The sequence below is a fragment of the Thalassobacterium sedimentorum genome, assembly GCF_031127905.1.
Classification (GTDB): domain Bacteria; phylum Verrucomicrobiota; class Verrucomicrobiia; order Opitutales; family Coraliomargaritaceae; genus Thalassobacterium; species Thalassobacterium sedimentorum.
The window spans coordinates 115,344-158,692 of the sequence record NZ_JARXIC010000009.1 but is presented as its reverse complement, the minus strand read 5'-3'; the positions used below and the strand labels follow the sequence as shown (position 1 = coordinate 158,692).

At 50.2% G+C, this 43,349-nt stretch carries 36 protein-coding genes and 1 tRNA gene (1 of these 37 only partly in view); 11 read left to right on the top strand and 26 right to left on the bottom strand.

Annotated elements, in window-relative coordinates:
* Positions 1-172: 172 nt before the first annotated feature.
* Positions 173-961, bottom strand: coding sequence for a VC0807 family protein (locus QEH59_RS07580; protein ID WP_308984763.1), 789 nt, complete (start codon positions 959-961; stop codon positions 173-175).
* Positions 962-986: 25 nt separating this feature from the next.
* Between QEH59_RS07580 and QEH59_RS07575 the strand changes: the two genes are divergently transcribed.
* Both QEH59_RS07575 and QEH59_RS07570 read left to right on the top strand, forming a co-directional pair.
* Positions 987-1,634 carry a phosphopantothenoylcysteine decarboxylase gene (locus tag QEH59_RS07575; RefSeq protein ID WP_308984762.1) on the top strand — a complete coding sequence of 216 codons (648 nt, stop codon included), beginning with the start codon at positions 987-989 and terminating at the stop codon, positions 1,632-1,634.
* Positions 1,635-1,643: 9 nt separating this feature from the next.
* A complete protein-coding gene (locus tag QEH59_RS07570) occupies positions 1,644-2,819 on the top strand; it encodes a sensor histidine kinase (protein ID WP_308984761.1) in 1,176 nt (391 codons plus the stop codon).
* Between the two features lie 84 nt (positions 2,820-2,903).
* Here QEH59_RS07570 and QEH59_RS07565 read toward each other — a convergent pair whose 3' ends face one another.
* Genes QEH59_RS07565 through QEH59_RS07555 form a run of 3 tightly spaced genes read right to left on the bottom strand, consistent with a single transcriptional unit; the run spans position 2,904 to position 5,601 of the window.
* Positions 2,904-3,941, bottom strand: coding sequence for a type III polyketide synthase (locus tag QEH59_RS07565; RefSeq protein WP_308984760.1), 1,038 nt, complete (start codon positions 3,939-3,941; stop codon positions 2,904-2,906).
* Entirely contained in the window at positions 3,941-4,960 is a 1,020-nt protein-coding gene (locus QEH59_RS07560; protein ID WP_308984759.1) for an NAD(P)/FAD-dependent oxidoreductase, read from the bottom strand. Before QEH59_RS07560 ends, QEH59_RS07565 begins: the two co-directional genes overlap by 1 nt.
* Positions 4,957-5,601: a class I SAM-dependent methyltransferase gene (locus QEH59_RS07555; RefSeq protein ID WP_308984758.1), complete on the bottom strand. Its 645-nt coding sequence runs from the start codon at positions 5,599-5,601 to the stop codon at positions 4,957-4,959. Before QEH59_RS07555 ends, QEH59_RS07560 begins: the two co-directional genes overlap by 4 nt.
* Positions 5,602-5,676: 75 nt before the next feature.
* Between QEH59_RS07555 and QEH59_RS07550 the strand changes: the two genes are divergently transcribed.
* Entirely contained in the window at positions 5,677-6,306 is a 630-nt protein-coding gene (locus QEH59_RS07550) for an HNH endonuclease (RefSeq protein WP_308984757.1), read from the top strand.
* 75 nt (positions 6,307-6,381) lie between these two features.
* Here the strand turns inward: QEH59_RS07550 and QEH59_RS07545 are convergent, their stop codons facing one another.
* Positions 6,382-7,401 (bottom strand): SDR family oxidoreductase, encoded by a 1,020-nt coding sequence (locus QEH59_RS07545; RefSeq protein ID WP_308984756.1) that lies wholly within the window; start codon positions 7,399-7,401, stop codon positions 6,382-6,384.
* Between the two features lie 259 nt (positions 7,402-7,660).
* Here QEH59_RS07545 and QEH59_RS07540 point away from each other — a divergent pair, with 259 nt between their 5' ends.
* A complete protein-coding gene (locus tag QEH59_RS07540) occupies positions 7,661-8,224 on the top strand; it encodes a DUF4136 domain-containing protein (RefSeq protein ID WP_308984755.1) in 564 nt (187 codons plus the stop codon).
* Between the two features lie 151 nt (positions 8,225-8,375).
* Here QEH59_RS07540 and QEH59_RS07535 read toward each other — a convergent pair whose 3' ends face one another.
* The 7 genes from QEH59_RS07535 to QEH59_RS07505 all read right to left on the bottom strand — a co-directional run bounded on the left by QEH59_RS07535 (position 8,376) and on the right by QEH59_RS07505 (position 14,062).
* A complete protein-coding gene (locus tag QEH59_RS07535) occupies positions 8,376-9,146 on the bottom strand; it encodes an alpha/beta fold hydrolase (protein ID WP_308984754.1) in 771 nt (256 codons plus the stop codon).
* 149 nt (positions 9,147-9,295) lie between these two features.
* Positions 9,296-9,763 (bottom strand): peptidylprolyl isomerase, encoded by a 468-nt coding sequence (locus QEH59_RS07530; protein ID WP_308984753.1) that lies wholly within the window; start codon positions 9,761-9,763, stop codon positions 9,296-9,298.
* A gap of 60 nt (positions 9,764-9,823) precedes the next feature.
* Positions 9,824-11,362: a uroporphyrinogen-III C-methyltransferase gene (cobA, locus tag QEH59_RS07525; RefSeq protein ID WP_308984752.1), complete on the bottom strand. Its 1,539-nt coding sequence runs from the start codon at positions 11,360-11,362 to the stop codon at positions 9,824-9,826.
* Positions 11,363-11,378: 16 nt separating this feature from the next.
* Entirely contained in the window at positions 11,379-12,233 is an 855-nt protein-coding gene (hemC, locus tag QEH59_RS07520; RefSeq protein ID WP_308984751.1) for a hydroxymethylbilane synthase, read from the bottom strand.
* A 63-nt stretch (positions 12,234-12,296) separates the two neighbouring features.
* On the bottom strand, positions 12,297-13,325 hold the full coding sequence (gene ilvC, locus QEH59_RS07515; protein ID WP_308984750.1) for a ketol-acid reductoisomerase: 1,029 nt from the start codon (positions 13,323-13,325) through the stop codon (positions 12,297-12,299).
* 134 nt (positions 13,326-13,459) lie between these two features.
* The gene (ilvN, locus tag QEH59_RS07510; RefSeq protein ID WP_308984749.1) at positions 13,460-13,933 is read right to left on the bottom strand and encodes an acetolactate synthase small subunit; all 474 of its coding nucleotides are present in this window, start codon (positions 13,931-13,933) and stop codon (positions 13,460-13,462) included.
* A 52-nt stretch (positions 13,934-13,985) separates the two neighbouring features.
* Positions 13,986-14,062 (bottom strand) — tRNA-Val (locus QEH59_RS07505).
* Between the two features lie 149 nt (positions 14,063-14,211).
* On the opposite strand from QEH59_RS07505, the gene QEH59_RS07500 reads away from it, so the two are divergent.
* The 5 genes from QEH59_RS07500 to QEH59_RS07480 all read left to right on the top strand — a co-directional run bounded on the left by QEH59_RS07500 (position 14,212) and on the right by QEH59_RS07480 (position 20,916).
* Entirely contained in the window at positions 14,212-14,466 is a 255-nt protein-coding gene (locus QEH59_RS07500; RefSeq protein ID WP_308984748.1) for a hypothetical protein, read from the top strand.
* Positions 14,467-14,865, top strand: coding sequence for a DUF1318 domain-containing protein (locus tag QEH59_RS07495; RefSeq protein ID WP_308984747.1), 399 nt, complete (start codon positions 14,467-14,469; stop codon positions 14,863-14,865).
* A gap of 65 nt (positions 14,866-14,930) precedes the next feature.
* The gene (locus tag QEH59_RS07490; RefSeq protein WP_308984746.1) at positions 14,931-17,960 is read left to right on the top strand and encodes an ATP-binding protein; all 3,030 of its coding nucleotides are present in this window, start codon (positions 14,931-14,933) and stop codon (positions 17,958-17,960) included.
* Positions 17,961-17,985: 25 nt separating this feature from the next.
* Positions 17,986-19,854 (top strand): bifunctional lysophospholipid acyltransferase family protein/GNAT family N-acetyltransferase, encoded by a 1,869-nt coding sequence (locus QEH59_RS07485; RefSeq protein WP_308984745.1) that lies wholly within the window; start codon positions 17,986-17,988, stop codon positions 19,852-19,854.
* A 195-nt stretch (positions 19,855-20,049) separates the two neighbouring features.
* Positions 20,050-20,916, top strand: a complete 867-nt coding sequence (locus QEH59_RS07480) for a DNA/RNA non-specific endonuclease (RefSeq protein WP_308984744.1) — start codon at positions 20,050-20,052, stop codon at positions 20,914-20,916.
* Between the two features lie 122 nt (positions 20,917-21,038).
* Here QEH59_RS07480 and gyrA read toward each other — a convergent pair whose 3' ends face one another.
* Positions 21,039-23,621, bottom strand: a complete 2,583-nt coding sequence (gene gyrA, locus QEH59_RS07475; RefSeq protein WP_308984743.1) for a DNA gyrase subunit A — start codon at positions 23,619-23,621, stop codon at positions 21,039-21,041.
* A 131-nt stretch (positions 23,622-23,752) separates the two neighbouring features.
* On the bottom strand, positions 23,753-26,293 hold the full coding sequence (gyrB, locus tag QEH59_RS07470) for a DNA topoisomerase (ATP-hydrolyzing) subunit B (RefSeq protein ID WP_308984742.1): 2,541 nt from the start codon (positions 26,291-26,293) through the stop codon (positions 23,753-23,755).
* 240 nt (positions 26,294-26,533) lie between these two features.
* Here gyrB and QEH59_RS07465 point away from each other — a divergent pair, with 240 nt between their 5' ends.
* Positions 26,534-26,950, top strand: a complete 417-nt coding sequence (locus QEH59_RS07465; RefSeq protein WP_308984741.1) for an RrF2 family transcriptional regulator — start codon at positions 26,534-26,536, stop codon at positions 26,948-26,950.
* A gap of 55 nt (positions 26,951-27,005) precedes the next feature.
* Here the strand turns inward: QEH59_RS07465 and QEH59_RS07460 are convergent, their stop codons facing one another.
* The 6 genes from QEH59_RS07460 to QEH59_RS07435 form a co-directional block, all read right to left on the bottom strand.
* Complete coding sequence (locus QEH59_RS07460) at positions 27,006-28,838, bottom strand: SLC13 family permease (protein ID WP_308984740.1); 1,833 nt, start codon at positions 28,836-28,838, stop codon at positions 27,006-27,008.
* 31 nt (positions 28,839-28,869) lie between these two features.
* Positions 28,870-29,685, bottom strand: a complete 816-nt coding sequence (locus QEH59_RS07455; RefSeq protein ID WP_308984739.1) for a cytochrome c oxidase assembly protein — start codon at positions 29,683-29,685, stop codon at positions 28,870-28,872.
* A gap of 186 nt (positions 29,686-29,871) precedes the next feature.
* The gene (locus tag QEH59_RS07450) at positions 29,872-30,228 is read right to left on the bottom strand and encodes a hypothetical protein (protein WP_308984738.1); all 357 of its coding nucleotides are present in this window, start codon (positions 30,226-30,228) and stop codon (positions 29,872-29,874) included.
* A gap of 46 nt (positions 30,229-30,274) precedes the next feature.
* The gene (locus QEH59_RS07445; protein ID WP_308984737.1) at positions 30,275-30,880 is read right to left on the bottom strand and encodes a cytochrome c oxidase subunit 3; all 606 of its coding nucleotides are present in this window, start codon (positions 30,878-30,880) and stop codon (positions 30,275-30,277) included.
* A gap of 41 nt (positions 30,881-30,921) precedes the next feature.
* Positions 30,922-32,913: a cytochrome c oxidase subunit I gene (gene ctaD / locus QEH59_RS07440; protein ID WP_308984736.1), complete on the bottom strand. Its 1,992-nt coding sequence runs from the start codon at positions 32,911-32,913 to the stop codon at positions 30,922-30,924.
* Between the two features lie 9 nt (positions 32,914-32,922).
* Positions 32,923-34,248 carry a cytochrome c oxidase subunit II gene (locus QEH59_RS07435; protein WP_308984735.1) on the bottom strand — a complete coding sequence of 442 codons (1,326 nt, stop codon included), beginning with the start codon at positions 34,246-34,248 and terminating at the stop codon, positions 32,923-32,925.
* A 226-nt stretch (positions 34,249-34,474) separates the two neighbouring features.
* Between QEH59_RS07435 and QEH59_RS07430 the strand changes: the two genes are divergently transcribed.
* On the top strand, positions 34,475-34,996 hold the full coding sequence (locus tag QEH59_RS07430; RefSeq protein ID WP_308984734.1) for a plastocyanin/azurin family copper-binding protein: 522 nt from the start codon (positions 34,475-34,477) through the stop codon (positions 34,994-34,996).
* 29 nt (positions 34,997-35,025) lie between these two features.
* Here the strand turns inward: QEH59_RS07430 and QEH59_RS07425 are convergent, their stop codons facing one another.
* The 6 genes from QEH59_RS07425 to QEH59_RS07400 form a co-directional block, all read right to left on the bottom strand.
* The gene (locus QEH59_RS07425) at positions 35,026-35,457 is read right to left on the bottom strand and encodes a DUF420 domain-containing protein (RefSeq protein ID WP_308984733.1); all 432 of its coding nucleotides are present in this window, start codon (positions 35,455-35,457) and stop codon (positions 35,026-35,028) included.
* 7 nt (positions 35,458-35,464) lie between these two features.
* Entirely contained in the window at positions 35,465-36,382 is a 918-nt protein-coding gene (gene cyoE / locus QEH59_RS07420; protein ID WP_308984732.1) for a heme o synthase, read from the bottom strand.
* A 25-nt stretch (positions 36,383-36,407) separates the two neighbouring features.
* The gene (locus QEH59_RS07415) at positions 36,408-37,391 is read right to left on the bottom strand and encodes a COX15/CtaA family protein (RefSeq protein ID WP_308984731.1); all 984 of its coding nucleotides are present in this window, start codon (positions 37,389-37,391) and stop codon (positions 36,408-36,410) included.
* 85 nt (positions 37,392-37,476) lie between these two features.
* Positions 37,477-41,361, bottom strand: coding sequence for an ATP-dependent RNA helicase HrpA (gene hrpA / locus QEH59_RS07410; RefSeq protein ID WP_308984730.1), 3,885 nt, complete (start codon positions 41,359-41,361; stop codon positions 37,477-37,479).
* Between the two features lie 9 nt (positions 41,362-41,370).
* On the bottom strand, positions 41,371-42,321 hold the full coding sequence (locus QEH59_RS07405) for an acetylxylan esterase (RefSeq protein WP_308984729.1): 951 nt from the start codon (positions 42,319-42,321) through the stop codon (positions 41,371-41,373).
* Between the two features lie 14 nt (positions 42,322-42,335).
* A protein-coding gene (locus QEH59_RS07400; protein ID WP_308984728.1) for an FAD-binding and (Fe-S)-binding domain-containing protein crosses the window boundary here: on the bottom strand, positions 42,336-43,349 show its 3' end. 1,905 nt of this gene lie beyond the right edge of the window; only the last 1,014 of its 2,919 coding nucleotides appear in the window; its start codon lies beyond the right edge, outside the window; its stop codon occupies positions 42,336-42,338.

Here is a 43,349-nt window from a genome sequence, read left to right as displayed (position 1 = left end):
GGACGCCTCGGCGAGGCGTCCCTACCGGTCGAGAGAATCGTTGATGGGCATTCAGGTAGGGCTCTTTCGCCGAAAGAGCCGTCGGTTCGAGGGCGCAGCGAGCGTCTGTAACCTTCACCGTCGTTTACGACCGGGTCGACGAACGGACGCCTCGGCGAGGCGTCCCTACCCGTTATTTCTCTTCTTTCGCTTGCGCACCGTGCAGCACGTCTTCCAGTTCGAGGCCAGTCATGGCTTTGATGCCTTTGAGCAGTTGCATCAGCGCAACCATCATGATCACCATGCTGGGCACCGCGATGACGGGCCAGCTCCAGGCCATCATTTTACTGACTTCAGAATTAAAGGCATCGGTGCCACTGGGGCTGACGACGATCCAGCGGGCGAGGAAATAGTTGAGCACTCCGCTGAGTAGAAAAGAGGCTGCAAGCAGCCAAGTGCAGCGCACTAGTAGCTTTTCGAAGGCGCTCTCCGACTGGTGCGCCACCAGCGCGTTATGCACTTTGTCCACGTCGATCATTTCTGGGTTGTAGAGCAGTGTGCGAATCAGCGGGTAGGGGGTCTTGAGCGAAATAAGCACTGCCAGACCTAGTAATAGCGGTATGGCGGCTTCTTTGACGGCAAACCATTCGGTCGGGATTTCGAGAATGCCGATGCCTCCGGTGAGTAACACGCTGACCAGTCCTAGAATGGAAAAGATATTGTATTTCGAGCGCTTGACGTAGTCGTAGATGAAATAAGCGATGGGAAAGGCGATGGCGATCAGTAAGATGCCGACGGCTACGTTCTCAAAATATGGCTCTAAGTAGGGGCCCAGCCATTTTTTACCCTTGTTGAGTAGCAGGATGGGAAGGATCAAATTAAAGCCCAGGTTCAGAAAGGTATTCTCCTTTTTGACGGGCTGTTTATCCGTGGGTTGCGGATTTTTTGAAATAGGTGAGTTGCTGGGTTGCGATTCTGGCATGAGTTCGCCTAGAGTTTTAAGGCTTATGTCGAACGCAAGCTCTATTCGTTGTCTTATTACTGCGGGCCCCACCCGTGAATTTATCGATCCGGTGCGCTTTATCAGCAATCCATCGACGGGAAAGATGGGCTTTGCCCTCGCCGAGGCCGCTCTGCAAGCGGGATGGAACGTCGATCTAGTCGCCGGGCCTGTGGCCTTGGAGGAGCCGGATGGGGCGATCCTTTACCCGGTGGTGACCGCGGAAGAAATGTTTCATCAGGTCGATGCGCTCTTCGATGCCTGTGATGTGTTGATTATGACGGCCGCGGTCAGTGATTTTCGCCCAGTCGTCCAGCATGCGAAAAAGGAAAAAAAAGATATGGCCTCGATGAACATCGAGCTGGAGCGCACCACCGATATTTTAAAGACAATGACCGATCGCAAAGCCCATCAAACTGTGGTTGGCTTTGCGGCTGAGACGAACGATGTGGTGACTTATGCGAAAGAGAAACTCTTGTCGAAGAATCTTGATTTCATTGTGGCCAACGAAGTCGGCCAGCCAGGCGTTGGCTTTGCTGCGGATACGAATGAGGTGCTGTTGATCGCTGCGGACGGCAGTTCCGTAAAGCTAGGCCCGACCACGAAAGCAGCCATCGCTCAGGAACTGATTCAATTGGTGACGCCAAGCGCTTAAGACACAATTATGAAAACCACCGGACTTGAAAAAATCTTAGGACGAATCGAAGATCTGGATTCGGTGAATCTAGGTATCCTCGTGCAGCGCTTGGCGCGTGAGCGTAAGATGCAGGAGACTGTCTTTAATACCATCCACGATGGGATTCTGGTGATTGATTCGGATGGAGTGGTGCAATACGCCAACAACGCAGCTTTGCTATTGATTGGTTTAAAGGAGAACGACGTTGGGGTGACCCGACTATGGAAGATGGTGCCGGATCTGGCCAAATCGATCCATAGTGAGACCGTCGGGGGGCAGAAAAAGTCGGCTCCGGTGCTTTCGCGGGAGATTGAGCTGAGCTATCCGGAGCATCGTGTGGTGCGTCTTTATATGGTGCCGATCGATGCACAGGTCGGGCATGATGATTCCGGGGGCTATGTGATTGTATTGTCCGATATTACGGAGGAACGTGTTTCCATGGAGGAGCGAATCGAAAGCGAGCGCACTTCGTCAATCGTTCGCTTGGCGGCGGGGGTGGCTCATGAACTGGGGAATCCGCTCAATTCATTGACGATTCATCTACAGTTGATTGAGCGCAAATTAAAGAAACTGACAGAGCAAAAAGATGCGGCTAAATTGGCGGAGTCGCTGCAGGTGTGTCAGGGAGAGGTGCAACGCCTGGACGGTATTATTACTCATTTCTTAGAGGCGGTACGTCCACAAAAGCCTGAGTTGAACGAATTGGACCTATTAGAATTGGTGGAAGAGGTGCTGTGTGTGCAAGAAGTCGAGCTCAGTAATCGGCAGCTATCCGTGAAAGTAGAAGTGAGCGATGATTTGCCTGCGATATTAGGCGATCGGGGACAAATCAAACAGGTCTTTTTCAATTTGATTAAAAACGCGATGGAAGCGATGCAACCGGGTGGCAGTTTGCGTGTGTTAGCGCGTCGTGATGCAGACCATGTCTTCTTACAGTTTGTAGATACCGGTTCCGGCATTTCCGAAGAGGATCTGTCGAAGGTGTTTCAGGCCTATTATACCACCAAGAAAGAAGGGCATGGCTTGGGGATGATGATTGTGGAGCGTATTATGCGTGAGCATGGAGGCTGCATAAATATTGAATCGCACAAGGATAAAGGCACGGCGATCACACTTCAGTTTCCACGCCAGCTACGTCGTACCCGTCTTTTGGAGTCAGTTTAATGAGGGGTGCACGTTTAATAACTGTGCCTCAATAGTTTGTTCGCATATTTGTTTGGAGTCTGTATTTGTCAGATGACATGGCATTTACGTCGTGCTATTTGACAGTTGGCAGGAGTGAGCCGCGAAGCCTGCTCCAAAGGAGGTGAGCCAGATGCGTGCGCTTCGTGGCGCTGTATTTTCGAGGATGCGTTGCGCAGCGATTAGTACGGAAGGACTGCTGGTATTTCCGTAATCCGCGAGTGCGCTTCGGCTGGCTTGTAAGGTTGGTATGGTGAGGGTCGATTCTAAGCTGTCGAGTACGTCGCGGCCACCGACATGTGCGGCGATTGCGTGAGGTTCTTTAATGTCGATTTGTCGATAGAGTTTTTTGACCGCATGTGCAGCGATTTTAGGGACTGAACGGTGGAGTTTGTTTTTCAGTTTACCTGCACTGTTGGTAAAACGTAATAATTCGCGTTGTTCGGGATGGTGGAGCGTATTGAACTGATCGATCTTGTATTGCTGTCCTTTATTTGTGCCGGACCATATGGTCGCTGCTGCAGCATCTCCGAATAGACTGGCACTTATGAGCACACCCGGATCGTCGTCGAGATAGAAGGCGGCAGAGCAGATCTCGACAGCGATACAGGCAACAGTTGCATCTGGATTTGCTGCTAGAAACCCCTGTGCACTACGTAGACTTGGAATTGCTGCCCCGCAGCCTAATCCTACAATATCCTGAAGAAAGGCGCGGTTAGAGATACCCATTTGTTCCGCTACATAGCTCGTTAGGCCGGGGCACAAGTAACCGGTGCAGGTGCAAATGAAAAGCGCGTCTAGTGCGTCTGCCTCTACGTCTGCTTTGAGTAGGGCATCGCTCAGGGCTGCTACAGACAATTTGGGAGCTTCGATTTCAAAATTTTGATTAAGTGTCTGCGCATTCAAGCTAAAGAGATCTTCGACTCGTTCAGTTGCAAAGTGTCGTTTATGAATGCCACTGTCACCTTTAAGCACTTTTTCAAGTATGCTTTGCGAGCGTGGTTTCAAGGTGTCAATCACATCTGAATTTTGTAAGATGTCCCAGCACTCGCTTTGCGTTAAAGACTGTGGAGGCACTGCATGGCTGATAGATTGTAAGTACATTAATGAGTAATCGAATAGAGGAGCTTGAAGGGAAGTAGCTGTGTGCGTGCGAGTGTGCCGAGTGCGTATTGTCCAGGCTTGCTGTGGATCCATGGGTGTAGCCATCGGGCTGCGCGCAGCCTGGAATCAAAGCGAGCATGCTGCAACAGATTGATTTGATTGACAGTGCGCTGCCATGTTTGAGTTCCGGTGGCATATTTATATAGCATCGGATATGCAAGTTCGGCTGCTTCTAAGGCGATCGACATCCCATTCCCAGTGAATGGTGGAATCACGCTGTAAGCGTCGCCGAGAAAGAGCTTAGATGAGTCAGATGAGGGGATTCGAGAGAACTCGACTCCAGCCACACCACAGTGACTTTCTGGTAGAATTGTTGCTGCGCATAATTTTTCAGCGACGTAGCCGAGTTTGCTGTTTTTCAAATATTTGAGTAAATAGTCAGTGCGTTTTGCTTTTAAACCAGAGCGTTGTTTAAATAGTGCGCAGACATTGACTTTGTTATTCTCGATTTTAGATAAACCGACATAGCCGCTGGTGCCCAGGTGTAGTTCCAGGTCGGCTTCGAGTGGCAGGTCTTGGCAGTGCAGCTTGAGTCCTACCCAATCACTGCGGGCGGGCTTGCGTCCTTGGCAATGCACTCGGGCGATTGGGCGGGAGTTGAGTTTTTTACGGGATTTGAGTATGAGCTGACCACCTGTCTCTTGAAAGCTGTCGGCCAGGCGTTGGTCGAGTACGTAGCGTGATAGGCCAAGCGCTGGTTTGGGAAGTGTCTGACGCAATCTTGCTCGGCCTTGCAAATACCAAACAGTACTTTTATGAGTGCAAGCGTCTCTTAGTGATGTGCCTAAGCCCAGAGAATGTAGTGCATCGGATCCGCGCCCGCAGATGAATTCGCCGCACACGCGATGACGCGGTAGTGTGCCGGCTTCATGTAAAGTCACGGGGATGCCATTTGCTTGTAGCGCATTGCCGAGAGCGAGTCCGGCAAGTCCGGCGCCTATGATTTCAATCGGCTTCATTTGCGATTTGCTAGTAGTCGATACGCGCCCATCCAGGTTTCGTCGATGTGCCAAGCCCATTCTTTGTGAGAGAGGCCCAATTGCTCTGCGAGTTCATGGCCACGAAAACCTGCATCCACACTGATGCAACCGTCGTTGAGGGTGACATAATTGAAGCCAATATATTTGCCCGCCCGCAATTGTAATTTGTGGATCGCGCGTCGACAAGGCTCACAAATGATGAGTTTTTGAATGCCGCTGTTTTGGATATGAGTTCCGAGCCTTGACAGTTGGCTGGAGTTGAAATGGTGAAGGATTAGGTTTGCGATTAAATGCGTGTAGTGCGTGTAATTTGGGTACTGTAAAAGATCCATGACGATCCACTTGCAATTGTTCGGGCATGCTCTGGGTTTGGCTGCGATGTCGAGTGCGTCGTAATTGCCTGGCGGGAGGAGTTTACATAGTCGTTTGGCTAGGCTTCCGTCTCCGGCGCCGATCTCTATGTAGCGCGCCTGTGGCTGCTGTGACTTGATGATGGTATTAAACCAACGAAAATTACCCATTAGGTGATTGATCTTCACCAGATCTCGTCGGCTTGCGATTGCATCCGGATTACAGGCGGGGAGTGCGTCAAGAATTTCGGGTTGAACAAGGCGCGGCATAGAGGATGCACTGTGTGCGAATAGTGTATTGTGTCAATCGGGTGAAGCTTTCCTGCAAAGTATTGACAAATTCGAATGCTTGCTTACTTTCATAAGTCCCAGATGGGCAATGGTCTTAAATTTCGAGTCCTGGTTTTGAATCGGTTGTGGCAACCGGTTAATATCGTTGGCGTCGAACGGGCCTTTAGTCTCTTACTGCAAGATCATGCGCAGGTCATTTATACTGGCGATGCGAATTTTCGAATGATGAATTCGGCGGCATGGCTTCAATTTTCGGAAGAATCAATTCCAGCAGGGAATGAGGCCTATATTCAAACGGTGCGTTTGCGAATTCGTGTGCCTAAAGTGTTGTTGTTACGTAGTTATGATCAACTTCCGGTTCAGGAAATTCAGTTTAATCGGGACAACTTATTTGAACGAGATGATTACCGCTGCCAATACTGTGGTAATCATTTCGACGCGGGACATTTGAATATGGATCATGTGATTCCACGCGATCGTGGTGGACGTACTTCGTGGGAAAATATCGTGACTTCATGTATCAGCTGCAACTCGCGTAAGGCGAATCGATTGCCGCATCAAGCGAATATGCGCTTACTGCGTAAACCGGAGCGTCCACGCTGGCGGCCCTTTGTTAGTTCCTTAATCGGGCAGAGCTATGACTCCGATTGGGATCATTTTATCAATACCAAGCAGTTAGCCTAGAGTTAGCCTAGATGCTCTAATTTTATATCTATTGGGTATTTTAGTATCTTATGATGTTAAGCGATGTCTGTACGGCTAGCTTGGTCGAGCAGCGTCGTAGGCAGGTTTATAGGCGTTAATAATACTGTCGAGTAATTGATGACAGGCCTGATTGGTTTGCATGCGTTTAGGCTTTGCCTCGAACCATGCAAGTGTACGTTGGATACCTCGCTGAAATGGGGTTGTAGCCTGGTAGTCAGGCACGATGCGTTTGATTTTGGAATTATCGAAGATGGTACTGACTGCTTTGTCGCCCAGTAGACTACCTTTTTTAGTGGGTACTACTTTAGCAATAAAGCTGGAAGGAATGTGGACTTTTTCAACCGGGCCAGTTCCCGCGGCAATACCGACAGCATCGTAAATTTGGTTCCAAGTCAGTAATTCGTCAGAAGTGATATGAAAGGCCTCACCAATCGCTTGTTGATTACACAGTAATCCGACGAAACCTTTGGCGAAATCCGTAGCGTGCGTCATTGTCCATAGGCTGCTTCCGTCTCCATGTACGACCACTGGGCGACGTTGACGCATACGTTGTATGATTGTGTAATCGTTCCAGCCTCCGATGGCTGTTGGAATTACCGTATCGTATGTCAGGGAGGGACGCACGATAGTCACCGGAAAATCATTCTGCCGGTAGGCTCTGATGCAGGCTTCTTCACAGGCGATCTTGGCACGTGAGTAGTCCCAATAAGGGTTTTTGAGTGGGGTGGATTCCGTAACAACAGCTTGGGCGAGTGGCTTTTGATAGGCGCTGGCAGAGCTTATAAAGATATATTGGGCGCAGCGACCTTGAAAAAGGCGAATGTCACGTTCGATGTCTGCGGGGTGAAAGGCTATAAAATTGGCGACGACATCAAAAGTGCGTTCACCGAGTGCGGCAAGAGTGGCGGCTTCATCATGTATATCGGCGATTAGTGATTCGGCTCCGTGAATCTCATAGTCGGCCAGCGGACGTTGACCACGGTTGAGTAGCGTGACCTGATGCCCCCGTTGCAGGGCCAACCTGACGCTCGCTGCGCTAATGTTTCCGGTGCCTCCGATTAAAAGTACATTCATGCCTAAAGCGTAACAACTTTGTGTTGAGATTACGAAGCAAATCTTGCTGAGATGCACTTAGAAAATCCACCAGCCAATCGTCGCAAGGATTAAAATCAGCAAGATGATCGAGAGGCTTCTACGTTCTTGGCTGGTAAGGTGCATGTAAAAAACAAGAACGTATTGGACAGGGGGCGACAAGGGTGGAATCGCTTAAAGTCGTTTGTGGGTATGATTGATAGTTTGAGTTTTTCAAATGATCCATTAGCCTTCGTTTATTATGAAATTATTCCTGTATATGATGCCCTTGCTAGCTATAATCACTGGTTTTACTGGCTGTATGAGCACCGCCCAGCATGCGGAATTTGTGAAGACTATTAATTTTAGCTCACTGGATACATTCCGTTTTAAGCACACATTGGTGAGTGGTATGGATTTTCGGGAATCCGATGAATTATTGCTGGAAGCGCTTTCTGAGCAAGTGATTGTTAATGAACTTCAAAATCGGGGCTTTGAGTTTTCGGATACTGATGCGGATTTTTTCGCCATCGTGAAATGGAAGAAGTCTGTTAGCAGTCATGTTGATCCTTTTGCGCATATTGATCCTTATACTGAGGTGATGGCGCGGCGCGACGATACGCGTACCCGTTTTGCGTCGCGTTTACACCTTACACTTGAGATTTATGAGACTCGGACGCAAAATTTGTTTTGGCGCAAGGATCTGCCTAATAGCTTCGATGCACTTCAGCTGACCGAAGAGCGGGTTGTCGCCTCGCTGGCGCGTGCAATTGAGAATTTCCCGCAGCACATTGTAAAAGATCCAAATCTGCCAAGTATTGAATAAAGCGAAGTTAGATGTGGAGAACAGGTAATTGGGCTTTTGCTACATGGGATTAAAAGAGAAATAATACCAATTCGCAAACCCTTTGAACCTGAATGAAGCTGTTCCCCGTAACCTTGGTTCTTAGAACCGGGTAGATGCACATCAAAATCGCTTATTGGGGGAGCGAATTGTTTAGAAACTGGCGAATAGTGCTTGCTGTGAACTCAGGGGCTTCCAGATGAGGGGCATGCCCGACGCTGTCAATAATTGCGTGCTTCCACGCGGGCTTACGGCTGGCGCTCAACGGGGCGAGTATTTGACGGGCAATTTGAGTATATTTGGTATCTTCTTGGCCAGTTATTAATAAAGTGGGAATGGAGAGCTTTCCGAGTCGGGGCCAGAGGTTGGGCACGCTGCCTTGACCGAATTCACGCAGGTTACGAGCGAGGCCGGCTGTTGTGTGTGTACCACGATTAGCCTGCATGCGCGTGCGCCAATTGCTGCGAATATTTTTTTGGCTGCGAATCATGGGAGTCTGCTGCCAAAATTCTAGAAATGCGCTTAGGCCCTTGCTCTCGATGGAAGACGCAAGTTCGGCATCGGTGCTTCGGCGCTGGACCCGCTCCGCGTCGTCTGCGATGCCCGGATTGGCACTGATGAGAATCAGTGCATCCCATGCCGCTGGCTGTTGGCAGGCGTGAACTAGGGCGGCTCGCGCTCCCATGGAGTAGCCTAGTAGAATCTTGGGGGCTGCAGTTTGTAGCTGCTTGTTGTGCCGTTCGTGCTCGATAAAATCGATCATGTCAGCTGGCTTGCAAGGCAGCTGAGAATTGGCGGCGTGCCCCGGGAGGTCGGGACAATGCCATTGCGCGCCGACCAGCTCCGCGAAAGGAGCAAAATCGCTGCCGCAACCAGTGAAACCGTGAAGTGCTAGAATCTGCATTTGAATGGAGTGGAGAGTGGGCCGTGGAGAGTGGGGAGGCAAGCATGGCTTAGCGCCATTGATCAGACACAAAAAAGACGGCTCGTTGTGAGCCGTCTAGTGATTCAGTTCAAAATCTGTCTTTTGATTTTCGACCTCTGTCTTTGGGGCTACTCGCTGACTGTGGCCGAGATGATTTTTTGCTCCTCAACCGGGCGGTCACCGGGGCCTTTTTTGACCTTTTCCAGTTTTTCTACGACGTCCATGCCTTCGATCACTTCACCGAAGATGGTGTGGTTCATGTGGAGCCAAGGTGTAGCTGCAGTCGTGATGAAGAATTGGCTGCCGTTGGTGCCGGGGCCTGCATTGGCCATGGCGAGCAGGCCGGGCTTGTCGAAAGTGAGATCGCGCGCACACTCGTCTTCAAAATTTTTGCCCCAGATGGACTCACCGCCGCGGCCTGTGCCAGTGGGGTCGCCTCCTTGGATCATGAATTGCTCAATGATGCGGTGGAAGATCACGCCGTTGTAGTAGCCGTTCTTACAGTGAGTGGTGAAGTTTTCGCAGGTCTTTGGCGCGACGTCGGCAAAGAGCTCGAAGGTGATGGAGCCTTGTGTGGTTTCGAGTGTAACTTTCATAGTATGTGTGTGTGATTTATTTGGTTTTCGTCTGAATCGGATTGGGATTTAGAGTCGGACTTATGCTTCAGAGTTGAGATGAGAGATGGTCTCGACGACGAAGTGTTCCAAGCTGGCTTGTGTGGCTTCGAAGGCAACCGGAAGTTTGAGGTCTTTCAACGTTTGCGTGGTGAGGGGACCGATACTGCCGAATACAGGCTTGCGGGCATCCGGCTCCAGTGTGAGTGCAGCATGTTGATCAACAAAAGATTTTACTGTAGATGAGCTGGTAAAGAGCACGGCGTCGGCACCTTCCTGACGGAAACGTTCAGCTGCAGGGTCTTGGCTGAGGTCTGTCTTCGTGGTTTTGTAGAGGGGCAATGTGTCGACGATGGCGCGGCCTTCATCGGATTCCAAGCGTTTGACCAGGTTCTCGCGGTTCAGATTGCCGGTGATCACGAGGATTTGCACGCTTTCGATGCCTTCGTTTTCGATCAATTCATCGGCGAGGGCGTCGGCATTGGCCTTTTGCGGGATGAGGTCTACTTTGAGTTTGTGCTTTTCAATCTCGCGCGCGGTGGCCGCTCCGACTGCGGCGATGCGCATGGGCCCGAGGCAACGGATGTCATCGTAGGCCTTATAAAATAGATCGAAGAAATTCTTCACGCCATTGGCGCTAGTAAAGATAATCCATTCGTAAACAGCGATGCCTGCAAATACCTCACCCAGGCGTTTGGCATCGAAATGTTGCTGGACCGAGATGAAGGGCAGTTCAATGACTTCGGCACCTTGGTCGCTCAGAATCTGGCTGAGTTGTCCCGCCTGTTCGCGGGCGCGGGTGACGACGATACGTTTGCCAAAGAGTGGGCGTCCTTCAAACCATTCGGTCTTTGCCCGGTGTGCCACGACTTGGCCAATGATGATCATGGCCGGGGTCCCGATGCCGGATTGCTCGATGTCCTCGAGTATGCTATCGATGGTGCCATAGACGGATTTTTGCCGGCTAAGTGTGGCCCATTGGATAATGCCGACGGGCATTTCGCCCGACATGCCACCTGCTTTGAGCTCTTTGATAATGCGCGGTAGTTGTCCCACGCTCATGTAGAGACAAAGTGTGCCGTTGGTTTTTCCGTATAGCTTGAAGTCGATACTGAGCGTATGTTTCTCTGGATTTTCATGTCCGGTGAGAAAGGTGATGGAGGAGCTGAAGTCCCTGTGGGACAGAGGAATGCCTGCATAGGCCGCTGCTGCCAGTGCGGCGGTGACTCCGGGGACGATTTCAAAGGGGATTTTGTCGATCTGCAACTCGCTGGCTTCTTCGCCGCCACGACCAAATACGAAGGGGTCGCCCCCCTTGAGACGAACCACTTGTAAGCCTTTATGTGCGCGGTCGACCAGAATTTCCTCGATTTCATCCTGTGGGATCGAGTGCATGCCCGAACGTTTGCCGACGTAGATTTTTTCCGCAGCTGGCTTTGCCCAGTCCAGCAACTTGGGATTTGCGAGGTAGTCGTAAACGATGACATCAGCAAGTTCGATGAGTTCACGTGCGCGAACGGTGACAAGGCCCGGGTCGCCGGGGCCGGCGCCGATGAGATATACTTTTCCTGGTTGTGACATGCTGGAGAATTAGGAATTAGAGCTTTAGCTCTTTCATTATGGCATCGAGTTCGGGCTCAATTTGATCCATGGACTCGAGTGTGATTTTAAATTCTTGATGGCCCACTTCAGGATGAAAGACCCGAAAGAGACCCGCTTTGTAATAGGCGCCGACCGGGATCTGACAGCCACTTCCCAAGCGTTGCAGGAAGCCTTTTTCGAAAGTAACCGCGAGCTGGGTCTGGGCGCAGAAGAGATTTTCGTATTTTGCGAGATCTTCACTGCGGCATTGCACCGCGATCGCGGCTTGCCCGGGTGCCGGCACGACTTGGTGTACCGGTAGTTCGATGAAATTTGAACCAGGATACGATTCAATTTCAAGGCGGTCGAGCCCCGCCGCAGCGAGCAGGCTGGCTTCGCATTCACCTTCCGCTATCTTACGCAGGCGTGTGCCGACATTGCCGCGAATCGTCGTCCATTCGGCGGATGGAAACAGGATGCCGAGCTGTGCCCGGCGACGAGGACTGCTGGTGGCGATGGTTTTGGGGATCGGGCAATCGTTGCGATGCACCAGCACGTCATTTACGCGGGCGCGCGGCAGATAGCCAGCGATGGCAAGTCCTGCCGGGGAGACTGTCGGCATGTCCTTGGCGCTGTGAATCGCTAGTTCCGCGCGATGGTCGAGTAGGGCGTCCTCCAGTTCCTTGGTGAACAGGCCAATCCCACCACGCTTTTCCAGCGACCAATTGAGGCGCTCGTCGACTTTGGTCGTCAGTTCGAGATTCGCAAATTCCTCTTGTGGAAGCGTCTCTGCGAGGCGGGCACGTACCATTTCCGTTTGCTTGAGCGCGAGCGGACTTTTGCGGGTGGCGATGAGTGTGGGAGTGGTCATGAAACGAAAAAGCGGTCGTCAGTATAATCTGACGACCGCTTTGAATTTCAAATATGAAATCGCTTAGTTGTAAGAAGCTTGTGTGCCCTTGATGTTGCGCTTCTTAACCCAAGGCATCAGCGCGCGGAGGCGTTGACCTGTCTTCTCGATTTGGTGGTTCTGGCCATCTTCGATGAACTGCTTGTATTTTGGCAGACCATCCTTGTATTCCTTGACCCAGTTCTTGGTGAACTTGCCAGTTTGGATGTCCTTGAGGATCGCCTTCATCGCCTTCTTAGACTGTGCGTTGATCACGCGAGGGCCAGAGATGTAGTCACCCCATTCAGCTGTTTCGGAGATGGAGAAACGCATGCCAGAGATGCCGGACTCAACCATAAGGTCGACGATTAGCTTCAACTCGTGCAAGCACTCGAAGTAAGCCATTTCGGGTTGGTAGCCAGCTTCAACCAATGTTTCGAAGCCAGCCATAACGAGGGCCGATGCGCCACCGCAAAGAACGGCTTGCTCACCGAAGAGGTCAGTTTCACACTCTTCCTTGAAAGATGTTTCGATCACGCCGGCACGTGTGCCGCCGACGCCCTTGGCCCATGCCAGAGCAACTTTTTTGGCGTCTTTTGAGGAGCCCTTGTTGACCGCGATCAATGCAGGAACGCCCTTACCTTCAACATATTGGCTGCGAACCACGTGGCCAGGACCCTTAGGAGCCACCATGATGACGTCGATGCCTTTAGGCGCTTCGATCAATCCGAAGTGGATTGCCAGACCGTGGGTGAATGCAAGCGTCTTGCCTTCTGTCAGGTTGGGAAGAATATCGTTTTCGTAAACCTCAGCCTGCTTCATGTCGGGCACGGCGATCATGATGACGTCTGCACGTTGAACAGCTTCAGCAGTTTCAAAAACTTCGAAGCCTTGCTTGCGGGCAACGGCAGCAGATTTGCTCTTTTTGTAGAGACCAATGATCACATTCAGACCGCTGTCCTTGAGGTTTTGGGCGTGTGCGTGGCCCTGAGAACCGTAGCCAATGATGGCAAGGGTTTTCTTTTTGATAACTCTTAGGTCGGCGTCTTTATCTGTATAGACTTTTGCAGGCATATTTATCGTTGTTTGTGGAAGTGAATGACTCCCTGGTTAGTGAAAATATTAAATATTAAAATTAGAAACAGCTGGAAAGAAAGGCATCCAATTTACTGTGAAACAAATTAATGAAATCAATTCGGGGCAGGGGACTAGCCGCGTTTTAGCGCTAGATTACCAGTGCGTGCCATTTCGATGATACCGTAGGGCTCCACGAGATTGAGGAAAGCGGTGACCTTATTTGCATTACCAGTCATTTCGATGTTCACGCTCTCAGGAGCGACGTCGATGATTTTGGCACGAAAGATATCGCATACTTGCATCACTTCAGAACGCTGACCGGCAGAGGCACTCACTTTTAGCATGACTAGTTCGCGCTCTGTGGCTTGTCCGTCTGAAAATTCAGTGACTTCGAGGACATTTATCAATTTGTTGACCTGCTTGATTGCTTGGTCCAGTGCTTCGCTGTCGCCAATAATTGTGGCCGTAATACGCGAGAGTTTATTATCCATCATAGGTCCCACATTCAGTGTCTCGATATTGAATCCACGACCGCTGAACATTCCAGCGATGCGAGCGAGAACTCCAAATTTATTTTCGACAAGAATTGAGATGATGTGACGCATAATAGAAGAACGGGGATTAATTGCTTAATCCCCGATTCAACGTTTAATAAAATGGTAGACGGTGAGGGATTCGAACCCACGACCCCCTCGGTGTAAACGAGGTGCTCTAACCAGCTGAGCTAACCGTCCTCTAGATTTGAGAAAACAGGGACGATGCCGCGATGGATTGTTGAATCAAGCATTTTTTTGCGGTATTTGAATTTTTTATGTTTTTCTTCAGAAACGATGCTGAAGATGCCACTTGCCAATAGTTGATTTACAGGGTCCAATTGTGCCTTGTGAACACTCTATACTGCATTCAAGAAAAACTGCACCGAGCTTTAGGACTGTGGATAGTCTTGGGGGGAGGTATCATTTTGTCCGGGCTTTCGCTTGGATGTGTCTCAGTCAAGACCGAGCATCGGGTTGAACCGATTCAGATTACTATGGATGTGAATGTACGTTTGGAACGGGAGTTGGAAAAATCCTTTGCTGAATTGGATGCCCTCTCGCGTGAAATTGCAGCTGATCATATCGAAGAAGGAGCTGAATAAATGAAAAATTATATACTATTGTTTAAGTGCGTATTTATTTGTTGTCTGGGGTTCTTTTACGCGCAAGCACCGCTGTCGGCACAGGCATCCGGGACGACAGAAGAAGCCTTGCGTCATTCCATTGGCGAACGCTTGCCTGCATTGATGGAGTTGAAGTTGCAGGCCTTGGTCGGTGAGACAAATATGGGCTTGGTTGAGGCGCGTGCTGACTTGGATCGAAGTGGGCGACGTCTTTTGGCGGATGAGAATCGAGATCGTCTCGCCTATTATAAGTTGATTTCGGAGCGCTTGGGGATACCGGTGGCTGCAGTGCAGCGTAAGCGAGCTGAGCAAATCAGGAAGAATTTGCCGCAGGGTGTTTGGTTTCAGTCACAATCTGGTGAGTGGTTTCGCCAATAGTTGCGCAGTAGATAGTTACGGATTTTTCTGCCTGCCTGCGTTTGCTTTTTTAGACTCCATTTTTAATGAAGAATCCCTCTCTTCGCTTTGCACTAAAGTTTTTATTTTCTGTATTGGCAGCAGCTTTTGCGGCTCAGATTACAGTTACATTAACCGATGATCGCTTTGGCGAGAGCGTGCGACAAGTTGCGCCTGCATATGGGGTGGCAATTGCCATTGTCATGTTGGGCGGTTATCGCTATCTGCCTGCAGTTTTTATTGGTACTCTGATACCTGCAATTTTTGAGAAGCAAGCATACCTTTTGATATTGAGTATGCCTTTTGCAGTCACAGTGACGTCTGCCTTGGCGTATCGCTTAATGGCAATCTTAAAGGTGGATTATAGGATGGAGCGCATACGCGATGCGCTTTTGATCATTTTTGTCGGTTTCATCCTAAGTACCATACTGGGGGCGGTGGTACAAACCTTATTTTTCTTGAGTAGTTTAGCCATTAATTTTGAGGGGCATTTTGTGCCGCTGCTCTGGACAAACTGGTTGTCTGCCAGTGTGGGGGCCATTATTGCGACGCCTTTTCTATTAACATGGGCCAATCCAAGTAAATTTCGCTTGGCAGCAAATCAGGGTGTTGAGGTTTGTTTGTGGTTTGTTACCTTATTATTGTTCGGGCACATAACTTTTCAAAATTGGGCACCATCGGATACCTTATTTTATCCGATGGAATTGGCAATTTTTCCTATCATGGCATGGTCGGCGACGCGTTTCGGTCTACGCGGGGCGTCTGCTGGAGTGCTGGCACTGGCACTCCTGGCAGGGTGGGAAATTATTCGCGTACTTTCCGGGGATGGTAGTGGCATGAGTCAGAGTCCTGCGAATATTTGGATATTTGTCGGGGTCGTTTCAATCACGTCGATTTGCTTAGCTGCAGTAATGATGGAATTGCGTATCCGTGAGGCGCAAGTGTTGGAGAATGAGACACGCCTCCGCGCTTTTACAGAAGCGCTTCCGGATATTGCTTTTGTATTAACACGTGAGGGAGAGATTCGAGATATATTTGCTGCCAGTGCACGTATTGAAGCGAATCACCGTATCGTGTCTGCTGAACGTGCCGTCGGTCGTAATATTGCCGATATCTTTGATTCCAGTGTTTGTCGTGGTTTTATGGATACGATCGAGAAAACCATTCAAGTTAATGAGATTCGAAAGCATGAGTATTCTTTAGAGTCAGCTGATGTCGGTGAGCACGTTTTCGAGGCACGAGTGACTCCGATGCGTCGCTCTGCTGGTGGCACTTCCAGTGTCGTGTGGGTCGCTTATGATATCAGCGAGCGGAAGTTGGCTGAAACTGCAATTAAGGATAGGGATAAAATTCTACGCGCCACTGCGCGTGCAAATAATAATCTTTTGGTGACTCAGGATGTTGGACGCGCTGTTGAAGCGGCGATGCGAGAGGTCGGTAATGCTTTGAATGTTGAGCGGGCATTTATATTTGAGATCACTGACCGTACCAATGAAGCTCTTCAGAATTTCTGTATTCAGCACGAGTGGCGTTTACATGAAAATTGCCCTAGTTTTTTGGGGAATCCGCATTATCAAGATGCTCCGTTAGAGGAGTTTTGCCCCGGTTGGTATCAAACGCTTAATGAAGGGGGGTACATGCAAATAGACAGTCGGCGTAAGGATGCGCTGTCAGTGGATGTTTTACGCCATTTTAATAGTCGTTCAATGTTAGTGATGCCGATGTGGATGGAGGGGGAGTTGTATGGATTTTTTGGTGTGGATCATTGCAGTCGTTCACATGATTGGAGTGATGGCGAAATTTATGCGGTTCGGGTGCTATCTACGAGTTTGTCAGGATTACTTTTAATCCGAGGTCAGGAAAAACAGCTGCGAGTTGCGATTGAATCTGCAGATGCAGCAAGTTCTGCCAAGGGAGAGTTTCTTGCGATGATGAGTCATGAGATACGCACGCCCATGAATGCGATTATAGGCTACACCGATTTACTCGGACAGGCAGATTTATCAGAGACGCAGAGTGAGCAGGTTGCGATTATCAAACGTAGCGGACGAGCTTTGTTGGATTTGATTAATAATATTCTTGATTATTCCAAGATTGAGTCGCGTTCACTTGAATTGGATGTGGAAGAATTTGATATCGAACAGGTGGTTTGTGAGTCTTTGGAGAGTGTGCTGGTTATGGCGCAGGAGAAGGGGATTCATGTGCACTACGAGCTTGAGCCCAATCTACAGGAAACATATATTGGGGACGCGCATCGCATTCGCCAGGTATTAACCAATTTGGTCAATAACGGAGTGAAGTTTACCACGCGAGGAGAGGTGTCGATCCACGTGAAATTAGAGTCTGCCGAAGCTGCTAAAAACTGCGCGTATGATACTTTACACTTTGAGGTTCGAGATACCGGCTGCGGAATCGCAAAGGATAAGTTTCAATTATTGTTTCGAGCCTTTAGTCAAGTGGATTCCTCGACGACGCGGAAGTATGGAGGTACGGGGCTGGGATTGATTATTTCCAAGCGCTTAATTGAGCGAATGCAAGGGCAGATCTGGGTGGACAGTGAGCTTGGGAGTGGGAGTCAATTTCATTTTACAATTCAGTTATTAAGAAAGGAGCATGAGGCCAATACGCTGGCTCCTTTTGTGAAACAGACAGGGACGGATGATCGTTTGGCTGGGAGTTTTGCGGAAGCATACCCGCTGCGAATCTTAGTCTGTGAGGATGATAAGGATAATCGCAGGGTGATTCGTGAGCTTTTGGAAATGCTGGGCTATCGTCCGCACGTGGTTGAATCCGGCGAGGATGCTTTGGAGCAGTTGAAGCATCGGGCCTACGATACTGTCCTTCTGGATGTGCGTTTGCCGGGACTTAGTGGAATTGAACTAACACGTGCAATACGTAGCGGGGCGGAAAGGATCGAGAGGTGTGAGCAGCATATTATTGCCGTGACAGCCTTTGCAATGAATGAGGATCGTCAAAGCTGTTTGGATGCGGGAATGAATGATTTTATTCGTAAGCCAGTGGAAATCGTTGAGCTCAAGGACGCACTACGACGTGCTTATCATGAGTTTAGAGCATGAATAATGAGCATAATAATTTACTAGAATGGAGCCTAAATTAATCGATTTGCAAGGTACTCTCGCTGGGGTGAAGATGCCGAAGTTGTTAAGTAAATGCTTTGCGCCGGGGATTGAGCGAATGCTTGGAATCAACGGGGTAAACCGTATTTATGCAGATGTTCATTCTCAGTTGGATGACATTGAGAATGATGAGGCTTTTTTCATGAAAACCCTACGGGTGATGGGGGTGCATTTTGAATTGGATAATGCAGATTTTGAACGAATCCCCAAGACTGGCTCGTTGATTGTCATTGCAAACCATCCCTTCGGCGGGGTCGATGGGGTGGTCATGGGCGCCTTACTTAAAGGTGTGCGCCAGGATGCAAAGTTGATGGGGAATTATCTATTGGCTCACATGGAGGGGATTCGTGGCAGTATTATACAAGTGGATCCATTCGGTGGAGAGGCGTCTTCGCGAGCCAATCTAAAGGGGATGCGTGATGCGATTCGCTTGCTGCGTGATGGTGGATGTCTGGGAGCCTTTCCTGCTGGGGAAGTTTCCAGTTTACGTTTAAAGAGCGGTGCAGTGGTGGATCCACTCTGGACTGGTCACATCGTGAATTTAGCCTTAAAGACCGGTGCAAAGGTACTGCCGATTTATTTTGAAGGGTGCAACAGTGCACTTTTTCAGGCAGCTGGTCTACTCCATCCTCGTTTACGGACTGCTTTGTTGGCCCGTGAGTTCTCGCGGGCCCGAGGACGAGAAATGCGTCTAAAGGTTGGAGCTATCATTGAACCCAAGCATTTGGAAACATTCGAAACAAAGGAGGCGGCAACTGAATATTTACGCTTAAAAACGTACGCTTTAAAAGAAATGGAGCCGAAGCAAAGTCGTCGGCGTTTACGTTTACCTTTTCGCTCTGCTACTGCTGCGCGCACTATTCAGCCCTTGGCACCTGCACAACTGACACATCGCTTAGAGCAGGAAATTGAATCGTTGCCAGCTTTAACACGTTTGGTAGAGCATGGAGATTTCGAGGTGTATTGTGTCAGCGCAGATAAAATTCCACTCGTATTAAAAGAAATTGGACGTTTGCGGGAAGAAACTTTTAGAGCTGTTGAGGAAGGAACCGGACAGGCGTCGGATCTGGATGAGTTTGACCACTATTATTTGCACCTGTTTATGTGGAACCGTGCCGAGCGAGAAATTGTTGGTGCCTATAGGATCGGATTGGCGGACGAGATCGTTAAAGAGTATGGTAAGCAAGGACTCTACACTTCTACTTTGTTTCATTATCGTGCCAGATTCCTAGAAAAATTGGGGCCGGCCATTGAGCTGGGGCGGTCATTTATTTGTATTAAGTATCAGAAGAAACATGCTTCTTTGGCTTTAATCTGGCGTGGAATTGGTGAGTTTGTGGCGCGGAATCCTCAGTATCGAACCTTGTTTGGTCCGGTTAGTATTACCGATGCCTATAATAGTATTTCCAAAGATTTGATGGTTCATTTTTTTCGTGAACATAGTTTTGACGAGGAGCTGTCTCAGTATGTAAAAGCCCGTAATTCACCAAAGTCTTTTAAGCTATTAAAAGGTATCTCGTTGAAACACATCGGTGAGGCAATCAAGTCGGTAGATTCTGTTTCTGCGATTGTATCAGGTTTTGAGGAGGATCGAAAGGGAGTGCCGATTTTGTTACGTCATTATTTAAAGCTGAATGGCGTACTGCTTAGTTTTAACGTCGATCCTGCCTTTAGCGATGTGATCGATGGGCTGATTCTAGTCGATCTTTGCAAAACGGATCCCAAGGTATTGCAACGCTATCTCGGCAAGGAAGGCTACGGAAATTTTAAGAATTATCATGCTCAGGATTTGGATGTGGAGGAGGTCATTGCCGCCGCAGAATCCGTTATTTGACATGATGTTTGGCTTTGAGTAGTCACGTATTGCATTCTGCGGCAGAAGCGTTGTGGTAGCGCATTTTTTTAGGAAGCTATGGTAGGTGCGCGTAAAATAAAGAGACAGTTGGGCATGATCGGTCGGCTGTGGAGGAATTGTAAGTTATTGCTGCTATTTGTGTGTGTGGCAGCTATGCTATTTGGGGCGTGGTATGTGAAACAGGATGAGGCGACACAGCGACGTTCGCAGGAGCGGTTAATTGTGGGGCTCGATTGGTTGATTGAGCTGAAGCAGACGAATCGAGATATGGATGCCGTGCTTAATTGGGTGATTCAGCAGATGCCTGCTTCGTTGGGGAACGTGATCACTGTCGGGGATGTGGAAGGTGCGGATCGCTATACCTTTGCAGGCGTGCCGATTGGGGCGCGGCCTGTTAAGTTACTGCAAAATCAGGGTTATATGGTTGGTTATGATGAGACGCTGCGAAATCCAGCTTGGGTTGCCTACCATTTGAAGCGTGGTGATAGGAGCGCTGCATCTGAACGACTGGAGACTTTTGAAACGGATCGCCGCACGCGTGCACGAGTGCGGCATGGCGACTATAGTCATTCAGGTTACGACCGGGGGCATATGGCTCCGAATTACGCAATCGACTCTGTTTTTGGTGAGCGAGCGCAGCAGGAAACATTTTTGATGAGTAATATCGTGCCACAGCGTCCTGAGCTCAATCAGGGCCCTTGGAAGGAATTTGAGCAAGTCGTGGCAAATCGGTATTTAAAGGATTATCAAGAGGTCTGGGTGATTACTGGTCCGGTTTATCGCGAGCCGATTCAACGTTTAGTCAGCGGCGTAGCGATACCTTCGGCTTTCTTTAAAGTCATTATCGATGTGGTGGAGCCGACTGGAGTGCGCGCGCTAGCGCTAATACTTGATCAGGAAGTTACGAATTCGACCAAGTTGAGTCAGCATTTGGTGACGATAGATGCGGTCGAAGCAGCGACTGGGCTGGATTTATTATCCCTATTGGATGACACTGCCGAGTCCAGCTTGGAGGCGGACTTAGCTAAACGTTTATGGTGATGGAGTGGCTTGTTTGATTGATAGCAATTCTAAGAATGCAGAATCTTATAGGCTAGAAAAAAGGCCGCTCCTCAGGGAGCGGCCAGTGAAACACAGTTGGTATTGAGGTCGGTTAATACGAATTACTCTTCGCTTGCTTCAGCGTCAGCGCTTTCTGTTGAAGGGACGTCTGCTGCGGTAATTTCGCTTTCGCTAGCACTGACATCCTCGTCGCCGGATTGTTCTTCCTCGGTGGCGATGACCTTACTGATGCCAATCAACTCATCCTTGTCTGCGAGGTTCACCAGCTTGACACCACTGGCGGCACGACCGGTGACGCGTACGGTGTTGATCGGGCTGCGGACGGCTTGGCCTTTTTTGGTGAACATCATAATTTCGTCTGTTTCAGTCACGCTAAGTGCGCCAGCAACTTTATCAGATTTAATTGCAATAATACCGGAGCCACCGCGTGATTGAACCCGATAGTCATCGAATTCAGTGCGTTTACCCAGGCCGTTTGCCCCTGCGATGAGCAAGAGCTTTTTAGGTTCTGGTTCAGTGCCTTCTTCGGATGCATCCACGACTGTGGGTGGATTGACTATCTCGATGGCGACGACTTTATCCTCTTGAGTTTTAAGCTTGATGCCTCGAACGCCGCGTGTGGCACGGCCTTGGTCGCGTAAGTCAGTTTCTGGGAAGCGTATAGATTGCGCATTACTGGTCACCAGTAGAATATCGTCCTGACCAGAAGTGAGGCGAGCGCCGATTAGGTTGTCTCCTTCATCGATGTTGATGCCAATTAGGCCACCTTTACGGTGATTTTTGTAATCGGATAACAGAGTCTTTTTCGTGACACCGCGTTCGGTGGCCAATACGATACGTTGCTCGGATTCGTTGAAATCTTTAACGCAGATCATCGCGGCGATTTTTTCACCAGCCTGTAGCTCGATGATGTTGGCGATGGCGCGGCCCTTCGCAGTGCGACTGCCTTCCGGTATGTGGTAGACCTTTTCCACATAGACGCGACCGTTGTTCATGAAGAACATTATATAGTCGTGGGTGGATGCGGTGAAGAGGTGTTCGACAAAATCATCTTCATACTGGCCCGATCCGATCACACCCTTACCGCCACGCTTTTGTGAGCGGTACTCGTCGAGCGAAGTGCGTTTCATGAAGCCCTTGTGCGTGATGGTAATCATGCAGCCTTCGTTAGGAATGATGTCTTCCATTGAAAGATCACCGTCAATTGCGAGTATTTGAGAGCGGCGCGGATTGCCATACTTCTCTTTCATTTCTCCCAGCTCATCTTTGATGACTAAGAGCAGCTTTTGTTCACTGTCCAGGATGGAGCGAAGCTCTTCGATGAGTTCCATCAATGCGCGATATTCTTCTTCGATTTTACCGCGTTCCATTCCGGTGAGTTGATAGAGGCGTAGTTCCAGGATGGCGGTGGTTTGAATCTCTGTGAGTGGATACTTGGCCATCAGAGATTGCTTCGCTTCATCGCGGTTCTTGGACGCGCGGATGATGCGGACGAAATCATCCATATTATCCAGGGCGATTTTGTAACCTTCAAGGATGTGGGCGCGTGCTTCGGCCTTACGTAGTCGAAAAGCGGTGCGGCGGTAGATGACATCGCGACGGTGGTCGATGTAGCAAGTAAGCATCTCTTTGATGTTCATCTGCTTAGGGCGACGGTTGTCAAGTGCCAGTAAGATGACACCAAAAGAGCTCTCTAGTGGTGTGCTTTTGTAGAGCTGATTAATGATTACGCGGGGAATCGCGCCACGTTTGAGCTCGATGACAATACGAGTGGTTTCAGTGGATTCATCACGCAGGTCGGAAATGCCATCGATTGCCTTTTCTTTGATCAGATCCGCGATGCGGATAACTAAAGAGGCGCGGTTGACGTTATAGGGGATGGCGGAAATAATGATTTCTTCCTTGCCCTTATTTTCGACTACTTCAGCGATGCCTCGGGTGCGCACGATGCCACGGCCTGTTTTTAGATAGCTTTCGATTCCAGATTTGCCGTGAATATAACCGCCGCCTGGGAAGTCGGGGCCTGGAATGATCTTGATTAACTCGTCCAGTTCGATCTTTGGATTCTCGATGATGGCAATTGCTGCGTCGATCACCTCATGCAGATTGTGTGGCGGGATGTTAGTTGTCATGCCCACGGCGATACCAGTCGAACCGTTCATTAGCAGGTTCGGCAGCGCGGCTGGAAGTACAGAAGGCTCAGTGGAGCTTTCTTTATAATTTGGAACAAAATCGACTGTATCTTCGTCGATATCCTTGAGTAGATCTTCGGCGATGCCTTCGAGTTTACACTCGGTATAACGATAAGCTGCGGCGGAGTCTCCGTCGATGGATCCGAAATTACCCTGTGGAATGATGAGTGGGTATCGCATGACCCAGTGCTGGGCTAGGCGAACGAGCGTGTCGTAAACAGAACTGTCACCGTGAGGGTGATAGTTTTTTAGGACTTCCCCGACGACACCGGCGCACTTGTCAAATGGACGGTTGTGAAGCAAACCTTCACGTAGCATCGCATAGAGGATTCGGCGTTGCACTGGCTTGAGACCGTCGCGGGCATCGGGCAGCGCACGACTGACGATGACAGACATCGAGTAATCGATGTAAGCCGTCTGCATGATGTCGATAATCGATGTGACTTCGGCGCTGGTGTGCTCAGGGTTTTTAGGTGTGAGTTCTTCGGACATTAGATTTTTTAACTTCGTTACTCTTCTTAACCTTAATGCTAAGTTTACTCGTGATTAGAGTATATAAGCAGTACTGATTTGATTAGGATTAAGAATATGATTAAGATATAGGCCTATGATTTGGCTCAGGATTAGACGTCAAGGTGCGCTACATTGAGTGCATTATCTTCGATAAAGGCACGACGACTTGGGACGTCTTCACCCATGAGCATCGAGAAGATGCCGTCAGCTACAGCGGCGTCAGCAATGCTGACTTTTAGTAGTCGCCGCGATTTTGGATCCATCGTGGTTTCATAGAGCTGCTTGGGGTTCATTTCACCAAGACCCTTATAGCGCTGAATGCTGAGGCCACGGCGACCGATTGCTCGAATGTTCTCGATCAACTCGATGATGGAGTAGAGCTCGATGATATTCTCTTTCTTTTCATCTCCTTTGTTCTCGATGATCTGATAGCGTGGTTCAGGGCTCTTGGAAAACTGTCTAATATCCATCCCGGCATCAGCTACCTCACGGATGAGCTTGGCCATCTCAGTGGATTCGAAGATCTCGTGCAGAGAAATGCGTTGTTGTACTTTGATGCCTTCGTCACTGGTGATTTCACGGATGACGGTGTCCGTGCCGTCTTCGTCGGTAAGTGCGAATTCAGCATGGAAGGCCATACGATCTTCGTCGTTTTTTAGAAAGCGGAACGCTTCCTCATTGCCTGTACGAATACGAACGATGTAGCGCGGGAGCTTATAGTCATCTGGATCGTGTTGATCCAAGTATTGAGCAAAATCGCAGCCATAGCGAGTTACGCCACGGCCAATCATTTCCAGGCGAGACATGCATTCAACGAGTTGATCGATGGTGGCTCCGGTGAGTTCTGTTTGGTCGCGTAGACGCACCAGAGTGACGTCTTCTGAGCCGAGTTCGAGTAGAATTCGATTCAATTGTGGATCGTTGTCGACATACTGCTCGCGCCGCTTGCGTTTGATTTTATACAATGGTGGTTGTGCTATGTAAACATAACCCGCTTCAATCAATCCCTTCATTTGGCGGAAGATGAAGGTGAGTAGCAGGGTGCGAATGTGAGCACCATCGACGTCCGCATCGGTCATTAGAATGATTTTATGGTAACGCGCTTTAGTGGCATCAAAGGCTCCGTCGCCTTCGTGATCGCCGATACCGGTGCCGACCGCTGTGATGAGCGTGCGAATTTCATTGTTACCCAGCACCTTATCCAAGCGGGCCTTCTCAACGTTGAGAAGCTTACCACGGATCGGGAGGATGGCTTGGGTCGCTCGGTCACGGCCCTGTTTGGCCGAGCCACCAGCGGAATCACCCTCCACAATGTAGAGCTCGGACACGGCAGGATCTTTAGACGAACAGTCGGCCAGTTTGCCTGGCAGGCCTCCGGAGGAAAGGGCGCCTTTACGAACCGTTTCACGTGCCTTGCGGGCGGCTTCGCGGGCGCGTGCTGCGTTCAGACACTTGTCGATTAGCTTCTTGGCGACTTGCGGATTGGTTTCAAAGTAGTATTTTAACTCTTCCCCGGTAATTTTTTGAACGATGCCGTCCACTTCGCCATTGGAGAGCTTCGTTTTGGTCTGACCTTCGAAGCGAGGCTCAGGAACCTTGACAGAAACGATGGCTGTAAGACCTTCACGGGCATCTTCGCCTGAAAGATTCGGTTCCTTATCCTTAATTAAATTATTAGCCTTGCCGTAGGCATTAATGACACGAGTTAGCGCTGTACGAAACCCAGAGAGGTGGGTGCCCCCCTCGATGTTGTGGATCGAGTTTGCGTAGGCATAAATCTGATCATTGTAGCTGTCGTTGTATTGAAAGGCAATGTCGACGACAATATTCGCATCGAGATCCGGGTTCGGTGTGGGCGCTTCACCGTGGAAACTAATTGGCTCCGGATGCAGCACGTTTTTATTTTCGTTGAGGTATGTGACGTATTCCGCAATGCCATCCTTGAAGATAAAGGAATCGGTTTTATTGATACGTTCATCGACGAAGGTAATTTTGATGCCTGGGTTGAGAAAGGCGAGTTCACGTAAACGCTTGCCGAGTAGTTCGAATTTGAAGTCGCGTGTGGTTTCGAAAATTTGAGGGTCAGGAGAGAATGCGATGCGTGTGCCGGTGCGCTTTGTTTCTCCAATAACCTTCATCTTAGAAGTGGTTTTGCCGCGGGAAAATTCCATCTTGTGGACTTTGCCGTCGCGGCGGACCTCGACTTCAAACCATTCGGAGACGGCATTGACGCACTTGGCACCCACGCCGTGCAGGCCACCGGAGACTTGGTAAGCGCCTTTACCAAATTTGCCGCCTGCGTGGAGATTGGTCATTACTAGTTCCAGCGAGGGAATGTTATACTTCGGATGAATGTCGACTGGGATGCCACGACCATCGTCTTCGACCGAGCAAGAGCCGTCATTGTGAATGCTGACTGTGATTTCTGAGCAATGCCCCGCGAGCGCTTCATCGATTGAGTTGTCGACAATCTCAAACACACAGTGGTGTAGGCCGCGCTCATTCGTATCGCCGATATACATGTCGGGGCGCTTACGCACACCTTCAAGACCTTCGAGTTTCTGAATCTTGGACGAATCGTAGACGTCTTTTGAGTCCGCGATCGGAGCAGCTTTAGGATCTAAATTTTCGGGCGTTGTATCTTCTGACATAAGCTAGAAATATATATGCAAAGCCCGGCTCAGTGGCTACTAAAAACTTCCGATTCAGGCCATTTTTTTGTGGATATACAAGTTGCTTTCTTTCAGCGGCTTATGGCTTGAAATTTAAGTCGTTTTTTCCTGTTTTAGCTCGCTTGCAACTCGGCTGCTTTATTGGAAAAATATACAGCTGTTGGCGCTTGGATTTGCTTTTAAGTTTACTTCTTTAGTCATGAGCCTAACTTAAGTCTCGTGAAGCTTTCCCATAAACTTGAATATGCCTGTCGTGTCTTAGCGCAACTTGGTCGCACGCACGGACAGGGTAAATTGGCGCATATCGAAACCCTAGCAAGCGCTGAAGCGATACCTGCTAATTATCTGGTGCAGATTCTTAACGAGTTGCGAAATGCTGGGCTTATTGTCAGTAAACGCGGCAAACAAGGTGGTTATGCCTTGGCCCGCGAGCCGAAACGTATCACTTTAATTGAAATCGTTGAGGCGGTGGATGGTGAGTTACTTGAGCGTAATTTTGAGGATGCCGGGCATTCTGGACAACGGGTCGCTGAAATTTGGAGTGAGGTCGGCGAGTGTTTTGAATCTAAGATGGCTGAGTATCATTTAGATGACTTCATTGTACGGGATGCTGATGCGGAAATGTATTATATTTAGAGGGCTGAGGGCTGAGGGCTGAGGGCTGAGGGCTGAGGGCTGAGGGCTGGTATTTTTAGGGGAGTACTGAGTCAAAGCCCCAAACCATGGGCACGGTGGTTACGGTGACTGCGAAGCAGATCAGGTTGAGGGGTAGTCCGACTTTGGTGAAGTCGAAGAAGCGGTAGCCGCCGACACCATAGACATAGGTATTGGTTTGGTACCCGATCGGGGTGGCAAAGCTGGCAGAAGCCGCGATACAGCTGGCGACCACGAATGGTCGGGGGTCGATGCCCAATGTTGCCGCGATGCCAAGGGCTATTGGCACCATGAGCGCGACTGCGGCATTATTAGACAGGAATTCGGTAAAGGTGGAGGTGATGATATAGATCAAAGCCAACATGATCACGTTCTGCAGGTGTGCGGGAGCAAATTGAGCCACTAGGCCAGTCATGCTTTCGGCGATCATCAGGCTTGCGCCTGTCGAATCCATGGCTTGTCCCAGTGCCAACATACCAAAAATAATAATTAGAATGCTCCATTCGACTGAAGCGTAAGCATCTTTTGCCTTCATACATCCGGACAGTAGTAGCACTGCCACGCCTAGGCAAACGGCTGCTACGATGGGCACTAAGTTGAGTGTGGCTAATGCGACAATACTGATGGCTGTGCCTATGGCAATTGGCATTTTGACACGCAAACTTCGGGCGGGGACGCGAGGGCGATCGAGGATGATGATTTCATCGCTATTAGCCAAGGAGTCGATGGCTTTGGTTGACCCCATCATCAATAGGGTGTCGCCTGCTTTCAGTCGTAGACTGGAAAGTCGTTCTCGTTGGTTCGTACCTTTGCGATGCACAGCAACCACAACCATGCGGAAGCGTTGTCGAAAGTTGATTTCACCTAGAGTTAAACCGGCAATTGAGGCATGTGGGGCCAGGACGCCTTCAACTAGGGCACCTTCATCGGTTGCGATGGTCTCCAGGCCCTCCGCGAGTTCAGTTTGGATGGTGATGCCTTTCATGGAGTGGGCTTCTGCCACGCCAGCGGGGCGGCAGGCTAAGACCAGACGATCCCCGAATTGGAGCACCTGTTTTTTGGGGTCTCCTTGCACGGCCACGCCGTGACGGACGATTTCCAGGAGACGGATGCCACGCCCTTTGAGTAAGCCACTGTCTTTTGCTGTTTTGCCATGTAAGTCGGAACCGGAGCGTACGAAGGCTTCGGTGATGAATTCTTTGCGTTCCTCATCACTAAGAATGGATGTGAGAGTTTCGCGGTGGGGGAGTAATTTATTACCAAAAATAACGAGGTAGACTGTGCCTACTGTTAAAATAGGAAGCCCCACTGAGGCTAATTCAAACATGCCGATCGGGGCATGCCCCGCGTCACGCAAGATGCCGCTGGCCAATAAGTTAGTGCTGGTGCCCAGTAGCGTGCAGGTGCCACCAAAGATGGAGGCGTAGGAGAGTGGGATTAGCAGCTTCGAGGAGGCGACGCCCATTTCCCGTGAGAGCGATAAGATCACTGGCATCAGCACGATGACTACCGGAGTATTGTTGACGAATGCGGATACTGCCGCGACGCCTAGAATCATTATAAATAAAAAACTACGGTAGGGAAACTTGACCAGTTTACGCAGATAGGCGGTGATTAAGTCGATGGCACCTGTTCGTTCTAGTGCAGCACTGACGATGAACATGCCCGCAATCGTGAGCGGAGCCGAATTACCAAAGACACCCAGCATGGCGTCGAGTGAGGGGAGTTCGGTGCTATTGCTGAGTGCACTGACAAACAGCAGGATGCCAAACACAGTCAGTGCGGTCAGGTCGGCGGAAATGCGTTCCCAGATGAAGCTGATGATCGCAAAAATAAGTAATGCGAAAACAAAAATAATTTCCCAGGTCATTCAGAATAAATCGGGTTATAGGCTGTGTCTATTAGGCATCCAGTGAATTCATGGCATTCATTGGATCAACTGGATCGTCTGCTTCCTCACTTTTTGCCCAGTTGTAAAAGGAGATTCCTAAAATTGTAAGAGAAAATCCCATGTTCACTACTTTCATAATTATTCCGCCCAGAATTTGGTCGTTGAGCGGATCCAGGTCAATGATTCGTGGTGCCCATGCGTAGGTGGGATAGATGGGGTCGCCTGCGAAACATAGAAAGGCAAATACTGGTAATTGTCCCACCATGAGTAGGAAGATCGCTAGCATACGGACCCCGTAGCTGTGACGTGGTACACGGGTAGAGTTGGTAAGGTAGGGCCATAGCATGATTAAGCCCAGCCCGAACATGCTCCAGTGCTCGAGTATGTGGATTCGTTTGTTGTGCAGGGCGGCCTCGTAGAGCGCAGGTACGTGCCAAATGGTGTAGGTGAAGGTGAAGAGCAACCCGCCACAGATTGGGTGTGTGAGCAAACGCATTGGTTTACGGATAACCTCCGGTCCGAGTAGCCAGTCGATTAACCATGCTGGTGTGCCATAGATAAATAGAGTTGTGGCAAAGTAGATCAGCAGCATGTGCTGTAGCATGTGAGCAAAAAAAAGGAATTGTTCACCGATTTGGTCCAGTGGGGATCCTACTGCCAGGTAGGTCAGTAGCAGTCCAAAGTAAAACAAACAGCATTGTCGAAGCGGGAATGCTGCGTGAGGAGCGATGCGTTGGCGCAGTGGGCCAATGGCAAGCGCATACAACCAGCCGACACCCAGAAGGGTGATTAATAAGAATGGTTCAGTATGCCAGTGCAGTTGCATCGAGCGGAGAATGTATCCGAACGATTAAGTGGCGAATGCAAAATTACAAGTTTGCGAGCTTGTTTGTGTCTCACGGATACTCACCGGCAAGAGTGAGACGTAGTCGATGTTTTGAGTTTGAGGCTGGTATTCACTCGGGAGTCAGCCGTAAGCTGCAACTCAATCGCATAGGGTGGCTTGTCGTGTTTAGAAACTGGTGATCGCATCCATATCGACATTGCTACGTGAAATCAATGATCCCAGTGCGATGAAGGTACCAGTTGCAATGGCCATTCCTGTGCCGAAAGCCAGCGTAAGTAGTAGTTTGTCGTAGAGCAGGTGCATGAACCAAGCGATCACGGCAACGAACTTAAAGAGGGAGAGTGATAAGAGCACTGAGAATATAAATATCTCGTTGAAGGGCAAATAAACCAATACTAACTCGACACCTGTGATGGCTGCTAAGCCCAGTGCTAGGTTGACGAAGGTATGATATTTTTCCGTCTCGCTGTTTTTGTTGGATTCAGCTGCTATGGGGAGTGGATGGTAATCGGCTTCAGACATAACTTAATATAAAGATAAATTTACAGGCGGCGAATGAATCTATCGATTAAATAAATTCGATTAGATAGACTGCTGTGAAAATGACGATCCATACGATGTCGACGAAGTGCCAATAGAGGCCAGCGATCTCGACATCGACCGCACTCTCATGTGCATCCATTTTACCAGTATGTGAGTAGAAATACATGCAGATGAGCCAGAATACACCAATGGCAACGTGCACCCCGTGCGTTCCTGTCATCATATAGAATGTGGATCCGAAAGTGTTTGTCGAAAGTGTCAGTCCAGCGTGTACGAAGTGCGCAAACTCATAAACCTGGCAGCCTAGGAAGATCAAGCCGAAGAATATGACTCCTAGCACGTTACGTCGGAAGCTTTTCAGCTCACCTTTGTGCATTGCCGAGACTGCCAGTGCCATCAGAAATGAACTCATCAACAAAATGAAAGTCGAAAATGAGGTCAGCTCTAAGCTGAAGAGTGTGGTCGGGTCGAAAGACTCAGGGTAAAGCTTACGATAGATCAGATGGGTTGAAATGAGCGTGCCGAAAAACATGCAGTCCGATCCGAGAAAGAGCCACATGAGTAGCTTTTTGTTATCGATGATCAGACTGGCGTGGCCGTCGTCTTGATGTGCTGTGGCGTTTTCAGACATTAGAAAATAAGGAATTAAAATGAATAATCAGGGAATGTGTTTTAGGTATTCTCTTGTTCGGGATGTAGATGGTAGCCACCAGGGCCTTCGATTGCCCACAGAATCAGGCCGATCGTGATCATAATTAACCCGAAGATTGCGACGTAGCCCATGTAAGGCACTCCCGCTTGCATGAGTGTCATTCCTAGGCCGAGCGGCACAAATCCAACAGAGGCGATCAAGGGCATCCAAGAGTTGCTTGGCATGTGAATGCCGTGCCCATGGTCCGCTTCGTAAGTGATTTTCTTATTCTCAGGGCCGTGCTTATGGACCCAGAGTGCATCGCGAGCTGGAATCACTGGGGTTTGGGCGAAGTTATACACTTGAGGTGGGGAAGTGGTGGCCCATTCCAAGGTGCGTGCATCCCATGGATCGTCACCAGCTGGTTCGCCGCTGCGTAGGCAACGAATTAAGTCAACCAGTAGCAGTAGAATTCCCAATGCGAGAATATAAGAACCGATGGTGCAGACCATGTTGTAAGAAGCCCATCCAAAGCCTTCCAGGTAAGTGTGGGTACGGCGCGGCATTCCCAGCAGCCCGAGGAAGTGCATCGGAAAAAAGGTGACGTTTAGGCCGACCACGATCAACACCGCGACCCAGTTACTGAGTGTGCCCTTCCACATCTTTCCGAATACCTTGGGCACCCAGTAGTAAATACCTGAAACCAAGGCTAGGAAGATGCCGCCCATGATGACGTAGTGAAAGTGGGCGATCACGAAGTAACTATCTTGTTGTTGAGCATCCGCTGGTGCAGCTGCGTGCATGATGCCGGAAAAGCCACCCATCATAAACATCCACACAAAACCCAGTGAGAAGATCATGGGCGCAGTAAAACGCACGCGACCACCCCAGAGTGTGCCAACCCAGTTGAAAATCTTGACGCCAGTTGGCACCGCAATTGCCATTGTTAATAGAGAAAAGGCAGCAGTGGCGACTTTGCCCAAGCCGGTTGTGAACATGTGGTGGGACCATACCGCAAACCCTAAAAAGCCAATCACCGCTCCAGAAAAGACCACAATGGAATAGCCGAATAGAGGCTTTTTGGAAAATGCCGGCAGTACTTCGGAGATGATGCCCATCGCGGGGAGCACGAGAATATAAACTTCCGGATGTCCGAAAATCCAAAATAAGTGCTGCCACAAAATCGGTTGTCCTCCCCCGGCAACATTAAAGAAATTTGTATCAAATACGCGGTCAAACATTAGCTGCCCCAGCGCGATTGTGATTGCTGGAAAGGCAAATATAATGAGGAATGCAACGACTAGGCTCATCCAGGTAAAGACGGGCATACGCATCATTTTCATGCCAGGGGCACGCATGTTGAGTATGGTGACAATGAAATTCATCGACGAGGACAGTGAGGCCACACCCAGGATCTGCAGTCCCATCACCCAAAAGTCGGTGCCGACACCTGTATAGTCTTTGCTGGTCAAGGGCGCATAACCGAACCAACCGCCAGCGGGGACCATATCGGTCATTCCTGCTGTTGGGCCAGATGCGGCAAATAGCCCCATCATTTCAAGTGCTTGTAATAACCATCCAAAATTAATGACCAAGGCGCCCGCCACAAAAGTCCACAGGCTCAGCGAGTTGATGCGTGGGAATGCCACATCACGCGCGCCAATCTGGAGTGGAATCAGGTAGTTGAAAAAGGCAGAGTTTAAGGGCATCACCGCAAGGAAAATCATTGTGGTGCCGTGCATCGTGAACAACTGATTGTAGCGTTGTGCGGTGATTAGATCATTTTCCGGAATGATTAATTGGGTCCGGATAATCAGTGCTTCCAGTCCCCCGATAAACAGGAAGAAGAGCGCAATTGCGCCATACATGATGCCTATTTTCTTGTGGTCCACTGTGGTGAGCCAGTCGATAAACACACTTTTGCTGTGATCGGGACGCATTAGGCCAAGGCGACTGCGCTCTGGTTTCAGCACATGCGCCGGCTGGGCTTGAGTGGTGGTGGGGCTGGGTGTTTCGATTTGCGTTTGACTCATCTGAAAGGCCTACTTGAGAGATTGAAGGTAAAGTGAAAGCTTGTTGATTTCTTCGTCGGTCAGCAGAGCTGGCTCGCCGTGCTCATCGATTAACTCGCCGATGCCGCCACCATTGGCTTCCCACATTAGGTTGCCTGGTTTGATGACGTCTGTTTCTTTGAGCCAGTTAAAGAAGTTTTCGTATTGTTGCTCCGTATCGATGCCACCGTCTTCGGCGCGGTGATTCAGCCAGCCAGCTGCGATTGATAGTCGAGCACCCACATTGGTCAGGTTCGGCCCGGCGACGCCGACGGCTCTGGGGTTCCCCTTGACAGTGTGGCAGGTGGCACACTTGGCGCGTCCCATAAAGAGCTTTAGGCCCTCATTTAAATCCCCAGTCAACTGTTCCGGGTTTTCTTCATAGGCAGTATACCACTCATCCCAGCTACGTCCGTCTGGTGTGCCATGACCTATTTTCTCATCGGCGACCCAGGCTTCGAACTCACGATCACCGACCACTGTTGCGCGGAAGAGCATGCGAGCATGTGAGTCACCGCAGAATTCAGCGCACTGGCCATAGTAATAATTATGAATTTCTTCCTGCAGATAGCTTGCGTAACCTTCGCGTAATTCAGGACTATCCTGGTCCGGTCCTACGATGCCTTGTTTTTCTTTCCATTTTGCGAAATTATCACCGGCTTGTATCCACATGGCATTGGTGCGACCCGGTATCAGGTCGACTTTACCGGCGATTCTTGGCAGCCAGAAGGAGTGAATGACGTCGACAGAGCGTAGTTCGAGATGCACTACTTTGCCTGCTGGTATGACCATTTCATTCGCAGTTGTAATGCCGAGTTGAGGGTATTCAAAAGCCCACCACCACTGATAGCCGATGACTTTTATGATTAAAGGGTTTTCTGCTTCTTCTTCGGCTAGTTCTTCTCCGCTGTACCAAGCCCCCATACGGCTTTCGACATCGTCCGGTGTTTCTTGCGTGAACCAGATTGCTTGAAGTGTGGGCACGGCAATGACAGCCAATAGCAAAATTGATGCACCAATGAGGCCAATCTCAACCAGTGGGTTGCCATGCCCTTGGGAGGGCATGGGACGGTCATCATTGGGACGCTCGCGAAATTTTATGACCGCATAGACGAAGACGCCACCTACGATTATGAAAATCGCGAAGGTCACCCAGACGGTGAGCATGAATAAATTGAGTTGCTCCTCCGCAATTGGACCTTTGGTAACAAAGGTGGACATGCGAGTGTCCAAATTGCAGCCACCTAAAACGGTGACGACGATGAATGCGCTAAAATACTGGAGGAAACGGTAGAATCCGTTTGAAATTGTCTTCACGAGTGAGGTGCGTTCGTTGATTAGAGAGAGGAGTGAGCTGGTCTATAAGATAGCCAAAAGATATGAATTAATCGCGGTTATACTTGCTGACAAGTATTTCTTCATAGTACTTTAACCATCAGTTTTACTTATGCTGGTTTTATGCCTGCGATTGAATACATAAATCTACAGTAATTCATGTTGGCATGCTGGACGATTCAGCCTTCTCAGTTAGGATTCAAAACTTATGAAATATATACTTAGCTTCATCGCAATTACACTATTTTTCTCTGGTTGTGGGGATTCGTCGACTGAGCATGCGCATGCTGACGAAGCAGGGGCAATAGATGTAATGCTTCCGGAGAATCCTGTTTCGGTGGTAGACGGGGTCACTGTTGTCGAGATGACTGGGAATGATCGTATGAAATTTAATTTGGAATCATTTGTTGTGCCGGCAGGTGGACAAGTTCGGTTGACATTTCATAATCGTGGAAAAATGCCTAAAGCAGCAATGGGGCATAATGTCGTTTTTCTGAGCGCTGATGCTGACTCAGGCGTCTTCGCCACTGCCGCAGCCGCAGCACGTGATCATGATTATATTCCTGTCGGTTTCGATGATCAAATCGTGGCCCACACCAAATTGTTAGGTCCGGGGGAAAGTGACACGATAGAATTTACTGTTCCAATGCAAGCCGGTGATTACGAGTATCTCTGCTCTTTTCCAGCACATATGTTTGCCGGAATGCGTGGTGTGATGAAAGTTGAGTGAAATCTCAAATGGGCTCAGCCTGAATCACTTTAGGCCGGCCACCAAACATATAGGAAGCAGTAAACCAGGACTCCAGTGACTGAAACGTAGTACCAAATCGGGAACGTCCAGCGTGCCCAAGCTTTATGGCTTTCACGTTTACCGCGAATGGCTAAAGTGAGTGTGGTTAGCACTAGCGGTACAATTAGCATAGCAAGTGCGATATGTGTCGCTAGCATTGTATAGTAGAAGCTGCGCCAAGCGCCTTCACCGGTGAAGGGAGTGTGGACTCCTTGTACGAGCCACTTGTGTAGCACATAAAAGAAGAGAAAGACGACGGAAACGGAAAAAGCGGAGAGCATGCATCTGCGATGGGCTTGTTCTCGGCCAGTTTTTATGCAGATAAACCCAGCAGTCAGCAGCACGGTGGCGGCGCCGTTTAAGTATGCGTTTAAAGTCGGGAGGGATTCGGTAAATGACATGGCCTAATTAGATTAACCACAGGTCTAAAACGAGTGGAATGAGCAAGGCCGGAAGATAAAAAATCGATGCGATAAATAAACGCCGTGCGGCGGTATCGCGTATCTCTGCTTTTAAGAACGTCCATGCCGGGCGTAAAATATAACAGCCAGCGATAATTGCGATGGAGCCATAGCCCCAACTTGCATAGCCCAATAAGGTTGGCAAGAGGGTGCTGAGCACCAGTGCTACGGCGAAGACAAAGGCCTGGCGTGCGACTATAGTGCCGTCTGCGTCTGTATTTGAGAGCATAATAAAGCCGCCTTGTTTATAATCTTTGCGATAGGTCCAGGCGATTGCGAAAAAGTGGGGCATTTGCCACAGGAATAAGATGGCAAAGAGAATCCAGCCTAAAGTGGATATTTTGCCTTCAGCTGCGGCCCAACCGATTAGTGGGGGCAACGCGCCGGGAATGGCACCGATGAGTGTATTCCAAGTTGTCAGTTTTTTAAGCGGTGTATACAGCAGCACATATGAGGCAACTGTAGCGGCTGTGATGAGTCCAGCGAGTGGGTTGGCACCTGCATAGAGAAGATAGGTGCCGAAGATACTTAAGCCCATTCCGAACATTAAAGCATTATAGGGTGCAATTTGGCCGGAGGGAATCGGGCGATCTTTGGTGCGTACCATTTGGGCGTCTGCTTCACGCTCTAGCCATTGATTTAATACAGCGGCACCACCTGCGGCTAGTGAGGTCCCGATTAGGAGGCTGGCCAAGGTTCCAAAGTCACGCTGAGGGTCTGCGGATAGGTAGCCGATGATAGCTGTGATCACAGACATAAAACTCAAGCGAGGTTTGGTTAGCTCGTAGTAACCATTGACTCTCGAGCGTAAAGAAAACGCCGTATCGGAGTTTATCGATTTGGTATCTGTATTTGGTAGGCTCAAGGTACTTGTAGTCGGGGCACTGTAATTACCGCAGGGTGGTAGATTGTTGCGGGTGGTGTGCTAGAAAAGTTAGCGCCCACGTGCTGGCAAGGAGAAAAGCGCCGACTAAATGATGGGTCGTGGCTGCATAAGGGTTTTTAGCGGTCCAAATCGTGAGGGCACCTAGAAATATTTGAAGCCCCAGGATCGCACTCACTAGGAGTACTCCATAGCTCAATGTTTGTTTGGCACTGGGGGATCCCCAAATTTTACCGAGAAAAATCAGCAGTATTGCGGTCACCAGTAACGCGCCGATTCGATGTGCGAAATGAATGCTTACGTCGAAGTTCCAGTAGGCTGGAAGCAGGCTGCCGCTAGAGGCCATGGGGAAACTTGGTATGGCTAAGCCGGCATCGGCATGGCGCATGATGGCCCCAACGAGTATTTGTAGAAAGATCGCCAGAGTGGCTGCAATGCCCCAGCGTTTAACGCCAGGAGGGCAGGGAGAGCGCTCGCTCGGGGGGCCTTCAATCCAGCGACGGGTATTCGCGAGTGTTAGGGCCACTAATATTCCGAGCACAACCATCGCGCCACAAGCATGCATGACTGCGAAACTTTGCGCTAATAAATTGTTTTCGCTCATAATGTTGAGTTGGTCGAAGCGTACTCGCGAGCCACCTAATACGCCTTGTAGAATGACCACCAATACCAGCACGCGTGCGAGTGTGCGTACCCAAGCTCGCGATTCGCGCAAATAGGTCCATAGGAACAATACTATCGAAAGTAAACCGATCTTCATGCCTAATAGGCGGTGACTATGTTCAGCCATTTTATCAGATTCGGTTCTCCAGCCTTCAGGGTTGATAGAACCATTTGAAAGAGGCCAATCCAAAAATGCCATTCCTGCCTTAATGCTTGTTGTCATACCACCTGCAAATAGCAGGGCGGTGATCCAACAGAGTGCAAAGATGCAAAACAGGAAGCAAAAAGGTTTGTAGTCCGGAGAGCGTTTGTGTGTGAGGGCGGGCATAGAAACGTGGGATGCTATGGATGCAGTTGAATAGATCAAGCGCGTAGCTATGCCGTCTATTCTAGTGAGTGGATACGCACATCCGTTAGCTTTTTAACTGCTTGGTGATCGCTTCAGCGAGTTGCTCAAGTCGTTTCTCAGAGACTTTCTGAGCGGTGCCAAGTTCTTGCGCGTAGATCGACACGCGAAATTCTTCGAGCAAGATTCGGTAGGGCTTGACTAGGGGGGCTTGGGCTTTCTTGGCGAGCGTTTCCAATGCGGTCAGTTTATTTTCAAAGGGGGCAATGCGTTGAGATTTTTCGATGTCACGTTGGATGCTTTCTTTGGCACGTTGGGCGCGCCGCATCATTGCTTTTAGGTAGCGGGCGATATGCTGGAGTTCGTCGAACTCGTAGTGATCCAGTAAGTTTGCGGGCGCGATTTGCTCCAGGTGGGCGCGCATGCCGGGGTAGATAATGGCTTGGCTGGTCTTCTTTTGTTCTAGCAGTAATTGCACAGCCTCGCGTGCTTCCAAGATGGCGCGCAGGTGATCGGTGAGCTTGAGTGTGATGCCTTTGGATGTGTGGTTGGCATGTTGCAAGGTCTTTTGAAAGTTGGCTTCCCGGAGGGGTAATAAGTTTTCGGTTTTAAATAAGTGGCGTCGTAGATGTGCCCACGCGGGGTCTTTGATACGATCATAGCCACCGAGTTGAATGAGTAAAATGCCGAGCTTCTTTAGCTCTTTCAGGTCGCGACGTATCCACGCGATCTCGCGGCCCATACTTTGTTCGGCGAGTTCGGGCCATGCTTTTGCGGTGTGCTGCCGTGCTTGATCCCGGTCGGGACAGAGCCTGAGATGTATCTGGTTGCGCTCGCTGACGAGGGCTGGATATGCTTTGAGTGGTAAGCCAGACTCGCCGCTGAGATCAATGCATTCGGGGGGATTTCCGAAGTTCCATGTGTTCAGATTCTCGCGTTCGTGCTGTGCTGCGGCGGCTTGCCATGCGGGAATTGCGTCCAGACCATTACCGGCGGCGGTCTGTTGGCTCTTGGATTTGAGTTGCTGGCGTAGGTTGTCGAGATCGCGGCTTTGCGCTAAGGCGTCGCCTTTAGTATTCTCAATTTGGATACGTGGCTTGAGGTGTTGGGGGAGTTGAGCTTTGCTCCATTGGTCTTTGTAGGTTTCGATGCCGTAGGCACTGCGCAGTAATTCGCTGAGTTGCTCGGTGAGTGGGCGCTCACTGGGCTTCAATTTCGACTTGAGCTCGCTGGCGCGCTCCTTGAGTGGGTGTAAGCGAATACGAATTTGCTTGGGGAGTGCGCGTAGTAAACATTCGATTTTTTCTTCCAAGTGTCCGGGTACTGCCCAGTCGAGTGTGCCTTGTTGAATGGCATCGACTTGCGCCAGTGGTAAGCGCAGCGTGACGCCATCCTCTTCACTGCCGGGTTCGTTGCGGTATTGGAGTGGGATTTCGCTGCCACCAAGTCGAAGTGCACGTGGAAAGTCTTCGGTTGCGATGCCGCTCTCATCGGGCGGCAAAAGATCGTCTTCGTGAGCTTTGAGGAAATCGAGTGAGCCGCCATGGTGTTTCTTGGCGTAGCTACGCAGTTCGGCGAAAGAGCCGACTGCGTCGAGTCGCTGACGATAGAACTCGAAGAGCTGATCCTCGATCCACAAGGTGGAACCGCTGCGACGACGTGCGAGTTCCGATTCGGCCGCTTGCTGGACTTGAGCGTTCTGTTGAAAGAATTTGGGGCGCTCTTTTATGCCACCTTCAATCAGGCCGTTGCGGATGAAAATATCGGTGGCTTCCTCGGGGTTGATCCGACTGTAGCTGACCTGATTGCGTTGGATCTCCAGCCCGAAGAGTATGCGGCGCTCTTTGCTGAGCACGGCGGCCCCTTTACTACTCCAGAAGGGCTCGGAGTGTCGTATTGAGAGGAGGTCGCCAGCGAGTTCTTCGATCCAATCGACTTCAATCTTGGCTGCGGTGCGGGCAAACAAGCGGCTGGTTTCCATCCATTCGCCGCAGACGATCCATTCGGGCGCTTTGGTCTTGGCGGGCTTGGGCTTTGTCTTTTTTGCGTAAGCGGCTTTACGCTGCTTCTTGGCGGTTTCGTGATCGAATAGTGCGGAGCCGGGGAAGAGCAAGGCCTTGCGATTGCGGGGACCACGATAAGTGTGCTCTTCTTCTTTGTGGGCAATATTACTGAGTAGGCCCGTCAGAATGGAGCGGTGGATGGCCGCGTACTCGCTTGGAGAAAACGTCGAAGGTAGAACGCCTAGTTGTGAATTTTGAGTGCTTGCCTGCTGTTTCTTCGGGCTGGACCGTTTGGCCTTGGAGCTTGGACGTTCCTTTAGAATTCGTTCCAGTTGGTGGTGGATGTCGCGCCATTCACGCATGCGTTGGTACGCGAGGAAGTGGCTTTTGCAGAATTTGCGGAGTTTGTTCTGTGATAGGCTGTCTAACTTTTCGTGGTAGCTGTTCCAAATGTTGAGTAGGGTGAGAAAGTCGGACTCGGGGTGGGTGAATTGCTTGTGCATCTCGTCCGCCTCCTTTGCGAGTTCGGCGGGGCGCTCGCGCGGGTCTTGTATTGAGAGGCCGGAGGCGATGACGAGCACTTCGGGCAGTGCTCCCTCACGCTGGGCTTGGAGTAGCATGCGTGCAACGGTGGGGTCGACTGGGAGTTGCGCCAGGCGGCGCCCGAGTTTAGTCAGGCGGTAGGCGTCTGGATCGGGATTGCGTTCGTCTGCTTGAACCGCGCCGAGTTCGGCCAGTAAGCGGTAGCCACCGACAATGGCATTTTCGGCAGGTGGATCGATAAAGGGGAAGGTACGAATGTCGCCTAGTTTAAATGCCATCATGCGTAGGATGACAGAGGCTAGGTTGGATCGATGGATCTCGGGAGTGGTGTAGCGTGGGCGTGCTAAAAAGTCCTGTTCATCGTAGAGGCGGTAGCAGACACCGTTGCTGACACGGCCACAGCGACCTTGGCGTTGATTGGCGCTGGATTGTGCGATGGGCTCAATGGGGAGCCGTTGAGTGCGCGAGTGGGGACTGTAGCGACTGACGCGCGCCAGACCTGTATCGACGACATAGCGAATGCCGGGGACCGTGAGTGAGGTTTCCGCAATATTGGTTGAGAGGATGATGCGGCGCCGCCCGCCGGGGTGGAAAATACGCTGCTGGTCGGCATTGGCGAGGCGGCCGAAGAGGGGGAGTAAATCACACTGGCGCGCGGGACTGTCTTCAAGTTGGCGGCGGAGTTCGTGGATGTCGCGTTCACCGGGGAGGAAGACAAGAATGTCGCCTGGGCGGTTGTGCTCGATGATTTCGGTAATGACATCGGTGGCTGCATCGATGTAATCGCCTTCGTCGTTATCGGCTGGTGGACGATAAAATGTATCGACTGGATACATACGCCCGGAGACTTCAATGATGGGTGCATCGTCAAATGCCTTAGCAAAGCTGGCCGTGTCGATGGTGGCGGAGGTGATGATGATCTTGAGATCTTTACGCGTGTGGGTGAGCTGGCGCAGGCAGCCGAGGATAAAGTCGATATTGAGGCTACGCTCGTGCGCTTCGTCGATGACGATGGCTTCGTAAGCACGGAGCATGGGGTCGTCCTGCAGTTCGTTGAGCAGGATGCCATCGGTCATCACCTTGATCACGGTGTTGGCCTGAGTCTGATCAGTGAAACGAATTTTGGCACCGACTTGGTTGCCATATTGGACGCCCAGCTCTTCGGCGATCCGTTGTGCGACTGAGAGTGCTGCCACGCGGCGTGGTTGGGTGCAACCGAGATAGCCCTTTTTGCCGAGGCCACATTCTAATAGGAATTTCGGGATTTGCGTGGTTTTGCCCGAGCCTGTTTCACCAGCGATGACGACGACTTGATTCTCGCGGATGGTACGCACGATTTCTTCCCTCCGCAGGTGGATGGGAAGCTCTTCGGAATAGCTTGGAACGGGGAGTGTCGCTTCGATCATTGAATGTATTTATTGAGCAAACCAGCGTAGCAGGCGGGCATGAGTGGCGGCGTTGTCGTGCTCGTTGCCGGATAATTCGAAGTGCGCAGCTTGACGTATAAAAAGCTCTTTGGGGCCCGATAGGCTATTGTAAACGGCGAATTGGCCCGGTGGGGGCACAGCGGGGTCGAAGGTCGCCGCTGCGACAAATACTGGTATTTGAATATGCTTGGCTGCGATGGCGGCATCGAAGTAGCTGAGCACTTCAAGCACTTCGGGGTGCCCTTCTTTGAAGTGCTTTTGCACGGATTCTCCACTGCCGACACAGGGCAGTTCGACGCGCAAGGGGTGATTTCCGAAACTGGGAATGTCTAAAAAAGCTTTTTTGAAACGTGAATCCCACGGCAGCATGAGTGCGCCGATACCGCCTCCGAAGCTACCTCCTAGATAGTAGAGTTTATCGGAGGTCTGGGGGTAAAGGCTTTCCAGGACGGAGGCCGCCAACCAATAGTCGACCACACTGCCCAAGTGAGAGTAGGAGTCTTCGGATTCGATGCCGACCATGACGTGTTTATGGCCATCGCCGGGGTAGGTCTGATGCGGCGAGAGTTGAAAGCCGCGTACGCAAGGGTAGATGCAAACCGTATTTTTGATAGGCTCTTCAAAGCCCGGTGCGTCGCGTCCGCCATAGCCGTGCCCGACGACCGTGGCGCTCTCGATTGGCTCTGATTTGGGCACGGTTATCCATGCGCCGATACGTACGCCATCCCAAGAGTCGTAGCTCACTCGATAGAGCTGAAAGGCCGCATCCGGGCTCTCGATTTCTCTGCGATCAATGTTGAGCGGTATTTGGCGTGCTTTCGCATACTTGTCTTGCCAGAAACTTTGAAAGTCGGCGGGCTCGGCGGGCGCGGTGACGGCGAGTAAATCATCGAGTGTATAGCCGTAAGTGGGATCGAATGGGAAATCGTGTGTGATCATTCGTTTATACTAAGTTACACCTGATTGAGTGCGTTAAAAAGGATTTCGGCCGGATGAAGTGCCGTGCGTTGGGTGCCGTCGTGAATTTGGTGGCGGCAGGAGGTGCCTGTCGCGGCGATGAGGACATCCTGGGCTTGTTCTCTGATGGTGGGGAAGAGCACCAGTTCGCCGATTTTCATCGAGAGTTCGTAGTGTTCTTTTTCGTAGCCGAAGGAGCCCGCCATACCACAGCAACCGCTGGGGATCATGTGGACTTTATAGCCAGTCGGGATTTGCAGTGCGCGCACGGTGGGCACCACGGAGGCCAAAGACTTTTGAAAGCAGTGGCCGTGGAATTTGATTAATTGTGGCTTGCCTTGAAATTGATCGCTGCGAATGCGTCCTGCTTCAAATTCGCGCACGATAAACTCTTCAAACATCAGGCAATTGCTGGCAAGTGTGCGAGCAGTTGTTTTGAGTTCGCCTTCGGCTAGATCTATATATTCATCGCGAAAGGAAAGGATGGCTGAGGGCTCGATGCCAATCAGAGGAGTGTCTTCTGAGATCAGAGGCGCGAGTTGTTGTACGTTGGTATTGGCGATTTCTTTAGCTTTACGCACGAGTCCCTTGGATAGCCAAGTGCGGCCGCTTTCCAAGTGCTCTGGTATACGTACCGTATAGCCTAGACGTTCTAGTAGCTGAATTGCTTTTTGTCCCAAGGGCACATCGTTGTAATTGGTAAATTCGTCGCAGAATAGATAGACTACTTTATCGGTGTTGGGTTTGTCGCTTTTTTGTTTTTTGTTATGCCACTTTTTCAGTGTCGTGCTGTGTAGTTTAGGAATGGTGCGGTCAGGGTGAAACCCGACGATACGATTGAGAGCTTTACGAATGCCGGTGGTGCCGAAAGCGGCATTCCACGCCCATGGTGCCAGCGATGCCAGGCGACTGGACTGGCTGTAGTTTGCAATCATTTTGGTGCGCAGTGGCACGCCATGGGCATCGTAGTAATGCTGTGAGAATTCGGCTTTGAGCTTTGCAATATCGAC

Coding starts and splice junctions, on each gene's coding strand:
- QEH59_RS07580 (WP_308984763.1), bottom strand. CDS start 961: ATGCCAGAATCGCAACCCAGCAACTCACCTATTTCAAAAAATCCGCAA.
- QEH59_RS07575 (WP_308984762.1), top strand. CDS start 987: ATGTCGAACGCAAGCTCTATTCGTTGTCTTATTACTGCGGGCCCCACC.
- QEH59_RS07570 (WP_308984761.1), top strand. CDS start 1,644: ATGAAAACCACCGGACTTGAAAAAATCTTAGGACGAATCGAAGATCTG.
- QEH59_RS07565 (WP_308984760.1), bottom strand. CDS start 3,941: ATGTACTTACAATCTATCAGCCATGCAGTGCCTCCACAGTCTTTAACG.
- QEH59_RS07560 (WP_308984759.1), bottom strand. CDS start 4,960: ATGAAGCCGATTGAAATCATAGGCGCCGGACTTGCCGGACTCGCTCTC.
- QEH59_RS07555 (WP_308984758.1), bottom strand. CDS start 5,601: ATGCCGCGCCTTGTTCAACCCGAAATTCTTGACGCACTCCCCGCCTGT.
- QEH59_RS07550 (WP_308984757.1), top strand. CDS start 5,677: ATGCTTGCTTACTTTCATAAGTCCCAGATGGGCAATGGTCTTAAATTT.
- QEH59_RS07545 (WP_308984756.1), bottom strand. CDS start 7,401: ATGAATGTACTTTTAATCGGAGGCACCGGAAACATTAGCGCAGCGAGC.
- QEH59_RS07540 (WP_308984755.1), top strand. CDS start 7,661: ATGAAATTATTCCTGTATATGATGCCCTTGCTAGCTATAATCACTGGT.
- QEH59_RS07535 (WP_308984754.1), bottom strand. CDS start 9,146: ATGCAGATTCTAGCACTTCACGGTTTCACTGGTTGCGGCAGCGATTTT.
- QEH59_RS07530 (WP_308984753.1), bottom strand. CDS start 9,763: ATGAAAGTTACACTCGAAACCACACAAGGCTCCATCACCTTCGAGCTC.
- cobA (WP_308984752.1), bottom strand. CDS start 11,362: ATGTCACAACCAGGAAAAGTATATCTCATCGGCGCCGGCCCCGGCGAC.
- hemC (WP_308984751.1), bottom strand. CDS start 12,233: ATGACCACTCCCACACTCATCGCCACCCGCAAAAGTCCGCTCGCGCTC.
- ilvC (WP_308984750.1), bottom strand. CDS start 13,325: ATGCCTGCAAAAGTCTATACAGATAAAGACGCCGACCTAAGAGTTATC.
- ilvN (WP_308984749.1), bottom strand. CDS start 13,933: ATGCGTCACATCATCTCAATTCTTGTCGAAAATAAATTTGGAGTTCTC.
- QEH59_RS07495 (WP_308984747.1), top strand. CDS start 14,467: ATGAAAAATTATATACTATTGTTTAAGTGCGTATTTATTTGTTGTCTG.
- QEH59_RS07490 (WP_308984746.1), top strand. CDS start 14,931: ATGAAGAATCCCTCTCTTCGCTTTGCACTAAAGTTTTTATTTTCTGTA.
- QEH59_RS07485 (WP_308984745.1), top strand. CDS start 17,986: ATGGAGCCTAAATTAATCGATTTGCAAGGTACTCTCGCTGGGGTGAAG.
- gyrA (WP_308984743.1), bottom strand. CDS start 23,621: ATGTCCGAAGAACTCACACCTAAAAACCCTGAGCACACCAGCGCCGAA.
- gyrB (WP_308984742.1), bottom strand. CDS start 26,293: ATGTCAGAAGATACAACGCCCGAAAATTTAGATCCTAAAGCTGCTCCG.
- QEH59_RS07460 (WP_308984740.1), bottom strand. CDS start 28,838: ATGACCTGGGAAATTATTTTTGTTTTCGCATTACTTATTTTTGCGATC.
- QEH59_RS07455 (WP_308984739.1), bottom strand. CDS start 29,685: ATGCAACTGCACTGGCATACTGAACCATTCTTATTAATCACCCTTCTG.
- QEH59_RS07450 (WP_308984738.1), bottom strand. CDS start 30,228: ATGTCTGAAGCCGATTACCATCCACTCCCCATAGCAGCTGAATCCAAC.
- QEH59_RS07445 (WP_308984737.1), bottom strand. CDS start 30,880: ATGTCTGAAAACGCCACAGCACATCAAGACGACGGCCACGCCAGTCTG.
- ctaD (WP_308984736.1), bottom strand. CDS start 32,913: ATGAGTCAAACGCAAATCGAAACACCCAGCCCCACCACCACTCAAGCC.
- QEH59_RS07430 (WP_308984734.1), top strand. CDS start 34,475: ATGAAATATATACTTAGCTTCATCGCAATTACACTATTTTTCTCTGGT.
- QEH59_RS07425 (WP_308984733.1), bottom strand. CDS start 35,457: ATGTCATTTACCGAATCCCTCCCGACTTTAAACGCATACTTAAACGGC.
- QEH59_RS07415 (WP_308984731.1), bottom strand. CDS start 37,391: ATGCCCGCCCTCACACACAAACGCTCTCCGGACTACAAACCTTTTTGC.
- hrpA (WP_308984730.1), bottom strand. CDS start 41,361: ATGATCGAAGCGACACTCCCCGTTCCAAGCTATTCCGAAGAGCTTCCC.
- QEH59_RS07405 (WP_308984729.1), bottom strand. CDS start 42,321: ATGATCACACACGATTTCCCATTCGATCCCACTTACGGCTATACACTC.